General features: G+C 67.9%; 53 protein-coding genes (1 of these 53 cut by a window edge). 31 read left to right on the top strand and 22 right to left on the bottom strand.

Annotated features, from left to right (window positions below; translation table 11 throughout):
- Positions 1-263: 263 nt before the first annotated feature.
- Entirely contained in the window at positions 264-1466 is a 1203-nt protein-coding gene (gene sctU, locus LU699_RS09995) for a type III secretion system export apparatus subunit SctU (protein WP_232138419.1), read from the bottom strand.
- 286 nt (positions 1467-1752) lie between these two features.
- On the opposite strand from sctU, the gene LU699_RS09990 reads away from it, so the two are divergent.
- The 12 genes from LU699_RS09990 to LU699_RS09935 all read left to right on the top strand — a co-directional run bounded on the left by LU699_RS09990 (position 1753) and on the right by LU699_RS09935 (position 10141).
- The gene (locus LU699_RS09990) at positions 1753-2067 is read left to right on the top strand and encodes a hypothetical protein (RefSeq protein ID WP_232138418.1); all 315 of its coding nucleotides are present in this window, start codon (positions 1753-1755) and stop codon (positions 2065-2067) included.
- An 80-nt stretch (positions 2068-2147) separates the two neighbouring features.
- Positions 2148-2825: a hypothetical protein gene (locus tag LU699_RS09985; RefSeq protein WP_232138417.1), complete on the top strand. Its 678-nt coding sequence runs from the start codon at positions 2148-2150 to the stop codon at positions 2823-2825.
- Positions 2826-2890: 65 nt separating this feature from the next.
- A complete protein-coding gene (locus LU699_RS09980; RefSeq protein WP_232138416.1) occupies positions 2891-3826 on the top strand; it encodes a hypothetical protein in 936 nt (311 codons plus the stop codon).
- 43 nt (positions 3827-3869) lie between these two features.
- On the top strand, positions 3870-6623 hold the full coding sequence (gene plsB, locus LU699_RS09975) for a glycerol-3-phosphate 1-O-acyltransferase PlsB (protein ID WP_232138415.1): 2754 nt from the start codon (positions 3870-3872) through the stop codon (positions 6621-6623).
- A gap of 130 nt (positions 6624-6753) precedes the next feature.
- Entirely contained in the window at positions 6754-6921 is a 168-nt protein-coding gene (locus LU699_RS09970) for a hypothetical protein (protein ID WP_232138414.1), read from the top strand.
- 67 nt (positions 6922-6988) lie between these two features.
- On the top strand, positions 6989-7369 hold the full coding sequence (locus LU699_RS09965; RefSeq protein ID WP_232138413.1) for a hypothetical protein: 381 nt from the start codon (positions 6989-6991) through the stop codon (positions 7367-7369).
- 57 nt (positions 7370-7426) lie between these two features.
- On the top strand, positions 7427-7762 hold the full coding sequence (locus LU699_RS09960; RefSeq protein WP_232138412.1) for a hypothetical protein: 336 nt from the start codon (positions 7427-7429) through the stop codon (positions 7760-7762).
- Positions 7763-7828: 66 nt separating this feature from the next.
- Positions 7829-8197 (top strand): VOC family protein, encoded by a 369-nt coding sequence (locus tag LU699_RS09955; RefSeq protein ID WP_232138411.1) that lies wholly within the window; start codon positions 7829-7831, stop codon positions 8195-8197.
- 56 nt (positions 8198-8253) lie between these two features.
- On the top strand, positions 8254-8877 hold the full coding sequence (locus LU699_RS09950) for a hypothetical protein (protein WP_232138410.1): 624 nt from the start codon (positions 8254-8256) through the stop codon (positions 8875-8877).
- 164 nt (positions 8878-9041) lie between these two features.
- Positions 9042-9302, top strand: a complete 261-nt coding sequence (locus LU699_RS09945) for a hypothetical protein (RefSeq protein ID WP_232138409.1) — start codon at positions 9042-9044, stop codon at positions 9300-9302.
- Positions 9303-9373: 71 nt separating this feature from the next.
- Complete coding sequence (locus LU699_RS09940) at positions 9374-9655, top strand: hypothetical protein (protein ID WP_232580149.1); 282 nt, start codon at positions 9374-9376, stop codon at positions 9653-9655.
- A 51-nt stretch (positions 9656-9706) separates the two neighbouring features.
- The gene (locus LU699_RS09935; RefSeq protein ID WP_232138407.1) at positions 9707-10141 is read left to right on the top strand and encodes a hypothetical protein; all 435 of its coding nucleotides are present in this window, start codon (positions 9707-9709) and stop codon (positions 10139-10141) included.
- 71 nt (positions 10142-10212) lie between these two features.
- On the opposite strand, the gene LU699_RS09930 is transcribed toward LU699_RS09935, so the two are convergent.
- Complete coding sequence (locus LU699_RS09930; RefSeq protein WP_232138406.1) at positions 10213-10428, bottom strand: YdcH family protein; 216 nt, start codon at positions 10426-10428, stop codon at positions 10213-10215.
- A 160-nt stretch (positions 10429-10588) separates the two neighbouring features.
- Here LU699_RS09930 and bamE point away from each other — a divergent pair, with 160 nt between their 5' ends.
- Entirely contained in the window at positions 10589-11185 is a 597-nt protein-coding gene (gene bamE, locus LU699_RS09925) for an outer membrane protein assembly factor BamE domain-containing protein (protein WP_232138405.1), read from the top strand.
- 149 nt (positions 11186-11334) lie between these two features.
- Here the strand turns inward: bamE and LU699_RS09920 are convergent, their stop codons facing one another.
- Positions 11335-12993, bottom strand: a complete 1659-nt coding sequence (locus tag LU699_RS09920; protein WP_232580148.1) for an ATP-binding cassette domain-containing protein — start codon at positions 12991-12993, stop codon at positions 11335-11337.
- 237 nt (positions 12994-13230) lie between these two features.
- Positions 13231-13884, bottom strand: a complete 654-nt coding sequence (locus LU699_RS09915; protein WP_232138403.1) for an NAD(P)H-binding protein — start codon at positions 13882-13884, stop codon at positions 13231-13233.
- Positions 13885-13995: 111 nt separating this feature from the next.
- On the opposite strand from LU699_RS09915, the gene ttcA reads away from it, so the two are divergent.
- From ttcA to LU699_RS09895, 4 genes are all read left to right on the top strand, one after another.
- Complete coding sequence (gene ttcA, locus LU699_RS09910) at positions 13996-14904, top strand: tRNA 2-thiocytidine(32) synthetase TtcA (protein WP_232138402.1); 909 nt, start codon at positions 13996-13998, stop codon at positions 14902-14904.
- Between the two features lie 141 nt (positions 14905-15045).
- Positions 15046-15948 (top strand): recombination-associated protein RdgC, encoded by a 903-nt coding sequence (locus tag LU699_RS09905; protein ID WP_232138401.1) that lies wholly within the window; start codon positions 15046-15048, stop codon positions 15946-15948.
- A 70-nt stretch (positions 15949-16018) separates the two neighbouring features.
- Positions 16019-16789, top strand: coding sequence for a M48 family metallopeptidase (locus LU699_RS09900; RefSeq protein ID WP_425491161.1), 771 nt, complete (start codon positions 16019-16021; stop codon positions 16787-16789).
- A gap of 87 nt (positions 16790-16876) precedes the next feature.
- Positions 16877-17368: a hypothetical protein gene (locus LU699_RS09895; RefSeq protein WP_232138399.1), complete on the top strand. Its 492-nt coding sequence runs from the start codon at positions 16877-16879 to the stop codon at positions 17366-17368.
- 21 nt (positions 17369-17389) lie between these two features.
- On the opposite strand, the gene LU699_RS09890 is transcribed toward LU699_RS09895, so the two are convergent.
- Together LU699_RS09890 and hemH are read right to left on the bottom strand one after the other, a co-directional pair.
- Positions 17390-18250, bottom strand: coding sequence for an alpha/beta fold hydrolase (locus LU699_RS09890; RefSeq protein WP_232138398.1), 861 nt, complete (start codon positions 18248-18250; stop codon positions 17390-17392).
- On the bottom strand, positions 18247-19230 hold the full coding sequence (gene hemH, locus LU699_RS09885; RefSeq protein WP_232138397.1) for a ferrochelatase: 984 nt from the start codon (positions 19228-19230) through the stop codon (positions 18247-18249). Before hemH ends, LU699_RS09890 begins: the two co-directional genes overlap by 4 nt.
- A 152-nt stretch (positions 19231-19382) precedes the next feature.
- On the opposite strand from hemH, the gene LU699_RS09880 reads away from it, so the two are divergent.
- The 5 genes from LU699_RS09880 (at position 19383) to LU699_RS09860 (ending at position 22517) form a co-directional block, all read left to right on the top strand.
- Entirely contained in the window at positions 19383-20267 is an 885-nt protein-coding gene (locus tag LU699_RS09880) for a lipid-binding SYLF domain-containing protein (protein WP_232138396.1), read from the top strand.
- Between the two features lie 80 nt (positions 20268-20347).
- Complete coding sequence (gene tatA, locus LU699_RS09875; RefSeq protein ID WP_232138394.1) at positions 20348-20578, top strand: Sec-independent protein translocase subunit TatA; 231 nt, start codon at positions 20348-20350, stop codon at positions 20576-20578.
- A gap of 16 nt (positions 20579-20594) precedes the next feature.
- Entirely contained in the window at positions 20595-21077 is a 483-nt protein-coding gene (gene tatB / locus LU699_RS09870) for a Sec-independent protein translocase protein TatB (RefSeq protein WP_232138392.1), read from the top strand.
- Positions 21067-21819, top strand: a complete 753-nt coding sequence (gene tatC / locus LU699_RS09865; protein WP_268738839.1) for a twin-arginine translocase subunit TatC — start codon at positions 21067-21069, stop codon at positions 21817-21819. Before tatB ends, tatC begins: the two co-directional genes overlap by 11 nt.
- Positions 21816-22517 (top strand): RDD family protein, encoded by a 702-nt coding sequence (locus tag LU699_RS09860; protein WP_232138390.1) that lies wholly within the window; start codon positions 21816-21818, stop codon positions 22515-22517. The genes tatC and LU699_RS09860 overlap by 4 nt, the downstream gene beginning before the upstream one ends.
- Positions 22518-22527: 10 nt before the next feature.
- Here the strand turns inward: LU699_RS09860 and LU699_RS09855 are convergent, their stop codons facing one another.
- From LU699_RS09855 to LU699_RS09845, 3 genes are all read right to left on the bottom strand, one after another.
- Positions 22528-23475: a hypothetical protein gene (locus LU699_RS09855; protein WP_232138389.1), complete on the bottom strand. Its 948-nt coding sequence runs from the start codon at positions 23473-23475 to the stop codon at positions 22528-22530.
- Positions 23476-24530: 1055 nt separating this feature from the next.
- Positions 24531-25262 (bottom strand): glutamine amidotransferase, encoded by a 732-nt coding sequence (locus LU699_RS09850; RefSeq protein WP_232136826.1) that lies wholly within the window; start codon positions 25260-25262, stop codon positions 24531-24533.
- A 183-nt stretch (positions 25263-25445) separates the two neighbouring features.
- Positions 25446-27083: a GspE/PulE family protein gene (locus tag LU699_RS09845; RefSeq protein ID WP_484497516.1), complete on the bottom strand. Its 1638-nt coding sequence runs from the start codon at positions 27081-27083 to the stop codon at positions 25446-25448.
- Positions 27084-27357: 274 nt separating this feature from the next.
- Here LU699_RS09845 and glyQ point away from each other — a divergent pair, with 274 nt between their 5' ends.
- From glyQ to LU699_RS09825, 4 genes are all read left to right on the top strand, one after another.
- The gene (gene glyQ / locus LU699_RS09840; RefSeq protein WP_232136825.1) at positions 27358-28266 is read left to right on the top strand and encodes a glycine--tRNA ligase subunit alpha; all 909 of its coding nucleotides are present in this window, start codon (positions 27358-27360) and stop codon (positions 28264-28266) included.
- A 111-nt stretch (positions 28267-28377) separates the two neighbouring features.
- Positions 28378-30570 (top strand): glycine--tRNA ligase subunit beta, encoded by a 2193-nt coding sequence (gene glyS / locus LU699_RS09835; RefSeq protein ID WP_232136824.1) that lies wholly within the window; start codon positions 28378-28380, stop codon positions 30568-30570.
- A 230-nt stretch (positions 30571-30800) separates the two neighbouring features.
- Positions 30801-32615, top strand: a complete 1815-nt coding sequence (locus LU699_RS09830) for an autotransporter assembly complex protein TamA (protein WP_232580147.1) — start codon at positions 30801-30803, stop codon at positions 32613-32615.
- Between the two features lies 1 nt (position 32616).
- Positions 32617-36564 (top strand): translocation/assembly module TamB domain-containing protein, encoded by a 3948-nt coding sequence (locus LU699_RS09825; protein WP_232136822.1) that lies wholly within the window; start codon positions 32617-32619, stop codon positions 36562-36564.
- A 269-nt stretch (positions 36565-36833) separates the two neighbouring features.
- On the opposite strand, the gene LU699_RS09820 is transcribed toward LU699_RS09825, so the two are convergent.
- Positions 36834-37919, bottom strand: coding sequence for an isoaspartyl peptidase/L-asparaginase family protein (locus tag LU699_RS09820; RefSeq protein ID WP_232136857.1), 1086 nt, complete (start codon positions 37917-37919; stop codon positions 36834-36836).
- Between the two features lie 214 nt (positions 37920-38133).
- A complete protein-coding gene (locus LU699_RS09815) occupies positions 38134-40662 on the bottom strand; it encodes an excinuclease ABC subunit UvrA (protein ID WP_232136821.1) in 2529 nt (842 codons plus the stop codon).
- Between the two features lie 118 nt (positions 40663-40780).
- On the opposite strand from LU699_RS09815, the gene LU699_RS09810 reads away from it, so the two are divergent.
- Positions 40781-42904 (top strand): catalase, encoded by a 2124-nt coding sequence (locus tag LU699_RS09810; RefSeq protein WP_232136820.1) that lies wholly within the window; start codon positions 40781-40783, stop codon positions 42902-42904.
- A gap of 116 nt (positions 42905-43020) precedes the next feature.
- On the opposite strand, the gene LU699_RS09805 is transcribed toward LU699_RS09810, so the two are convergent.
- From LU699_RS09805 to LU699_RS09775, 7 genes are all read right to left on the bottom strand, one after another.
- Positions 43021-43287, bottom strand: a complete 267-nt coding sequence (locus LU699_RS09805; protein WP_232136818.1) for a hypothetical protein — start codon at positions 43285-43287, stop codon at positions 43021-43023.
- A gap of 154 nt (positions 43288-43441) precedes the next feature.
- Positions 43442-43711 carry a hypothetical protein gene (locus LU699_RS09800; RefSeq protein ID WP_232136816.1) on the bottom strand — a complete coding sequence of 90 codons (270 nt, stop codon included), beginning with the start codon at positions 43709-43711 and terminating at the stop codon, positions 43442-43444.
- Positions 43701-44429 (bottom strand): glycosyltransferase family 2 protein, encoded by a 729-nt coding sequence (locus LU699_RS09795; protein ID WP_232136814.1) that lies wholly within the window; start codon positions 44427-44429, stop codon positions 43701-43703. Before LU699_RS09795 ends, LU699_RS09800 begins: the two co-directional genes overlap by 11 nt.
- The gene (locus tag LU699_RS09790) at positions 44426-45028 is read right to left on the bottom strand and encodes a class I SAM-dependent DNA methyltransferase (RefSeq protein WP_232136813.1); all 603 of its coding nucleotides are present in this window, start codon (positions 45026-45028) and stop codon (positions 44426-44428) included. The genes LU699_RS09795 and LU699_RS09790 overlap by 4 nt, the downstream gene beginning before the upstream one ends.
- Positions 45025-45804, bottom strand: a complete 780-nt coding sequence (locus tag LU699_RS09785) for a PIG-L deacetylase family protein (RefSeq protein ID WP_425491158.1) — start codon at positions 45802-45804, stop codon at positions 45025-45027. Before LU699_RS09785 ends, LU699_RS09790 begins: the two co-directional genes overlap by 4 nt.
- Positions 45792-46712: an acyl-CoA dehydrogenase family protein gene (locus LU699_RS09780; protein ID WP_232136812.1), complete on the bottom strand. Its 921-nt coding sequence runs from the start codon at positions 46710-46712 to the stop codon at positions 45792-45794. The genes LU699_RS09785 and LU699_RS09780 overlap by 13 nt, the downstream gene beginning before the upstream one ends.
- Positions 46713-46986: 274 nt before the next feature.
- Positions 46987-48321: an exo-alpha-sialidase gene (locus LU699_RS09775; protein ID WP_232136811.1), complete on the bottom strand. Its 1335-nt coding sequence runs from the start codon at positions 48319-48321 to the stop codon at positions 46987-46989.
- Between the two features lie 80 nt (positions 48322-48401).
- Between LU699_RS09775 and LU699_RS09770 the strand changes: the two genes are divergently transcribed.
- Together LU699_RS09770 and LU699_RS09765 are read left to right on the top strand one after the other, a co-directional pair.
- On the top strand, positions 48402-48755 hold the full coding sequence (locus LU699_RS09770; RefSeq protein ID WP_232136810.1) for a putative signal transducing protein: 354 nt from the start codon (positions 48402-48404) through the stop codon (positions 48753-48755).
- Between the two features lie 101 nt (positions 48756-48856).
- Entirely contained in the window at positions 48857-51205 is a 2349-nt protein-coding gene (locus LU699_RS09765; RefSeq protein WP_232136809.1) for a Tex family protein, read from the top strand.
- A gap of 115 nt (positions 51206-51320) precedes the next feature.
- Here LU699_RS09765 and LU699_RS09760 read toward each other — a convergent pair whose 3' ends face one another.
- From LU699_RS09760 to xth, 3 genes are all read right to left on the bottom strand, one after another.
- Positions 51321-51818, bottom strand: coding sequence for a YciE/YciF ferroxidase family protein (locus tag LU699_RS09760; RefSeq protein WP_232136808.1), 498 nt, complete (start codon positions 51816-51818; stop codon positions 51321-51323).
- A 101-nt stretch (positions 51819-51919) separates the two neighbouring features.
- A complete protein-coding gene (locus LU699_RS09755; RefSeq protein WP_232136807.1) occupies positions 51920-52642 on the bottom strand; it encodes a response regulator transcription factor in 723 nt (240 codons plus the stop codon).
- 179 nt (positions 52643-52821) lie between these two features.
- Positions 52822-53613 (bottom strand): exodeoxyribonuclease III, encoded by a 792-nt coding sequence (xth, locus tag LU699_RS09750; protein ID WP_232136806.1) that lies wholly within the window; start codon positions 53611-53613, stop codon positions 52822-52824.
- Between the two features lie 164 nt (positions 53614-53777).
- Between xth and LU699_RS09745 the strand changes: the two genes are divergently transcribed.
- Both LU699_RS09745 and LU699_RS09740 read left to right on the top strand, forming a co-directional pair.
- Entirely contained in the window at positions 53778-54803 is a 1026-nt protein-coding gene (locus LU699_RS09745; RefSeq protein ID WP_232136805.1) for an Lnb N-terminal periplasmic domain-containing protein, read from the top strand.
- Entirely contained in the window at positions 54800-56764 is a 1965-nt protein-coding gene (locus LU699_RS09740) for an esterase/lipase family protein (protein ID WP_232136804.1), read from the top strand. The genes LU699_RS09745 and LU699_RS09740 overlap by 4 nt, the downstream gene beginning before the upstream one ends.
- 6 nt (positions 56765-56770) lie before the next feature.
- Here LU699_RS09740 and LU699_RS09735 read toward each other — a convergent pair whose 3' ends face one another.
- On the bottom strand, positions 56771-56993 hold the final stretch of the coding sequence (locus LU699_RS09735) for a LytTR family DNA-binding domain-containing protein (protein ID WP_232136803.1). 653 nt of this gene lie beyond the right edge of the window; the window shows 223 of its 876 coding nt (coding positions 654-876); its start codon lies beyond the right edge, outside the window — the gene reads right to left on this strand; it ends in the stop codon at positions 56771-56773.

Genomic DNA, 56993 nt, shown 5'->3' with positions numbered 1-56993 from the left:
TGATCCGCCGCGATGGAGCCGCGCCGGTCCCCTGCGCTTCTCGGGCAACGGGGCACGCAGCCCAAACTCGCTGCGCTCAGACATGGGCTGCTCTTCGACCCCGTCGCCCTGCGATGCTCGGCTCGCTTTACGGCTCGATTGAAGTCAAAAGCACGAGCAGAAGCAGAGGCAAAAGCGAAGCAAGGCAAGGCAAAAGCGAGCGCGCTTGGCGCGCTCAAAATAACCAGCAAAAAGAAGCGGCGCCTCGGCGCCGCAACCCATCCCTATCGCATTGGATCCCGCGGATCCTCGAACCGCTCCACCACCGCCAGATCCTCCGCCAGCGGCGGCGGCAATGCCTCGGGTTCGCCGAGCCCGATCTCCTCGCGCATGTCCGGCGGCGGATTGAACTCCGGCGGCTCGGGGCGATGCTCGCCCATGCGTACGCCTTCGGCCCAGTACAGCACCTGCGCGACGGCTTCGAAGAAATCGTCGCTGATGTAGTCGTCGATCTCGACGCGCGCATTGAGGCCGCGGGCCAGCGGCACGTTCTCGAGGATCGGCACGCCCGCTTCCTCGGCGACGCGCTTGATCTCTTCGGCGACGTGGCCTTCGCCCTTGGCGACGACCAGCGGCAGATCGTCGCCCTGTTCGTACTGCAGTGCGACTGCAATGTGTGTGGGATTGGTCACGATGACATTCGATCCTCGGACGGCATTGAGCATGTTCTGTTGCGACCATTCCTGGTGCAACTGCTTGCGACGCTGCTTCACATAGGGGTCGCCTTCGTTTTCCTTGACCTCCTGCTTGATATCGCGGCGGCTCATGCGCAGCTTCTTCATGTAGGAGTACTTCTGGTACGAGGCGTCGACCGCGGACACGAAGAAGAAGACGAAGATCGTCCAGATGCCGATCCACTTGAGCGCGTGCCAGATGGCGCTGCCGATCGCCGCGGGCTGCGCGAACGGCAGCTGCAGCAGGCTCGGCAACATGCCCCACAACACGAAGCCGCCGATGGTGAGCAACGCGGCGCTCTTGAGAACGCTTTTGATGAGTTCGACGAGGTTGTCCATCGAGAACATCTTCTTGACGCCGCTGACCGGATTCATCTTCGACAGGTCCGGCGTCACCTTCTTCATCGACAGGACCGGGCCGACCTGCAGGAACTCGACGAGCAGCGCCAGCAGGACCGCGAGCAGCAGCAACGGCAGCGTCACCGCGAGGAAGGTCTGCGCCGCCAGCGGGATGATCGTGTGCAGCGCGACGTCGAACGGCTGGTTCATGACGTTCAGGCTCTGATCGAACAGCCCGCTGATCCGCCGGAACATGTAGCCCATCAGCATCCAGCCACCGGCCAGCCAGCCCATGATGAGCACAGTGCTGGTCAGCTCCCGGCTCTTGGCGACGTTGGCGTCCTTGCGCGCGTCCTTGAGCTTCTTGCTGGTCGGTTTTTCGGTTTTGTCGGCGCCCTCGTTCTCTTCGGCCATCCGCACTCCGATCGATCGAATGCACGCGGGTTCGCGCGGTTCGATCGGAGGCTAGCATGCACGGGTGACGCGTCCGTTCGAGCTGGAAACCGGGACGCGCGGGTGAAGACGACGTGGCCGCGAACGGCGCCGTCGAACCGGGATTCAGCCGCGAAGCCCAGCCCGGGCGGGTTCGCCGACACCCTAGGGACAGCCCGAGATAGCCGTTCCATGGCACCAGCGTTACAGTCCCGCCATCGCCGCAGAAGCGGTCCAGTCCCCCAAGGGTTTCCAGGCCTTCGTTCCGATGAGCAGCATTCCTTCCGACGTCAGCTTCAATGCCGCCAGCCTCGACAGGCTGGGTGGGCATGTCGCGTTTGACGATCTGCGCCAGCAGCCGGATTCCGGCCTCGCGCTGGCGGATGGTGGCTATGCCGATGCCCCGCGCGGCCCGCAGGCCGATCCGGGTGAGGATGTGCTCAACGTCGCAGCCTGGGATGGCGTCGCTGCCGGCAACCGTCAGCTGCCAGGCGATCTGGCGTTCGAAGCGCGCCTGTCCGCGATCGATCTGTCGCAGGCGGCCGATCAGGGCGCCGACGCGATTCTCGACGCACTCGTCTGAGTTCCCTGCGTAGGCGCGGACAGCGGCTGGGTTAAAGTCCGGGCGCCTCGACCTCCGTGCCTGACGCTGGTGCTCCGTCCATGAATGCCGTTCCCTCCGCGCAGTCGCTACGCGTCGCCGCCGATCGCATGGTGTCGGCGCTGGCGGCGCATGCCGATCCCGAGTACCGCCTGACCGTGCTCAAGCGGCTGGTGCGTCGGCTCGGCGAGGACCGCTATCCGGTGTTCCTGCGCCTGCTGGGCGTGGTGGCCGAGAGTGACGACACCCGCGCGCAGCGCCTGTTGGCCGACACGATCGGCACCGCGCTGCGGCGCATGGACCTGCCCGGCGGTGCGTTGAGTTCCTGGGGCGCGACCCGACTGCCGGACAGCGCCGCGCCGGTCTCGGCCAGCGATTTTTCCGGCCAGTTCTTCGGCGGCACCCCGCGCCGCATGCTCGGTCCGGTCGAGTACCTCACCGTCTGGCACCTGCAACGCACCCAGCGCACCACGCTGTCGGCCGAGACGTTCCACACCAGCCTGTCGCGGATGATCGCGCTGCTGAACCAGTCCGAAGACGCACGCACGCTGTATCCGCAGAAGCTGGCCGTCGACGCGCAGAACGAACTCGAAGGCGCCTACACCCGCGCGACCCGCGAGCGCCTGGCGGCGATCGCGACCGCTTGGAAGGCCGGCCGCAGCCCGGACGAGATCGCCCAGGCCGCGCTCGATGCCCGCGCCACCGACACGCCGCACGGCTGGGTGCTGCGCGACCTGTGACAGCGCTTGTCCGGTCATCGACCGGCTTGCAAGATGGGATGTCCGGCTTCACAGGAATCCATCGCATGTCCTTCCCCGCCCGCTCGCCCGACGCAAGCCGTCGACGACGCAACGTCCACGCCGTCACGCTGCTGCTGCCGTTGATGCTGTGGCTGGCGGCCTGCCAGCGCGACGAGACGGCTGAGCCCGCGCCGGCCGTCGGTGCGGCGACGCCGGTGGAAGCGGTGACCCTGCTCACGTCGCACCTGCGTGCAGGCGATCTGGCGGCATTCGCGCGGGACGCAGCCACGCCCGAGCTGCTGCCCGAACTCGACGCCGCCTGGCGCGCCGGCCGCACCCGCTGGCCGCTCGACGAGTTGCCGCTGTCCGCGCAGATGCCGTCGGTGCTCGCAGCGCTGAGCGCACCGCAAGCCGAACGCGTGCTGCTGCAGACCTTCAACCGGCAGTTCGCCGGGGCCGAGCGCGAGATGCGCTCGGCAGCGGCCGGGCTGGGCGGGTTCGCCATCCAGTACTTGGAACAGGGTGGCGACTTCAGCGAGGACGAACGCGCGCACTACACCCAGCTGATCGCCGCCGCCAGCGCGTGGGCCGGCGCCGCGCCCCTGGCCGACCGCGCGCGCGCGCAGGAGACCATTTCAGCGCTGGTGGCTGCCGCGCGGGCAGGTGGCATCGCCAGCGATGCCGCACTCGGCGCCGCGGGCATGCAGGCCGGGCTGACCGGGCTGTCGCCGCTGTTCACCGCCGGCAAGCTGCGGCTGGCCGCCTACGGACTGGATCTGGACCAGGCCTTCGACAGTGTGGCGGCCACGCTCGAGAGCCAGACCGGCGACGCCGCGCGCGTGCGCATGCGGTATCTGCTGGCCGACCGGCCGGTCGATGCGGTGATCGCCGTCGAACGCCATGACGGACGCTGGTACGTCAGCGACTTCCTGGCCCATGCCCGCGAGGCCGCGGTGTCGCCCGCGGCTGCCGCGCCCGCAGCTGCGCCGGCGGAACCCTGAGTGGTGATCCGCGGGTGCGGTCCGGACGGGCCGCTTGGGCATAATGCCGACGATGCCTGATCAACCGACCCTCGAGTTCCCGGACGGCGACAACGCCGGGCGCGCTGACAACCGCCCGGGCGACGCCGCGTCCCCGCCTGCACCGTCCGCGCCAGCGAGTGACGTGCCGTCTGTGGACGATGTCGCGGCGCCCGCACGCGCCGCAACGCCTGACGACGACGCATCGGCAGCAGCTCCCATCGCGCCGAATGCATTGCCGGTGCCGCTGGCCGCGCCGCGTCGCGCGGTGCGCCGTCCTTGGTGGGCCGGCCTGCTGGGCTGGCTGATGCGTCCGTGGATCGGCCTGAAGGTGGAGCCGCAGACGCCCGAGACGCTCGTCGACTATCGCCCGGTCTGCTACGTGCTCGAAGACTATGGCCTGTCGAATGCGCTGATCCTCGAGCGCGCGTGTCGCGAGGCCGGTCTGCCGTCACCGCTGCAGCCGTTGCCCGGCGATCCGCTCGGCCGCAAGCGCGCGTACGTCGCGTTGTCGCGGCGCAATGCCGGCGGCGCCCTGGCGATGGCCACCGGCCAGCCGCAATCCAAGGCGACGCATTCCGAATCCCTGGCGCGGCTGCTCGAAGCGCATCGCCGCGACCCGGCGCTCGACGTGCAGGTGGTGCCGGTCTCGATCTTCGTCGGCCGCTCACCGGACAAGAACAACGGCTGGTTCGCGGTGCTGTTCTCCGAGAACTGGACCATCGTCGGCCGATTCCGGCGCCTGCTGGCGATCCTGCTCAACGGCCGCGACACCCTGGTGCGCTTCGCCGAGCCGGTGAATGTACGTCCGTTGCTCGCTGAAGGTCTCGACGCCGAGCGCACGGTGCGCAAGCTCTCGCGCGTACTCCGCACCCATTTCAATCGCGTGCGCGAAGCGATCATCGGCCCCGATCTTTCGACCCGCCGCCTGCTGGTCGACAAGGTGCTGGCGTCGCCTGCGGTCAAGGACGCGATCGCCGACCAGGCGCGCCGCGACAACAGCAAGCCCGAGGACGCGTGGAAGAAGGCGCACGCCTACGCCTACGAGATCGCCGCCGACTATTCGCATCCGGTGGTGCGTTCGGCGAGCTATCTGCTGACCACGGTGTGGAACCGCATCTTCCGCGGCGTGCTGGTGCACCACATCGACACGCTGAAGGCCGCCGCGCCCGGACACGAAATCGTCTACGTGCCCAGCCACCGCAGCCACATGGATTACCTGTTGTTGAGCTATCTGCTCTACAACCGCGGCATCGTGCCGCCGCACATCGTCGCCGGTATCAACCTCAACCTGCCGGTCATCGGCACGATCCTGCGCAAGGGCGGTGCGTTCTTCATCCGCCGATCGATCCGCGGCAACGCGCTGTACTCGACCGTACTGGCCGAGTACGTCGCCCAGCTCGTCGCCGGCGGGTATTCGATCGAATACTTCGTCGAAGGCGGTCGCTCGCGCACCGGACGTCTGCTCTCGCCCAAGGGCGGCATGGTGTCGATGACGCTGCGCGCGTTCCTGCGCCAGCCCAGCCGCCCCGTGCTGTTCCAGCCGATCTACGTCGGCTACGAAAAGCTGATGGAAGGCAACAGCTACCTCGACGAGCTGTCGGGCAAGAGCAAGAAGAAGGAATCGATCTGGCAGCTGCTGTGGAGCATTCCGCAGGTGCTGCGCTCCAACTACGGCCAGGTGGTGGTGAACTTCGGCGAGCCGATCGCGCTGGCTGACGTGCTCGCCGAACACGCGACCGGCTGGGACGGCAACGCCGTCGCCGACAGCGAACGTCCCGAGTGGTTGTCGCGCACGGTCGACGTCATCGCGCAGAAGATCAACGTCAACATCAACCGCGCCGCCGACGTCAATCCGATCAACTTGCTGGCGCTCGCGCTGCTGTCGACGCCGAAGCACGCGATGGGCGAGGCCGACCTGCTCGCGCAGATCACGCTGTCCAAGCAGCTGCTGGTCGACGTGCCGTATTCGGACCGCGTCACTGTCACCCCGCACACGCCGCAGGAAATCGTCGCGCACGGCGAAGAGATCAACGTCCTCGAACGCGTCGCGCATCCCTTGGGCGACGTGTTCCGCGTCGACGACGAGAAGTCGGTGCTGCTGACCTACTTCCGCAACAACGTGCTGCACCTGTTCACCGCCTCGGCGTGGATCGCGTGCTGCTTCCTGCACAACCGGCGCATGAGCCGGCACACGCTGCTGCGCCTGGGCCGGACGATGTATCCGTTCCTGCAGGCCGAGCTGTACCTGCCGTGGGACGAGGACACCTTCGCCGAGCGCATCGCACTGACGCTGGAAACCTTCGAGCGCGAAGCGCTTCTCGAGCGCGTCAGCGACGAGGACGACGGCATCTACGCTCGCAACGCCGGCCAGACCGACGAGGTCTTCCGCCTGCGCGCACTGAGCCATCCGTTGCAGCAGGCGTTCGAGCGTTACTACATCGCGATTTCGGTGCTCGCCAAGAACGGCCCCGGCACGCTCGGCGCCGGCGAACTCGAAAGCCTGTGCCAGCTCGCCGCCCAGCGCCTGTCGCTGCTCTACGCCCCGGCCGCGCCCGAGTTCTTCGACAAGTCCCTGTTCCGCGGCTTCATCCAGAAACTCCGCGAACTCGGCCTTGTCAAACTCGACGGCAACAGCAAACTCGTCTTCGACGACCGCCTCGCGAACTGGGCCAAGGACGCCAAGGTCATCCTCGGCCGCGAACTGCGGCACTCGATCGAGAAAGTGAGTCCGGAGGCGGTGAAGCCTGCGGAGCCGACGGTCGTCGTCGCCGAGTGATGTGGCCGCTTCGTCAGCGCGGCCGGGCCGACGGCGCGACCGATGTTCCGTAACCTCATTCCAGCGGCCGGGCTGGCGGGTCATCCTGTTCTTCGCGATGTGCCGGGTCGTCGTTGCGGACGCAGGCTGTATGACCGGCAATATCGTCGAGATCGTCGGCATGTCCTGGGCAATGCTGACGCAGGCAATGATCTTTGCCTCCCGTGCGGCCAGCTTCATCGCTGCCCGTGATGCACATCAGGGGCCGATGCGCTTCACAATCACGCTGCCCGTCAGTCGCAAGGGCCAAGCAAGCTGAAACCGGTCAAGTACAGTCGAATCCCGGTTCGATCTGATCCGGGGGACTGGCATTCGAGGCGCACGTCGTGAACTGGAAACGCATCGCCACATATGCAGCGTTGTTGTTTGTCGCCCAGTTCCTGCTCGGGCTCTGCGAGGGGTACTACCTGCCAGCCGATTGGAACACCGCTCTGGCCAGCAGTCTTGCCTCCCTGGTTGTGTGCAGCAGAATTTTTGCCCACCTGTCCGCGAAGCAGACATCCAGGCCTTTTGTCCACGCCTGGGCCGCGCTGATGCTTCAGGTGGTTGCCGCCGTCGTGGTGTCGCAGGTGTTTCGCGTCATCCTCGAGCCTGTCGAGCACCCCTTCGCTGTGTTGGAGTGGCTGGTCCTCATTTGCGCATTGCTGATCGGCACTGCAGCAGGCACCCTCTTCGGACGCAGTGCCGGTACGCAGGACGATCTCTGACTGGGCGTCTCCGACCCACTTCGCACGCTCGGCCCGAAGGTGCATCGAACAGACCACATGTCACGCCCGATCTCCCATCAAGAAGCGAGACTCGTCGCGCGCGTTCTGGCCGTCGGCGCCAAAGTGCCGCCCGGCCCCGCGCTGATCGCGTCCATTCCTGCGCTGCGCGTGACCGCTACCTGCAGATGTGGCTGCGCCACCATCTGGTTTGGTCCGGATGGTGACGCCACCGCCGGCCACTTGCTTGCCGAGGCGCTTGCCTCCATCGGTGGCGCCTCCGTTGCCGTGATCGTCTGGTCACAAGGCGATGCGATTGCGGGCCTGGAAATCATCGGCTACGAAGCGTCCGGACTTCCCGATCCGCTCTCGGTCACCTGCTACGGTGATCCCTGAAACCCGCGCGAACCGACGCCGACCCATGGCTGGATCAACTCGATCGCAATCCCGGAAGCGAACCCCATGAAACTGGACACGATTGAGATCAAGGCGTTTGTGCCGGCGCGCGAACTCGCCGAGTCCATGGCGTTCTACGAGGCCCTAGGCTTCGAGGTGACATTGGAGTCGGACGACCTCGCGTACGTCCGTTTCGGCGCGACATCATTCCTGCTGTCGCAGTTCTACAACCCGGAACATGCGAACAACTTCGTCATGCACATGCTCGTCTCGAATGCAGACGACTGGCACCGCAATGTCGAGGCGTCAGGCGTGGTCACGAAGTTCTCGGTTCGTCTCAGCCCGCCAGATGATCGGCCTTGGGGAATCCGGGACTTCACACTGATCGATCCAACCGGCGTGCTCTGGCGTATCGGACATGTCATTTCCGGCTGAGGGTCAAAACTCCGGCCACCCCACATGCTTCGGAATTCTCCGACGCTGTTGAAGCGATGGCCGAAGAGCGCGTCAAACCCTCTCTCCTGTATCAGCCGCAAAATTCCGTTGGGACGACTCGATCAGAGGTCACACACAACATGATTGTGTTTCGCAATTTTTTGATCCTGCTACTCGCATGCGCCCCGGCTGCCAATGCTGTGGCATGCGCAGATCCGCCCAAGGCGGTCTTCCGGGAGATCGTGGCGACCGCGCCGACGGTCTTCGTGTTCCAGCTGACAAGTGCATTCGAAGTCCAGAAGCCTTTGGGAAGAACCACCCACTCCCATCACGCAGTCGGCCATATCAGGGTGATCGAGTCTCTCAAGGGCAATGCGGAATCTTTCAAGATGATTACGTATGGATTTCGCAGTTGCGGCTCTACCCGTATGAGCGTTGGCCAGATCTACCTGGCAGCGACGTCGCAGAAGGGGCCGCTTCTCGGGCTGTGGGGGATGGACCAGGCGATTCTGGATCTCTCACTCGATTTCTACGATGAGAAAAGCAAGCGTTCTCCTGCGGTCGACACCGTCAAAAGCATCATCAGCGGCAGTCCCGTGCCAGTCGATTTTCCGCGTGAAGCATTGCTCCGCCCATTGGATGTCTATCCGGCCCCAGAGCTTCCAGGCATGCGGAACTGAGCGCGCAATCCATATGTTTCGAGGAAGGAACTGTTGCGCCTTAAGCATTCGTGCGACGCAACTGGAAGCTCGTTTCAGGGCGCGTGGGTAGCGGACGTTCCGAATTGTCTTATCCAATCGGTCCAACAATGACGCGCAGATCGAGATTTACTGTTGGATTTCTGATGACAGGCATCGTTGCTGCCCTTGCCAATGCGATTCCATATCTGGTGACGCGGGGCGCGTACCAGCACGATGGCCAGGAAGTCGCGGGCGTTCCGTTCGCGTTTCGCAGGGTAGGCGGTGACTGCTGGCGCGCCGCTTGCGACACCTACGCGTTTCACATGGGCTACTTCGTGGCGGATCTTGCACTCGCAGTAGCGTTCGCGCTGTTGATGGGTGCACTCGCGACGCGGGCGGGACGTACGCGGCGGCGCGCGCTCTAGACTGTGTCGATTGTGTTCTCCGCAAGTCACCTCACGCTGATCGCTCGAGGCAATCCATGCATATATCCGATGTGACCGGCACGCCCTCTGATTACGCCGACACGCTGTATCGCGTGTACGTCGAGATCGCCGATCACGAGGACTTCGGCAAGCGTGTCATCGAGCGGTTTCTGAGCACGCGCGGCCGGGACATTCCGGGGCTGCAGTTCGAAGCCGATGGACTGCAGCGCATTGCGGACGGGTACGAGCTGCACCTGCCGATCCAGCTCGTGCTCGAGCTGGTGCGAGAACTGGGACGCGAGAACGTGGCGGTCCATCAGATCGTCAGGCTGGGACCGGTCGCTGTCGGCTGAGGCCCAAGCGGGATGCGCTTCGCGAGGCGCTGCGTGCGCGGGTCGCCGGACATGAGGTGTTCTCTTCTCACGGTGGTATTGGCGAGCGCAGCCTTGCTGTCGGGCTGCAGTCGCGACAGCGGGCAGACGCCACCCACGCTGGTCGCGACCGAGCCGGCTACCGAGAACGGTATCTGGCCGCTCGGCATGACGCGCGGGACCGTCGTGATCGACGGAGATTGCGTCGCGCTGCGGATCCCGGGACAGCCGACACGCGTGACCACACTCGTGTTTCCGCGCAGCTACACGCTGCAGAAGCGGTGGCGTGGCTGGGCGATTCTCACGTCGCAAGGGGATCGCTGGGGCGTCACGGGTGAGACCCGACAGGTCGGCGGCGGCGCGCTCGATGACGGCGCGGCCTCACGTTTCGTCGGCGAGGCCCTGCTGCGTCAGTGTCCCGGCCCCTACTGGCTGGTGACGCCAGATGATCCTGCCGAAATGCGGTGATCGAACTGAAGCCGCAGGGGCCGGAACAGGCAGACATCCCGCCATCCATCCGCTCACGCTGGCGTCTCGCCTCAAGCCGGCTCGTCCGGAATCATGTCCGACTCCAGCCGGGCAATGCAGTCCTTGAGCTGCAGCTTGCGTTTCTTCATGCGCTGCATCGCCAGTGCTTCGGGCGCCGGCGTGGCCTGCAGTTCGGCGATGGTGTGGTCGAGATCGCGATGTTCGGTACGCAGCCGCATCAGCAGCGCGCTTCGACTCTGATCGATGTCGGGGGTGTCGGTCGACATGCGGTGCAGCTTATCGCAACAGCGTGGCGGTTCGGAGTCTTGGCGGCGTGCGGTGCCGCTGCAACAATGCGGTGCGCCGTGCAGGGGGCCGGCGCGACGTCGGCACGTGCCGCGTGGTGCCCACCTGCGGCAGCCCCGGCCGCTTCGCCAAGGAACCAGGATGTCCCTCCGATCGAACCGTCGCGCGTCCGCGCGTCTCGCTGCGCCCCTGCTCGCCCTCGCCGCGCTCGCGGCCACCGCCCAGCTCTCCGCACAGGAGAAGTACGACGGTTATCTGTGCTGCAACCTGCGCAGCGACGGCAGCTGGATCAGCGACAGCAACTACGCCGAGAACGGCAAGCGCGTGATCCCGGTCGGCACGCCGACCAGCGTGACCGGCTACGGCCGCCACCGCGTCAACGTGCGCATCGACGGCGCGCGCCAGTCGATCGGCAACGACTACAGCCGTGACATCGCCCTGCCCGACTTCGCGAAGCGCTACGTGGTGACCGAGGATCCGGCGGCGAAGATCGCCACGTATCCGGCCAAGATCCAGGACGCGATCAAGCGCGCGAAGATCACGCCCGGCATGACCCGCGAGCAGGTGCTGATGTCGCTGGGCTATCCGATCAGCAGCGAGAACCCGGATCTGGACGCGGAGCTGTGGCGCTACTGGATGAGCAGCTTCGCCGAGTTCCAGGTGCAATTCGACGGCAGCGGCCGCGTGCGCGAGATCACTACCGATCCCAATACGCGCAATCTGGTGTGGGTGCCTTGAGGCCAACAGCATCGGGTTGAGTGTGGAACGAGACAGGCGCCGGAAGGCGTCTGTTCTTGTTGGGGGGCGACGCGACTTCACCCATCTGCGGCCGGGCGAGCTGATGGGTTTCGCTGCGCTCTACACATCGTGTAGGCGCAGTGCGTCGCTCAGGGATCGATGGTTTCCAGATGGAGGCGCTCGATGTCGAGCTGCAGGCGGTGGGTCAGCGCCAGCGCATCGAGTACTGCAGGGTCGTGGCTGACGACGACGAGTGCGCCGGGCCAGCCACGCAGCAACGCGACCAGCGCGTCGACGCTGTCGAGATCGAGGTGGCTGGCGGGTTCGTCGAGCAGCAGCAAGGGCGCTGCGGGCTGCGCCCACGCGGCGGCCGCGATGGCAACACGCATGCGTTCCCCGCCTGACAGCAGGCCCAGCGGCTGGCGCGCCCGGGCACCGGCCAGGCCGAGCAGCGCCAGCCGCGTCGCGGGCACGTCCATCGCATCCGCCTGCATGCGCAAGGCCAGCCAGTCGAGCGCCGGCATCGCGTCGGGCAGGGTGGCGAGCATCTGGTCGAGCGACTGCACCGGCACGCAGGCCTCGACGGTGCCGCTGGCGAGCGTCGCCTCGCCGCGCAGCGCGCGCAGCAGCGTGGTCTTGCCGCTGCCGTTGCGCCCCTCCAGTCCGATCCGCACCGGGCCGAACGCGTCCCATGTCAGGGCGTCGACGGGCGCATAGGCGATCGGATGCGCGCCTTCGAAACGCAGCACTCGCCGAGAGGCGGGCAACGCAACGTCGGCATCCACGAACTCGGGCGCGGGCGTGGGATCGGTCGCGGCGAACGCGTCGCGCACCGCGGTGTCACCATCGGCGAGGCGCTGTGCCAGTGCGCCGCGCGCGCGTCCAGCATGGCGTTCGGCATTGCCCTTGGCGTGGTCCAACAGCAGCGGCGACTGGTTGCTGGTCTCGCGCATCCGTTGCCCACGCGCCTGACGCTGGTCGAGCCGCTGACGTTCACGTCCCACCGCACGTTGTGCACGCGCGCGATCGGTCCGCGCCTGCGCCAGTGCATCGTCGGTCTGACGGCGCGAGGCATCGCGTGCGGCGCGCCATGCATCGAGTCCACCATCGATCCACTGCAGCCCGTCGGCGCGCAGCTCGACCAGCCGCGGCATCGCACGCAGCCACACGTGATCGTGGGTCACGACCAGTATGGCCCCTGCGCGTTGCAGGAATTGCCAGCACCAGTACGCGGACGCGTCGCTGTCGAGAAAGGTGCTGGGTTCGTCGAGCAGCAGCACGCGGGCATCGCACCATGACGCGGCGAGCAGACGCAGCTGCTGGCACTGTCCACCCGACAGCTGCGACGGATCGGAGGTTGGCGCGAGATCGGTGAAGCCCAGCGCTGCGAACGCCTCCGCCAATCGCGTTTCGAGTGCCCAGTCGTCGTCGACGCACGCCGCATCGTCCGCGTCGCCATGACCTGCCAGCAGCCGATGCAGCGCATCGAAGCGCGCGCCCAGACCCAGCAGGTCGACGACACGCGGCGGCAATGGACCCGGGTGCTGCGACAGCAGCTGCAGACCGCCGGCCACCTCGACCGTGCCGGCGCGGGCGCCGTCAGCGAGTTGCCGGAGCAGCGTGGATTTGCCGACGCCATTGGCGCCGACCAGCCCACTGGGGCCGTCGTGCAGCACCAGCGACAGATCGTCGTAGAGCACGCTGCCGTCGTCGCGCGCGGCGGACAGGCCACGGGCGCGCAGCGCAGGCACGACGGAAGAAGACGTAGACAGCGACGCGAAAGGCGCCAGGGAGACGGGCACGGACATGGAAGAACCTCGCGAACATGGGGACGCGACCCGGAGGGGTCGTCGGACTCGATGTCGGCTCAGTACTTCACGTCATTGCGCTCCTGGAAGAGGATTGCGAACGCGCTTGCTGCAATAGGCAGTCGCGCGATCGGCGTGCAGTCTACGACCGCGCGCCGAACCGTGGCATTAACGCGGGGAACCGCTCGGCGCTGTCGTCAGCGGCGCAGGTGAACTCATCCATGCGTCCGCGCGCGATCAGTCGCCGCCGACGAAGGTCTCGATCGGCACGTCTCCATCGACGAAATCCAGCGTCCGGCCCACGGTGCCCGCTGCATCCAGCACTGCGGCTGCGACCGCCGCCACATTTGCGCGCGATACCGGCGTGCCGCTGTCGGCATTCGCGCCATCGGCGATACGGCCACTGCCGGCGTCGTCGGTCAGCCGGCCCGGACCGAGGATCGTCCAGTCCAGCGCGCTGTCGCGCAGGTGCGCGTCGGCCGCGGCCTTCGCTTGCGCATAGGCGAAAAAGCCGTCGTCCGGCGCGATGCCGTGATCGAAGCCGGCGCCAATGTAGGACACCATCACGTAGCGCCGCACGCCGGCGATGGCCGCGGCATCGATCGAGCGGCTCGCCGCATCGCGGTCGACCGCATACGTGCGCGCGGCGTCGCCACCGCCTGCACCGGCCGACCAGACCACCGCGTCGTGGCCGGCGAGCTGCGCCGCGATGGCATCGGTCTGCGCGTGCTCGATATCGAAGACGACCGGCGTAGCGCCGGTGCCGGCGACGGCGTCGCGGTGGGCCGCGTTGCGGAACAGCGCGGTCACGGCGTGTCCGCTTCCGGTGAGGCGCTGGGCCAGCTGCAGGGCGACGCGGCCATGGCCGCCGATGATGACGATGCGCGACATGGCGCTCTCCGTTCAACAGGAATGGCGTCGCAGCCTTGCACGGCGCATGTTGGCGCGCGGTCGCGGAGACGTTGCCGTACGGCCGCCTGGAGCGCCCGGTAAACTGGTGCGATGAGTACCGTCCTGCCCCTGCACGAACCGCTGCCGCGCGCGCATGATCCGCGCCGCGACGCGCCGGCGGTGCACAGGCTGGGCAAGCGGCTGCGCCATCAGATGGGTCGCGCGATCGCCGACTTCGGCATGATCGAGGACGGCGACCGGGTGATGGTGTGCCTGTCGGGCGGCAAGGACAGCTACACCCTGCTCGACATCCTGCTGCAGCTGCAATCGAAGGCGCCGGTGGCGTTCTCGATCACCGCGGTCAACCTCGACCAGAAGCAGCCCGGATTTCCCGCACATGTTCTGCCGGACTACCTGAAATCGCGTGGCGTCGATTTCCACCTCATCGAGCAGGACACCTACTCGGTCGTCAGCCGGGTGATCCCGGAAGGCAAGACGATGTGTTCGCTGTGCTCACGCCTGCGTCGCGGCGCGCTGTACCACCACGCGGCGCAGCACGGCTTCACGAAGATCGCGCTCGGCCACCATCGCGATGATCTGGTCGCGACGTTTTTTCTGAACATGTTCTTCCACGCGAAGCTCGGCGGCATGCCGCCGAAACTGCGCAGCGATGACGGCCAGCATGTCGTGATCCGTCCGCTGGCCTACGCGGCCGAAGACGACATCGCCGCGTATGCGCAGGCCAGGGCGTTCCCGATCATCCCCTGCAATCTGTGCGGCTCGCAGGAGAACCTGCAGCGCAAACAGGTCCGGAAGATGCTGGATGCCTGGGAGCGGGAGACGCCCGGCCGCATCGAGACGATCGCGCGCTCGCTGGGCAATGTCAGTCCGTCGCAGCTCAGCGATCCGGCGCTGTTCGATTTCCGCATGCCCGGTGCGGGCGCAGCACCTGCCGCGCTCAAGGATTGGTTGCCCGACGCGCAGGTCGCGCCGATCGATATCGCGATGCGGGAGGCATGAACACCGCCCTCCGTGCCGCGTCGACGCAGGGTCGGCCGTCCACGTCTGCCCACGCCCGAACCAGGCACGTATCACGCCCTTTCTGACGCCCACCGCTTCCGTGCGGCGTCCTTCCCCACTTCCAATGGACTCATTAGCCCCATGTTCTTTCGCAATCTGACCCTGTTCCGCTTCCCCACCAACCTCGACCTGTCCGAACTCGACGCGCGTCTGGCGGAATTCCCGCTCAAGCCGGTCGGTCCGCTGGAGATGTCCTCGCACGGTTTCGTCTCGCCGATCAGCCGCGACGCCGACGTCATGGCGCATCGCATCGAGGACACCATCTGGGTCACCGTCGGCGGCGAAGAGAAGATCCTGCCCGGCCCGGTGGTCAATGAGCTGCTGTCGCGGCGCATCGAGGAATTCGAGGAGAAGCAGGGCCGCAAGCCCGGCGGCAAGATGCGCAAGCAGATGAAGGACGACCTGCTGCAGGAACTGATGCCGCGCGCGTTCGTGAAGCCGGTGCGCAGCGACGCACTGATCGACCTCGAACACGGCGTGGTCGCGGTGAATTCCTCCAGCCGCAAGAGCGCGGAAAACCTGGTGTCGCAGATCCGCACTGCGCTGGGCAGCTTTCCCGCGCTGCCGCTCAACGCCGAAGTCTCGCCGCGCGGGGTGATGACCGGCTGGATCGCCGGCGAACCGCTGCCCGACGGTCTGACGCTGGGCGAGGAATGCGAGCTCAAGGACCCGTCCGATCAGGGCGCGATCGTGCGCTGCCAGCGTCAGGATCTGCAGTGCGAAGAGATCACCCGCCATCTCGATGCCGGCAAGCAGGTCACCAAGCTCGCGCTCAATCTCGACGACCACGTCTCGTTCGTGCTCGGCGACGATCTGATCGTGCGCAAGTTCAAGCTGCTCGACGGCGCGCTCGATACGCTCGAGAACACCGACAACGACGACATGCGCGCCGAGCTCGACGCCCGCTTCGCGCTGATGCGCGGCGAGTTCAAGCGCCTGTTCAAGGTGCTCGAAGGCGCGCTGAAGCTGTCGAAGGCGGAGTGATCGCAGGCGCACGTGCGACGTCGACCCCAGTCGCGTCGCACGCAGCGCATACAATCCGCGCATGCCGTCCCTGTCGCGCCTGTTGTCGCGTTCCGCGAAGCCCGCTTCGATCCAGCGCGACTCGCTCCGTCTGACGCTCGAGGACGGGCGCGAGATCGAGGTGCTGCGCGTGCGCGATCCGCGCGCGCGTCGCATCCGGCTCAGCGTCAGCGAACGCGGCGCGCGCCTGACCCTGCCGCTGCGCGCGAGCCTCGTCTCCGGCGATGCCTTCCTGCAGCAGCACCGCGCCTGGCTGGCCGCGCAGATCGCAGCGCATGGCGAAGCGCTGCCCCTGCAGCGTGGCGTGACCACGCAGCTGCCGCTGCGCGGTGCACTGCATCCGCTGCGGTGGGAGAGCGGGCGGTTCAGCCATGTACGCATGGACGACGACGGCGCGCTGACGTTCGCGTCGCCCGAGCACGCCGGTCCCGCCGCGCTGCAACGCGCATTGCGCGAGTTCTACGAAGCGCAGGCCCGCGCCGACATCGGCCGCTGGCTGCCGGCCTATCTGCCGGGCCTGCCGCGCACCCCCCGACGCATCTGCCTGAAAGTGATGTCTTCGCAGTGGGGCTCACTGGCGCCGGACGGCACGCTCAATCTGGACCTGTCGCTGGTGCTCGGGGCGCCCTCGGCGTTCGAGTACGTGCTGGTGCACGAGCTCTGTCATCTGATCCATGCCGACCACTCGCGCCGGTTCTGGGCCGAGGTCGAAGCGCGCTGCCCGGCATGGCGCGACACGCGCGACTACTTCCGCGACAGCGGACGCCGCCTCAAGGCCGACCTGCACGCGCTGCTGGCCTGAGCGGAGGCCGGGCGAGCGGCCCGATGGCCGCTTCCCCGCCGCGCTCGCGTTGACCGGGATGAGCGGCCAGTGCCGCCGGAGAACCCGATGGTCCGCCTGTGCCTGGCCTTGCTGCTCGTCGTCGTGCTGCCCGGCTGCCGCCCACCCGGCGATGCGCTGGGCACCACGATCCGCTTCGATGCGCGCGGCGACCGCGTTGCGGCGACGCCGGCGCCGCCCGTCGCGCAGCGGACGACTTCGCTGGCTCTGCCCGCGGACTTCCCGAGTGACGTGCATCTGCCCGCGCGCTACGCGATCGACACGCTGACCGAGATGCCGGGCACCCAGATCATCAGCCTGCTCGCCGAAGGCGAGGTGGTGGCGCTGTCGCAGGACACCCGCCGCGCGATGGAACACGACGGCTGGCAGCGTCGGCTCGCCACGCATCACGGCGGCGACAGTGCGGTGCTCGCGTTCGAAAAGGATGGCCGCAGTGCACTGTTCGCGTTCGACCGCAACCAGCCGGCGCAACCGTCGGAAGATGCGGGGGTGATCGTCAATCTGCAGCTGCAGGATGGCGCGGCGCGACTCCAGAGGTGACGCGGCGCAGGCCGCCACCGCTCAACGCCGCAGGAAATCCCCGATCGCGGCGGCGACTTCCGCAGGCTGTTCCATGTGCAGATGATGGCCGCCCGCGATGACGGTGAGCTCGCCGTCGGGCAGCAGACGCGCGCGACGGGAGCGGTCAGGTTCGGGCAGATAGGGCTGCGGCGGATCGGCGTAGATCACACGCGTGGGGCATTCGATGCCGGCGATCAGCGCGTCGACCTGGCCCGGCGTCATGCGCACGGCGGTGGGAATCGTCAGACGCGGATCACTGCACCAGACGTGGCCGCCTTCGACGGGCTGCACACCCCGTTCGACCAGCAGGCGCGCGACGGGTTCGCTGAGCGCATTGACCCGCATGCGCGCGCGGATCGGCGCTTCGAGATCGGGGAATACGCGCAACGGACGCGTGCCCAGGCTGCGCGAGGAGATCACCGCTTCGCGCAGGCGCGGCACGGTTTCCGGTTCGATCTCCGGTAGCGCGCCCAGCGCTTCGATCGCGACCAGACGTTCGATGCGTTCGGGGACCGCGGCGGCAACGAGACTGGCGATGCCTGCGCCCATCGAGTGCCCGAGCAGTGCGAAACGCTCCCAGCCCAACGCGTCGGCGATGTCGAGCACCTGGTGCACGGCGCCGACGAAGGTGTAGTCGGTGCCGACCGGCATGTGCGCGCTGCGGCCGTGTCCGGGCAGATCCGGCGCGACGACATCCAGACCGTCGAAATACGCGGACAGCGGTACGAAGCTCGCGGCGTTGTCGAGCCAGCCGTGCAGCGCGAGCACGCGACGCGCGCCCACGGTGCCGAAGCGCAGGCCGCGCACGGTGCCGATCCCGATGTCGACCTCGAACGGCTGCGCCTGTGCGACGTCGCTCATGCGCGCAGCTCCAGATCGCGACGCGTCAGCGTGGCCAGCGCGCGCGCATGCACCGGTGCGTCGTTGAGGCAGGGGATGTAACGCAGGTCCTTGCCCCCGTGCGAGTGGAAGATTTCCGCGTTCTGCAGTGCGATCTCCTCCAGCGTTTCCAGGCAGTCCACCGCGAAGCCCGGGCACACGACATCGATCACGCGGATGCCGTCGCCGCCCAGCGCCTTGAGCGTTTCGTCGGTATAAGGCTGCAGCCATGGCTCGCGGCCGAAGCGCGACTGGAACGTCAGCATCGCTTCATCCGGCGCGAGGTCCAGCGCCTGCACGATCGCATCGACACTCGCGCGGCACTGCATCGGATACGGATCACCGGCATCGGCCAGCCGCTGTGGAATGCCGTGGAAGGAGAACAGCAGACGCTCGCCGCGGCCATGCGTGTCCCAGTGCGCACGGATCGATCCGGCCACGGCGTCGACCCAGTCCGGATCGAGGTGGTAGTCGTCGCGCATCTGCGCGATGCCGGTGGCGCCGAAGATTTCGTCGACCACGTCACGCACCGATGCCGTCGTCGTCGTCGAGTACTGCGGATACAGCGGCAGCACCTGCACCCGCGCGTGGCCCGCGTCACGCAGCCGCGTCAGCACGCTGCGCAGCGACGGGTTGCCGTAGCGCATGGCGTAGACCACCTCGGCATCGGGCATTTCCGTCTGCACCGCCTTCGTGAGACGCGCGGTGTGGACCGCGAGCGGCGAACCATCCTCCATCCACACACCGGCATAGAGCTTCGCCACGCGCGGGGAGCGGAACGGCAGGATCACGAAATGCAGGATCGGGCACCACAGCCAACGGGTCAGCGCGACCACACGATGGTCGTGCAGGAACTCGGCGAGATAGCGGCGCACCGCTTTCGGCGTCGGCGCGTCGGGCGTGCCGAGATTGACGAGCACGACGGCGTCGCGCGCGGCGTGCGGAGAGGGGGATTCGGACATCCCCATAGAATGGCAGGCGCACCGGCGCAATGGCAGCGTCCGGGTGCCACGGAAAAACTCATGTGCGATTCATTGCACCGTCACTAGCCTGAATCCGTTCTGCGTGCGCTTCCCGGCGCGCGTCCGATTCGCGCCCTTGCCCCGGAGCCACCATGACCCGTCCGTTCCGCCACACCGTGCTGGTTGCCGCCCTCGCCACCGCGTTCGTCGCAGGTCCCGCCGTCGCCGGTCCGACCGAAGACGCCCGTGCGCAGAACGCGGTGCGCGTGCTCAACGAGATCCAGGCGATTCCCGAATCGGGCATCCCCGACAAGCTGCTCGACGAAGCGCGGGCGATCGTCGTCATTCCCGACACCATCAAAGCGGGCCTGATCATCGGCGGCCGTCGTGGCCACGGCCTGATGTCGGTCAAGACGCCGGAAGGCACGTGGTCGAGCCCGTCCTTCGTCAAGATCACCGGCGGCAGCATCGGTTTCCAGGCCGGCGTGCAGTCCTCCGACGTGGTGCTGGTGTTCCGCAACGAGCGCAGCCTGGAATCGATCGTCAACGGCAAGTTCACCCTCGGCGCCGATGCCGGTGTGGCCGCCGGGCCGGTGGGCCGCAACGCCGCCGCGCTGACCGACGGCCAGCTCAAGGCCGAGATCTGGTCGTGGTCGCGCGCACGTGGTCTGTTCGCCGGTGTCGCGCTCGATGGTGCGGTGCTGCAAATCGACGACGACGCCAACATCGCCGTCTACGGCCGCAACACCACACCACGCGCGATTCTCGAGAACCGTCCGGGCACCGCGCCTTCGAGCGCGGTCGTCGATTTCCGTGACCGCCTGGAAGAAGCCAGTGCCACGGCACGCGTCTCGCGTGGCGGCACCGCGGTGCCGGTCGCGCGCAGCGCGCAGCAGCCCGCGTACACGCCGGCGATCCAGGACGTGCCGGAAGCCACCACCGCGCCGGTGCAGCCGCAGCAAGGCCAGCCGTCGACGCAGGGCTTCCAGAACGTCGACGATCAGCCGGCGACCGTCGAACCGCTGCCCGAATACTGAAGTGCAGCGCGCACCCGCACGCTGCGTGCGGGTGCGGTGCGTTATCCTTCGAGACCACCCGCAGCTCCCGGAATCCCGCCATGGGCAGTTTCAGCATCTGGCATTGGGCCATCGTTCTCGTTGTCGTCCTGCTGGTCTTCGGCACCAAGAAGCTGCGCGGCGCCGGCCGTGATCTCGGCGAAGCGGTGAAGGGCTTCAAGAAAGGCATGCACGACGACGAGACCCCCGAGCGTCTCGACGACCGTTCGCAGCAGGACGCCGCGGCCCGCGAGGCCGACAGGACGCGCCACGACGACCTGCCGCCGCGCTGACGCGGGTTAGCGGTCGATGTTTGGAATCGGTACCGGCGAACTGATGATCATCGCGCTGGTCGCGCTGATCATTCTCGGTCCCGAGCGGCTGCCCAAGGCGGCGCGTTTCGCGGGCTTGTGGGTGCGCCGTGCGCGCGCGCAGTGGTATTCGGTGAAGTCGGAACTCGAACGCGAACTCGCGGCCGAGGATCTCAAGCGCAGCGTGCGCGATGCGCAGCGGTCCATCGCAGACGTCGGCACTCAAGTGCGCGACGCCGAGCAGCACGCGCGAAGCAGTCTGGACGAAGTCCGCAAGGAAGCCGGCGATCTCGTCGCCCAGGCGCGTCGCATGTCCAGCGAGCCGCCGGCGACGCATCGCAGCCTCGACGCCCTGCCCGATCCCGCGCCGCCTGCGGATCCGCCGTTGCCGCCGGACGCGATCGCCGGCGATCCCACGCGTCCGCCGGTTCCGGTGACAGCCATCGCCGACGAGGAGACCGATCGTGGCGCTGCACGCTGACGAAGACGGCGGCGAAGGCAGCCTGATCGACCATCTGATCGAACTGCGCATGCGCCTGATGCGCGGTCTGGCCGGCACCGGCATCGTGCTGCTGTGCCTGCTGCCGTTCGCGAACAAACTCTACGGCCTGCTCGCCCAGCCGCTGCTCGACAAGCTGCCCGAAGGCGCGCACCTGATCGCGATCGAAGTCGCGTCGCCGTTCTTCGCGCCGCTGAAGCTCGCGTTCTTCACCGCGCTGGTCGTGACCATGCCGTGGCTGCTCTACCAGGCCTGGGCCTTCGTCGCGCCGGGCTTGTACAAGCGCGAGAAGCGGCTCGCGATGCCGCTGCTGGCGTCCGCGGTCGCGCTGTTCTACATCGGCTGCGCGTTCGCGTTCTTCCTCGTGCTGCCGTCGGTGTTCAAGTTCCTGACACTGGTGACGCCCGATGGCGTGTCGATGATGACCGACATCAACGCCTATCTGAATTTCGTGCTGGTGATCTTCCTCGCGTTCGGTCTGAGCTTCGAGCTGCCGGTCGCGCTGGTGATCCTGGTGCTGCTGGGCTGGGTGACCACCGACCAGCTGCGCGAGGCGCGCGGGTATGCGGTCGTCGGCGTGTTCGTGCTGGCCGCGATCATCACCCCGCCCGATGTCGTGTCGCAGCTGATGCTGGCGATTCCGATGTGCCTGCTTTACGAGGCCGGCATCATCGCCGCGCGCCTGCTCGCGCCCAAACCCGGCGCGGTGCGCGACGAGGCATGAGCCCGCCGGTCGCCGCGCCCACACCGTTGCTGCGCCGCTACACGGCGTGGTCGCTGGATGCGGCGGCGATCGGTGTGCTGGTCGTTGCGCTGATGCACCGGCGCCTGTGCGAAGCACTCGAGACCTGCGGACGCGCGATCGATGCACTGGCGCAGGCGATGGCCGCACTGATGCAGCAGACACTCGACCTCGCCGCGTCGCCGGCCGCGCTGTTACAGGCATGGATGGCGGATCCTGCGCTGCAGGTCGCGACCACCGCACTGGCGCTGGCGATCACCTCGCTGACCCTGCCGACGATGGCGGTGTTCGCACTGCTCGCGCTGGTGTGGTTCACCGCCTTCGAGGGCTCGCGCTGGCAGGCCACGCCGGGCAAGCGCCTGCTCGGTCTGCAGGTGGTCGACGACGACGGACTACCGCCGGGCTACGTGCGCGCCGGCCTGCGCACCGCGGCCGGCCTGCTGTCGTGGGTGAGCCTCAACATCGGCCATCTGATGGCCGCACGCGCGCCGCGCTACCAGGCCCTGCATGACCGCATCGCCGGCACCCACGTGGTGCGGCTGACGGATGCGCCGATGCCGATGCCGGCACGCCTGTGGCTGGTGCTGCAGCCGCCGGTGTTCTTCCTGCTGCTGGCGCTGCTGATGCACCAGATCGACCAGAGCGTCGCCGCCGCGCTGGACGCGACGCTCGGGTACTAGGCGGGCGTCGTCAGAGCTCGATGCGGCTGTTGTCGGGGCTGCCGGTGCCCGGCGTCGGGCCACCGGTCGAGGCGTCGTCCTGCGGGCCGCAGACATCGCGCCACATCGCATACATCGCACCGAACATCACGATGTAGAGGATCAGCAGCAGGATCAGATACAGCGGCAGCACGAGCAGCGCGGCGAGGCCCGGATGCACGAGGCTGGCGACGACGCTGATGATGGTCACGACCATCGCGAACGCGAGCATCAGTGCGAACCCACCGGCCATCGCGATCGCGGCGGCCACGACCACCGGCAGCACATTGCGCAGTGCACCGCCGAGACCGTCGGTGAACGCCTGCAGCACCGGCCGCCCGCCGAGCGCGACCTGGCCCAGGCCGATCGCGTAGACCGTCGCGTAATAGACGCCGAAGAAGATCGCCAGCGCCATCAGCGGGCCGATCCCCGCCGGCGGCAGCGGCAGATCCGGCGGCGTGGAGGGCCCGGTCTGCGCGCTCATTTCCTGGCTGATCGTCAGTACCTGCATGTACCAGTCCACGACACCGTCGCCGAACGCACTGACCAGCGCGTAGAACGTCGCGATGTAGAGCGCGCCCATCAGCACGCCGAACCCGATCAGGCGCCCGGCATTGCCGCCGGTGAACACTGCGAACAGATCGGTCGGCTGCGCGGGACGCCCGTGCTCGGCCGCGTCGATGACATGCAGCACGCCGGCGATCAGCAGCGGATAGACGATGATCGACACCAGCGATGTGGCGCCGATCAGCATGACCTGGGTACTGGCATCGAGCCCGAACGCGACCTGCGCGATCGCCTGCAACACGTTCGGGATCAGCGCGAGCAGCGCCACGATCGCCGTCGCGCCGTACACCGCGCGCGGATTGGACCGACCCACATTGACGCCCTGCACGATCCACTTCCAGCCGTGGCCGGCCCCTACCGTCCGAGTCGTCATTTCCGCCGTATTCCAGGTGTCTGTCGCGTGGGCGCGCCACGAAGGGCGTCATCGTATCGCATGCATCGGAGACGCCGCTGGGATGCGCTGTGTGTTCAGCCGCGAGGGCGGCGGTTTGCTTCGGCATACCCCGCCCTCTTCTAACAACAGCTTTCACTGCGCAGCGGGCAGCGGGCAGCGGGCAGCGAGGCTCGCAGCTTCCGCTTCCACGCCGTCATTCCCGCGAAGGCAGGGCTTTCAACGGACGCATATCCGGTAATCCGTCTTGATCTGGCTCTGGCTCTAGCCCTTGGCTTTGGCTTTGGCTTTGGCTTTGGCTCTGGCTCTGGCTTCGGCTTCGGCTTCGGCTTCGGCTTCGGCTTCGGCTTTCAGCCTTTGACTTCAATCGAGCCGTAGAGCGAGCCGAGCACCGGAGCCTGGCGTGGCCGAAGAGCAGCCCATGTCTGAGCGCAGCGAGTTTGGGCTGCGTGCCGCGTCAGGCGAGGAGCGGAGGGGACCGACGCGGCTTCATCGCGTCGGCTCGCGTCCGGCGAAGACGGTTTTGCTTACTTTTGCCAAGACAAAAGTAAGCCGCGCGACAGCGCGGAAGCCCTGTCTTTGATCTTCGCTCCTGCGATTGGTTTTTTGCTTTGAACATCAAAGTCGCGATGCGACAAACGAAGAGGCACGAGCAAGTGCAGTGCTTTCGCTCGCTGCGCGTGCGAGTCCCTTTTGGATGGACCCAAAAGGAACCAAAAGGTCCCTTCGCCGGACGCGATCCGCCGCGATGGAGCCGCGGCGGTCCCCTGCGCTTCTCGGTCGACGGGGCACGCAGCCCAAACTCGCTGCGCTCAGACATGGGCTGCTCTCCGACCCCGCCGCCCTGCGATGCTCGGCTCGCTTTACGGCTCGATTGAAGTCAACGGCGGAAGCAAGAGCGGAGCAACGGCAACGGCAACTGCCACAGCCACGGCAACCGCGGCCGCACCTCGGAGCCGAAGCAAAGCAACTTCCCTGGATTACCGGACATGCGTCCGTTGAAAGCCCCGCCCGCGCGGGCATGACGGCGAAAAAAGTCAGTCGCGCGGCAGCGCGCTTGCAAAGCGGACGAATCGCTGCAACACCGCCCGCGCCTCGGGCGCTGCCCGCACGCCTGCAACCAGTGCGACCGGGTCGAGACCTTCCTGGTACAGCGGCCCCGAGCGCGCGCGGATGTAGCCGCGCATGTGAGTGGCGCTGAACTCCGGATGGAACTGCACGCCCCAGACGCGCTCGCCCCAGCGGAAGGCGTGGTGCGGTTCGAGTGCGGAATGGGCGAGCAGGGTCGCGCCTTCGGGCAGGCGCAGGACGCTCTGCAGATGTGTGGTCTGGGCGAGGAACCGCGGGCGGGCGGCGGCGAACAGCGGATCGTCGGATGCCGCGTCGTTCGTTTCGATGTCGAACGTGCCCATCTCACGGCCGCGCGGGTTGGGGCCGACTTCGCCGCCGAGCGCGTGGGCGATCAGCTGGTGGCCGTAGCAGATGCCGAAGACCGGCACGCCTGCGTGTGCCGCGTCGCGCAGCCAGGCGGCGCTGCGTTCGCTCCAGTCGGCGCGGTCGGTGACCATCGCGCCGGAGCCGGTGACGATGACGCCGGCGAAATCATCGGCGTTCGGCAGGTCCGCGCCGTGTTCGACATCGACCACCACCGCGTCACGCTCCGACAGCCCGGCCGCGACGCGGATCCAGTGCGGAAATCCGCCATAGCGGCGCATCGAGGGCACGGGCTGTCCGGTTTCGATGATCAGGAACGGGCGGTCGGACGACATCGAGAGGCAGCCGGGACAGGAAGACGGCGCAGCGTAGCGGATCGGGACTGTTGGGCGTTGGTCTGGGATCGCGCCTCGACGACCCTGCCCTCACCCGACGCGCTTTGCGCGTCGACCTCTCCCGGTGGGAGAGGTGCACGTACCGCGCTGACGCCGAAGCACGCGCCACGAGGCACGCGCCGCCTACTCCCGCGGCGGCAGCACCGTCATCACTTCTTCCACCGTGGTCACGCCCTGCGCGACCTTTTCGGCGCCGGCCATGCGCAGCGTTCGCAGACCTTCGCCGACGGCGGTCCGGCTGAAGCCCGACAGCGCCATGTCCGGCTGGATCTTCGCGCGCAGCGCGGGCGTGATCGGCATCAGTTCGTAGATGCCCACGCGGCCGAAGTAACCGGTGTTGCGGCATTCCAGACAGCCGACTGGTCCACACGCGGTCTCCGGCGGCGGCACGTCGCTGTCGGGACCGAGCAGCGCGCGCCAGCCTTCGGGATCGACCGGCTGCGGCGCCTTGCAGTGCCGGCACAGGGTGCGCACCAGGCGCTGGGCGAGCACGCCGTTGAGCGTGGAGGCGATCAGGTAATGCGGCAGGCCGAGATCGAGCAGGCGGGTGATCGCCGACGGCGCATCGTTGGTGTGCAACGTCGACAGCACCAGATGGCCGGTCAGCGAGGCCTGCACCGCCATCTGCGCGGTGTCGAGGTCGCGGATCTCGCCGATCATGATGATGTCGGGGTCCTGGCGCAGCAGCGTGCGCACGCCCTGCGCGAAGGTCAGGTCGATCGCGTTGTGGACCTGCATCTGGTTGAGTTCGACCGAGACCATTTCGATCGGGTCTTCCACAGTGCAGACATTGACGTCGTCGGACGCCAGCTTTTTCAGCGTCGAATACAGCGTCGTCGTCTTACCCGAACCGGTCGGGCCGGTGACCAGCACGATGCCGTGCGGACGCGCCACCAGATCGTTCCACGCCGCCGCTTCGCCGGCATCGAAGCCGAGGTGCTCGATCGGCTTGAACGCAGTATCGGGGTCGAAGATGCGCATCACGACCTTCTCGCCGAAAGCGGTCGGCATCGTCGACAGACGCATTTCGACCTCGCGCCCGCCAGGCGAACGCGTCTTGATGCGGCCATCCTGCGGACGCCGGCGCTCGGCGAGATCCATGCGGCCCAGCACCTTGATGCGGCTGACGGCGGCGGTCATCACCGGCGGCGGCATTTCGAAGACCTTGTGCAGCACGCCGTCGATGCGGAACCGCACGCGGCCCACGTCGCGGCGTGGTTCGAGATGGATGTCGGAGGCGCGCTGCTCGTAGGCGTACTGCAGCAGCCAGTCGACGATATGGACGATGTGATGGTCGTCGGCGTTGACGTCGCCCGAGCGGCCCAGCTCGACCAGCTGCTCGAACGTCGGCGCATTGCTGCTGGTCTCGCGCCCGTCCTTGGCGCCGCGGATCGAGCGCGTGACGCCGAAGAACTCCATCGTGTAGCGGTGCAGATCCAGCGGATTGGCGATGACCAGATCGATCTCGCGCCGCAGCAGACGCTGGATGTCGGTCAGCCAGTCGAGCGCCAACGGTTCGCTGGTGGCGATGCGGGCGCGATCGGGTGTGACCTCGACCGGCAGGATGCGGTGGCGCTTGGCGTAGGCGTGCGAGAACAGATCGGTGACGTCGCCGACCGCGATCTTGGTCGGGTCGATACGCAGATAGATGTGGCCGGTGGCCTGCGCCAGCCATTCGGTCAGCGCTTCGAGCCCGAGTTCGGTGCCGGGCCGGCGGGCCGACGGCAGCTTGAGATTGGCCAGCAGTACCAGCGGGTGCACGGTGTCGAGACCGCGCGTGTTGCGACCGCCTACGCGTGCGCGGTCGGCATCGGCCGGCGTCAGCAGGCCATCGGCCAGCAGTGCGTCGATCACGGGTTCGAGGGTGAGGCGGCCCGGCGGCAGACGGCCACCGAAGACGGCGGGCGCACGGGTGCCGGTCGAATGCTGCGGAGCGCGCGGATCGTTCAAGCCGGGTCCTCCATGGCGCACGGTGCGTCGGGCGCTTTGATGCGGCCCGCTATACTAGCGCGCCGCCGCAGACGCGATTTTCTTGATGACCGGACCGACGTTCCAGGAGCTGATCCTCACGCTCAACGCCTACTGGGCCAAACAGGGTTGCGTGCTGATCCAGCCGCTGGACCTCGAGGTGGGCGCGGGCACCTTCCATCCGGCAACGTTCCTGCGCGCGCTCGGCCCCGAGCCGTGGAATGCCGCGTACGTGCAGCCGAGCCGCCGCCCGACCGACGGCCGTTATGGTGACAACCCGAACCGCCTGCAGCGCTACTACCAGTACCAGGTGGCGATGAAGCCGAATCCGGACAACATCGTCGCGCTGTATTTCGACTCGTTGAAGGCACTGGGCATCGATCCGCAGGTGCACGACCTGCGCCTGGTCGAGGACAACTGGGAATCGCCGACGCTCGGCGCCTGGGGTCTGGGCTGGGAAGTCTGGCTCAACGGCATGGAAGTCACGCAGTTCACGTATTTCCAGCAGGCCGGCGGCATCGAGTGCAAGCCGGTGCTCGGCGAGATCACCTACGGTCTCGAGCGCCTGTGCATGTATCTGCAGAACTGCGACAACGTCTATGACCTGGTGTGGACGTACGGCCCCGACGGCACGCCGGTGACCTACGGCGACGTCTACCACCAGAACGAAGTCGAGCAGAGCGCCTACAACTTCGAGCACGCGAATGTCGAAGTCCTGTTCCGCCGCTTCGACGAGTGCGAGGCCGAGGCGCTGAAGCTGGTGGAACTGGGCCTGCCGTTGCCGGCCTACGAGCAGGTCACCAAGGCCAGCCACAGTTTCAATCTGCTCGATGCGCGCCGCGCGATCAGCGTGACCGAACGCCAGCGCTACATCCTGCGCGTGCGCACGCTGGCGCAGGGCGTCGCCAAGGCCTATTACGCGCAGCGCGAGGCGATGGGATTTCCGGGGCTGAAGCGCGCGCAGGACGCTGTCTGAGCCTCGCGCGTCATACCACTCGATTCTCCGGATGAGGCTGCGCGAAAGCGCCCTCACGCCAACCCCTCTCCCGGTGGGAGAGGGGCTACAGCACTGGAACAGGTTGTCGCCATGACTGACATGCATCCCCTCCTCATCGAACTAGGCACCGAAGAACTGCCGGTCAAGGCGCTGCCCGGCTTGGCGCAGGCGTTCTTCGACGGTGTGATCGCAGCGCTGGACAAGCGCGGCGTCGCGGTCGACCGCGGCGATGCGAAGCCGCTGTACACGCCGCGCCGTCTCGCCGTGCTGCTGCCCGGTGTCGCGAGCGAGCAGCCCGAGCAGCGTTCGGAAGTGCTGGGTCCGTATCTCAGCATCGCGCTCGATGCCGACGGCAATCCGACCAAGGCGTTGCAGGGCTTCGCGGCGAAGGCCGGTATCGACTGGACGGCGCTGGAGAAGACCAGCGACGCCAAGGGCGAGCGTTTTGTGCATCGCGCGGTGACGCCGGGCGCCGCGACGGCGGCGCTGCTGCCGGACGTGCTGCGCGAAGCGATCGCGGCGATGCCGATTCCCAAGCCGATGCGCTGGGGCGCCCACACCTACGCGTTCGCGCGGCCGGTGCACTGGCTGGTGCTGCTGCATGGCGGAACGATCGTCGATGCCGAACTGTTCGGCGTGCGCAGCGGTCGCACGAGTCGTGGTCATCGCTTCATGCACGACGCCGCGATCGAGATCGGCGCGCCGGGTGATTACGTCGACGTCATGCGCAACGCGAAGGTGCTGGTGGACGCCGATGCGCGCCGCGCCCGGATCGTCCAGGAAGTGGAGGGCGTCGCCCGCGCGCTCGGTGGCGATGCGCGTATCGAGCAGGACAACCTCGAGCAGGTGAACTGCCTGGTCGAATGGCCGAAGGCCGTGGCGTGCACGTTCGAGCACGAGTTCCTCGCGGTGCCGCAGGAAGCCTTGATCGCGACGATGGAAGCGAACCAGAAGTTCTTCCCCGTGCTGCAGGACGGACGCCTGACCGAGCACTTCATCGGCATCGCGAACATCGAGTCGCGGGATCCGATCGAGGTGGCCAAGGGCTACGAGCGCGTGATCCGTCCGCGCTTCGCCGATGCCAAGTTCTTCTTCGACGAGGACCTCAAGCAGGGACTGTCGGCGATGAACGACGGCCTGAAAACCGTGACCTACCAGGCCAAGCTGGGCAGCGTCGCCGACAAGACCGTGCGCGTGGCCGCGCTGGCAGAAGTCATCGCGCCGCAGGTCGGTGTGGATGCCGCGCTCGCGAAGCAGGCCGCATTGCTGTCGAAAGCCGATCTGCAGTCGCGCATGGTCAACGAGTTCCCGGAACTGCAGGGCATCGCGGGCCGCTATTACGCCAAGCAGGATTCGGCACTCGCCGGCCTGTCCGACGACGATCGCGCGTCGCTGGCGAACGCTCTAGACGAAGCCTGGCAGCCGCGGTTTGCTGGCGATGACATCGCGCTGTCTCCGCTTGGCAAGGTGCTGGCGATCGCCGAGCGTCTCGACACCCTGGCCGGTGGTTTCGCGGCCGGTCTCAAGCCGACCGGCAACAAGGATGCGTTCGCGCTGCGGCGCAATGCGCTGGGTCTGGCGCGGACGCTGATCGAGAGCGGGTTCGATCTTGATCTGAAGTCGCTTCTTATCGATGCGCATACGCTGGCGATCGAAGCCGTATCGAATACAGCCCTAACGGCGAAGGTTGCAGCAGCGAAAGAGGCAATCGCCAAAGGCGCCGATGTCAGCACCTCACAGTCCAATCAGCGTGCCCTTTCCATTGGAGAAGTCGACGAGCTCTACGACTTCATCCTCGACCGCCTGAAGGGCTACTACGCCGACAAGGGCGTGACCGTGCAGCAGTTCAACGCGGTCGCCGCGCTGCGCCCGGAGTCGCTCTACGACCTCGACCGTCGCATCGATGCCATCGGCACTTTCGCCGTCTTGCCCGAAGCCGACGCGCTGGCTGCGGCCGACAAGCGCATCCGCAACATCCTGCGCAAGGCGGACATCGCGATTCCGGGCGACGTCGATCCCGCGCTGCTGCGCGAGCCGGCCGAGGCCGCGCTGGCGGAGGCGGTGGAAGCAGTGCGCGGTGAGACCGGTCATGCGCTGGCGCATGGCGACTACGTCTCGGTGCTGACGCATCTGGCACGGCTGCGGCCGCAGGTCGATGCGTTCTTCGACAGCGTGATGGTCAATGCCGACGATGCCGCGCTGCGCGCCAACCGTCTCGCCCTGCTTAAGCGCCTGTCCGAGCGTCTGGGCAGCGTCGCCGCGATCGAGCATCTGTCGAGCTGAACGAATTGGACGGGTGTGCGGCGGTGGCGATGCACTCAGCGACCGTCAGCCCCGCGCAGGCGGGAGTCCATGGACTTCGTATCCATTGAAGCAACGTCTTGGGATGATCAGCCATTCGGCTGTTGAGAGCCCCGCCTGCGCGGGAATGACGGTCGTGGAGATTCGCAGACACGGCGTTTCGCGCGTACCCCGTTAATCGTCTCTTGACGCGCCTCCGGTATCCTCGCGCGATGCCTCGTGTTCATGTGTGTCTCGCCGCCGCCCTCCTCTTGTGTTCGTCGGCCGCGGCGCACGCTGCGCGTGTCGAACGTGTCGATATCATCGGCCTCGACGAGGAGATGACCGAAAACGTCCGCGTCTCGCTCGGTCTGCAGGACGCGGTGGGCCGCGACATCTCCGGCCGGCGCATGGGTTATCTGCTGCGCGAGGCCGAGCGCGAGACCCGCAAGGCGCTCGAACCGTTCGGGTATTACTCGCCCACCATCGACGTGCAGCGCGACCGCGAAGGCGACGTGCTCTCGGTGCGCGTGGTCGTCGATCCGGGCCAGCCTGTGCGCGTGCGCAACAGCGACATCGCGATCATCGGCGAGGGTGGTCAGGACCGGTATCTGGCACGCGACATCGCCCGCTTCGTGCCGAGCGAAGGCGCGGTGTTCAGCCATCCCGAATACGACGCGAGCCGCAACCAGCTGAGCCGCCGCCTCACCGAGCGTGGGTACTTCGATGCCGAGTTCGCCTCGCGCCGCGTCGAAGTGACGCGCGCGGATTTCGCCGCCGACATCGACGTAGTCTGGAACAGCGGCGACCGCTACAACATGGGCGCGACCACGTTCGAGCAGACGCCCGAACAGATCATCAACGACGATCTGCTCGAGAACCTCGTCTACTGGGAAGAAGGCAGCTACTACCACCAGGGCCGTATCGACCGCCTGCGTTCGTCGCTCGGCCGGCTGGACTACTTCTCCAACATCGACATCGAGCCGCAGGTCGACCAAGCCAACGAACGCCGCGAAGTGCCGGTCAAGGTCACGCTTACGCCGGCCAAACGCAGCATCTACACCTCGGGCGTGAGCTACGGCACCGACAGCGGCGCCGGTATCCGTCTCGGCGTGGAGCGCCGCTACGTCAACATGCGCGGCCACAAGGCGCTCGCGCAGCTCGACTACGCGCAACGCCGCAAGACGCTCACGTTGCAGTACCGCGTGCCCGCCTTCGCGTGGCTCGACGGCTGGTACACCGCCAGCCTGCAGATGGCCGACGAACAGACCGACTACATCGATTCGCGACGGGTCGAGCTGGTGGGCAGCCGCAACGGCCAGTACAACGAATTCCTCAACCTCATCGCGTCGATACACGTGCTGCGCGAGCGCTGGGCCTACGCGCCTGAAGAGGATCCGGACAATCCGGTCGTCGATGACGACGAGTTCGCCGGCGCGCTGTACCGCTATGCCACGTTCGCCTATCCCTCGCTGCGCGCCGAATACATCGACGTCGACGATCGCCTGTTCCCGACCAGCGGCATCGGTGGTTCGGTGATGCTGCGCGGCGGTCTCGAAGGCGTGGGGTCGGATGCGTCGTTCGGACAGATCCATCTGCGGGCCAGCTGGTTCAAGGGCATCGGCGAGCGCAATCGCCTGATGGTGCGCGGCGAACTCGGCCACACCTTCACCGATGTGCTGGTCGGCATTCCGCCCAGCCTGCGTTTCTACGCCGGCGGCGACCGCAGCATCCGCGGTTACGACTGGCGCGAAGTGGGCCCGCGGATTCCCGCCCGCGATGGCCGCCGCGCATTCGCGATCGGCGCCAAGAACGTGGTCACCGCGAGCGTCGAGTTCGAGCGCTACTTCACCGACACGATCGGCGCGGCGGTGTTCGTCGACAGCGGCGACGCCTTCGACGGCACCTCGCCGGAATGGCGCACCGGCGTCGGCATCGGCGCACGCTACAAATCGCCGGTGGGACCGCTGAAACTCGATATCGCGCGCGGTCTCGACAACCCCGATTCGTCGTTCACGATCGGCCTGTCGATCGGCGCGGAGTTCTGACATGGCTTTTGGTCGTCACCGCCTGCCCAACGATCTGACCCCCGAAGAGCGCGAGGCGCGTATCGCCGAACTGCGCGCGCGCCGCCGTGCACGGGCGCGCAAACTCGCGATCCGCAGCGCAATCGGTATCGCCGCGCTGATCGTGCTCCTGATCATCGTCGTGTGGTGGCTGCTGACCACGTTCGGCGGCCGCGATTTCCTGCTCAACCAGGTCGCCTCGCGCCTGCCCGCCGGCACCGAACTGACCTGGCGCGCGGCCGAAGGCCCGGCCTCCGGCCCGCTGACGATGTACGACGTGCGCTACGTGCAGCGCAGCTGCCCGGATGTCGAAGAACAGCCGGTCCCCTACGGCGAATGCGACGAACCGCGCGTGCTGGTGTTCGAGGCCGAGCGCGTGACGGTGGATCCGGCGGTGATGCCGCTGGTCGGCCGTCGCCTGCGCCTCGACGTGCTCGATATCGACAACGCCGTGCTGTCGATGCCGCCGCCGGTCGATACGCCATTCGAACTGCCGCGCTGGCCCGATTCGCTGCCGCGCATCGATCTGCCGCTGTCGCTGCAGGCCGACACGATCCGCATCGACGGATTCCGCGTCGAGCAGGCGGGCGAGTCGCTGATCGACATCCGCAGCGTGCGCGGTGGCCTCGACGCGCAGCAGGGCGAGCTCAATCTCGCCAACGTCGTCGTCGACAGCGACCGCGGTCTGTTCACCGCCAACGGTGTCTACGCGCCCGATGACGACTACCGCATGGACATCACCGCCAGCGCGCTGATGCCCGCGCCGCCGGCGCGCACGCGTCCGCGCATCGGGCTGGTCGCACGCGGCGATCTGTCGCGCCTGGATATCGCCGTGGTCGGCCATGTGCCGGAACCGCTGAAAGCTGTGGTGACCATGCGTGGCCGCGAGAATCCCGGCTGGGCGCTGCGCGCCGACAGCACGCGCCTCGATCCCGCATTGCTGATGGGCAGCGGCGAACCCGGCACACCGCTGGCGTTCGACATTCGCGCCGATGGCCAAGGCGGCGCCGCCGAACTGCAGGGCAATGCCACGTACGGCGAAGCCGACGCGAATCCGATCCGCGTCGTGCTGCAGCCGTCCAAGGTGAAGCTGGAAGACCAGCGCCTGGATCTCGACCCGCTGGTCGTCGACATCTTCGACGGTCGGGTCACGCTGCGCGGTTTCGCCGACGTGACCGAGCCGGGCGATGTGCGCTTCCGCTTCGCGACCAATGCGCGCGGCCTGCAGTTCGGTGCCGACCCCGACGCGGCCGAACCCGCGCCGCCGATCACCGCCGACGCCGATCTCGGCATTGCCGGCAGCACCGCGGCCTGGGCGGCGATCGGCAAGGCCACCGTCGAACGTGACGGCCTGCGCGCGAACGTGGACTTCGACGGCCGCGGTGACGCCGAGCGCATGCGCCTGCAGACCGCGCGCGTGACCATGCCGACCGGCACGCTCGATGCCAGCGGCGACGTCGCCTGGGCGCCGGCGCTCCAATGGGATCTCGACGCGACGCTGGCCGGCTTCGATCCCGGCTACTTCGCGCGCGACTGGAAGGGCGCGGTCAACGGCACATTCGCGACGACCGGCAACACCCGCGACGACGGCGGCCTGGAAGTCGCAGTGGACGCCAGCGATCTGGGCGGCACGCTGCGTGGTCGCCGGCTCGACGGCCGCGCGACGTTCGCGATGCATGGCCCGGCGACCGATGCCGGCGACGCTGGCCGCACCGATTTCGAAGGCGAAGTCGCGCTGTCGCTCGGCGACAGCCGCGTCGATGCGACTGCGACCGTGACCGATCGTCTCGACATCGACGCGACGCTGGCACCGCTGCAGCTCGCCGATTTCCTGCCCGACACCGGCGGCGTGCTGCGCGGCATCGTGCGCGTGACCGGCGCGCGCACCGCGCCCGACATCGCCGCCGACCTCACCGGCAGCGCGCTGCGTTACGGCGAATACGCGGCCGCCAGCTCGCGCATCCAGGGCAACCTGCCGTGGCGCGGCGATACCGGTTCGCTGGATGTCGTCGCGACCGGCGTGAATGCCGGCATCGCCCTCGACGAAGTGCGGCTCGCGGCGCGCGGTGCGATCGAGAAGCTCCAGCTCGAGGCCAGTGCGCGCGGCGAAATCGGCACGGTGGATCTGTCGGGCAACGCCGAAAGCCGCAACGGCAACTGGCAGGGCACGCTCGCCAATCTGCGCCTCGCACCGGCGACCGGCGCAAGCTGGGCGCTGCAGTCGCCGGCGCAGTTCCAGCAGATCGGCACGCGCTACACCTTGACCGAGAGCTGCTTCGCATCAAGCGGCGGCGGCTCGCTGTGCGCGAGCGCGGACTGGCCGCGACAGGGCGTGTCGATCACCGGCACGGGCCTGCCGCTGGCCCTGGCGACGCCGTATCTGTCCGAGCAGGACGGCGGCCGTCCGTTCGTGCTGCGCGGCGAGATCGCACTTGAAGGCAGCGCGCGTCCGGTCGGCAACGGCTTCGTCGGCAGTGCGAGTATCCGCTCGGCTAGTGGCGGCGTGCGCACATCCGAGCGCGCGCGCAACGATGTGGTGACCTACGACAATTTCGTCCTCGACGCAGAGTTCGACGCCAACCGGCTCAGCGCCACGTTGTCGACGACGCTCAACGAAGTCGGCCGCGTGCAGGCGCAGGTGACCAACGGCTGGGATGCGTATGCGCCGCTGTCGGGCTCGCTGGTCGCCAACGTCGAGGACCTGACCTTCGTCGAACTGTTCTCGCCCGATATCGTCGAACCCACCGGCCGTCTCACCGCCGACGTGACCATCGGCGGCACGCGTTCGCAGCCGACGATCGGCGGCCAGGCGCGCCTGGCGGATTTCTCGACCGAGATCCCGTCGCTGGCGATCGCGCTCGAGGACGGCAACATCAATCTCGACGCACTGCCCGACGGCACCGCGCGCATCGCCGGCAGCGTGCGTTCGGGCACCGGCACACTGAACATCGGCGGCGGCATCGGCTGGCAGGGTGAAGGCACGCCGGTCGTGCTGACCGTCAGCGGCACCGACGTGCTGGTGGCCGACACCAGCGACATGCACATCATCGCGTCCCCGGACATCACCGTGCGCTACACCGCGCTGCAGCCGCTCAACGTCACCGGCAAGGTGTTCGTCGATGTCGCGCTGCTCGATCTGGAACGCCTGAGCGAAGGCGTGTCGGTGTCGCCCGACGTGGTCGTGCTCGATCCGGTCGACCCGGAAGAGAACAGCACCGCGTCGGCGCTGGAACTCGATCTGACGCTCACCGTCGGCGACAACGTCGGCCTGCGCGGCTTCGGCTTCGACGGCCGCATGAAGGGCGAGCTGCGCGTGCGCGCGGTGCCGGGTCGCGAGATGACCGGCAACGGCCGCCTCGCGGTCGACGGCCGCTACAAGGCCTACGGCCAGGAGCTGCGTGTCACGCGCGGCAATCTGGTCTTCAACAACGGCCCGGTGTCGGATCCGATGCTCGACGTGCGCGCCGAGCGCCGGATCGATGCGGAGGACATCACCGCCGGCATCGACGTCAGCGGCCGTGCGTCGGCGCCGCAGGTCAACGTATGGACGAATCCGTCGACCGACGATTCGCAGGCGCTGTCGTATCTCGCGCTGGGCCGCTCGGCGTCCAGCCTGACCAGCGACGAAGGCCAGCAGATCGACGCCGCCGCAGCCGCGCTCAATGCAGGCGGCAACCTCGTCGCCGGCCAGCTCGGCAGCAAGATCGGCCTCGACAACGCCGGCATCAGCCAGTCGCGCGCACTCGGCGGCAGCGTGCTCGGCTTCGGCAAGCAGCTTTCACCGAAACTCTACGTCGGCTTCGGCGTGTCGCTGCTCGGCACCGGCCAGGTGCTGACGTTGAAGTACCTGCTGCGCGCGGGCTTCGACGTGGAGATCGAGTCGAGCACGCTGGAGAACCGCGGTTCGGTGAACTGGCGGCACGAGCGGTAAGAGTCTCGCGAACGATTCCGCTTGGCGCGTCGTCCCCGCTGAAGCCGGGGCGATGGTCGAAAGTCGTGCGACATCGATTCTTCGAGCACCCCAGACGCCGCAGGCTGCGCCAACTTCTCTACCCCGTCATTCTGGCGAAGGCCGGAATCCAGTGACTTGGGGCTTCGACGAACAGCTGAAGACGCTGGATTCCGGCTTTTGCCGGAATGACGGGGACTTTCTGGGGTTTCCGTCAAGACGACCCCAACGGATCCTTGCAACTCGAAGAATCAACGCCCATCCGGCAACGCGATCGTGTCCTCGCGGAACACCGCCACATGCGGCACGCCGTCAGCACCGATCCAGCCGCGATACATGCCCGGCGTATTGAACGGGAATGCGACACGGCCGTCGGCGTCGAGGGCGATTGCGCCGCCGTCGCCGCCGGCGCCCGGAATCAGCTGGTCGATGACCGCGTCGGACGCCACGCGGATGTCGTCACCGCGCAGGCGCACGCGCGCGCAGATCTCGTGCGCGGCGGCGGTGCGGATGTAGTACTCGCCCCAGCCGGTGCCCGACACCGCGCAGCGCGCGTCGGCCCAGGTGCCGGCGCCGATGATCGGCGCATCGCCGACACGGCCGTAGCGCTTGTTGGTCATGCCGCCGGTCGAGGTGCCCGCGGCCAGCCGGCCGTCGGCATCGAGCGCAACCGCGCCGACGGTGCCGAAGTACGGACGCGCATCGCCGGTCAGCACGGATGCCTGCGGGTCCGCACTGCGTTCCGCGTCGAGCACGCGTTGGAGCCGCTGCCGGCGCCGCTCGGTCGCGCTGCGCTCCTCGTCGAGCGCGCGCTGCAGCTGCTGCCAGCGACGCTCGGTGCGGAAGTACGCCGGGTCGACCAGCGCGATGTCCTGTGTCTTCGCGAACGCCTCGGCGCCCTCGCCCACCATCATCACGTGCGGCGACGACGTCATCACCGCATCGGCGAGCAGGATCGGATTGCGCACGCGCGACACGCCGGCGATCGCGCCGGCCTGACCGCTGGCGCCGTCCATCACCGCGGCGTCGAGTTCGTTGCGGCCGTCGTGGGTGAACACCGCGCCCTTGCCCGCGTTGAACATCGGCGCGTCTTCGAGCACGGTGATCGCCGCCTTGACCGCGTCCATCGCCGGCGCGCGCGCCTGCAGTTTCGCGTGACCCGCCCGCAGTGCGGTTTCCAGCGCAGCGCGCGCTTCGGCCAGACCGGCTGCATCGAGATCGCCACGCTCGACGCCCGCGCCGCCGTGGATCGCCAGCACCGGTGCATGCGCAGATGCCGGTGGCGATGTGCCGACCTCATTCGGCGTTGCAGCCTGTGTCGTCGCGAGCGCGGTCATCAGGAGCACTGCGAGCCCATATCGTTGCATCCGCACACATCCCGTCATCGTCATCCTCTCGCCGCATTTGTGGCGCGCTCACGCTAGCGCAGAGTTGCGCGTCTGTCGCGGCTGCGATGTCCGCCATGCGCGCGGGTGATGCCCGACGGGTGGGTTGCGTTGCGCTCTATCCACCCGGGGACGATGTCGGATCGCTGCCACAGGGATGCATCGATCAGGCGCGGCCGAGCGCCTGTGCCAGAAACGGCGCGGTCCGGCTCTTCTTCGACTTGGCCACCTCCGCCGGCACACCCGCAGCCACGACGTGCCCACCGGCATCGCCCGCGCCCGGGCCCATGTCGATCAGCCAGTCGCTGGCCGCGGCCACGCGCATGTCGTGTTCGACGACGACTACCGTGCTGCCCGCATCCACCAGCCCACTCAACTGCCGCATCAGCGTGTCGACATCCTTGGGATGCAGACCCGTCGTCGGTTCGTCGAGCACGTAGACCGTGCCGCGGCGCTGCGCGCGTTGCAGTTCGCTGGCGAGCTTGATGCGTTGCGCTTCGCCGCCCGACAGTTCGGTCGCCGGCTGGCCGAGCCGCAGATAGCCGAGTCCGACTTCCAGCAGCACCTGCAGCGGACGCACGATCGCGGCGTCGTCGGCGAAGAACTCGGCGGCCTCGGCCACGGTCATCGCCAGCACGTCGGCGATGTGCTTGCCGCGCAAGGTGACTTCGAGCGTCTTCGCGTCGTAGCGGCTGCCATGACAGGTCGGGCACGGCGCATAGACGCTGGGCATGAACAGCAGTTCCACGCTGACGAAGCCTTCGCCATCGCAGGTCGCGCAGCGGCCCTTGGCGACGTTGAACGAGAACCGCCCGGCATCGTAGCGCCGGCGTTTCGCGGCCGGCGTATCGGCGAAGCGTTTTCGCACGTGATCGAAGAGGCCGGTGTAGGTCGCGAGATTCGAACGCGGCGTGCGGCCGATCGGCTTCTGGTCCACGCGCACCAGACGTTTGATCGCCTCCGCGCCGCCTGCGATGCGTCCGTCCAGCGGCACTTCGACACCGCGCTCAAGCGGATCCAGTGGCGCGTCTTCGTCGCCGCTTCCCTGGCCCAGATGCGCGCCCAGCAGTTCGACCAGCGCCTGGCTGACCAGTGAGGACTTGCCCGAGCCGCTGACGCCGGTGACGGTCGTGAACACACCGAGTGGAATGTCGACGTCGAGATCGCGCACGTTGTGGCGACGGATGCCGCGCAGCTGCAGCCAGCCCTCAGGCGTGCGCGTGGTGTGTGCGATCGATGCAGCGTCATCGTCGAGATAGCGCCGCGTCGACGAGGCCTCGATCTTCGACAGCCCGGCGAGCGGGCCGCTGTAGAGCACCTGCCCGCCGTGCTGGCCGGCCGCCGGACCGACATCGACGATCCAGTCCGCGTGGCGGATCACTTCGATCTCGTGTTCGACGACGAACAGCGAGTTGCCGGCAGCGCGCAGCTGGTCCAGCGCGCGCAGCAGCGCCTGGGTGTCGGCCGGATGCAGGCCGGCGGATGGTTCGTCCATGACGTAGACCACGCCGAACAGCTGCGAACGGATCTGAGTGCCCAGGCGCAGGCGTTGCAGTTCGCCGGGTGACAGCGTCGGCGTCGCGCGGGCAAGGGTCAGATAGCCGAGGCCAAGATCCTGCAGCACCTTGAGTCGCGCGAGCAGATCCTGCGCGATGCGCTGCGCGGCCAGTGCCTGCTCGGGGTGCGCTTTCGCATGCGTTTTCCCAGCCGCAGCCGGCGCCAGCAAATCGGCGAGTTCGTCGAGCGGACGCTGCGAGAACGCAGCGATGTCGAGCCCGGCGAAGGTCACCGACAGCGCCTCGCGCCGCAACCGCTTGCCGTCGCATTCCGGGCATGCGGCGCTGACCAGGTACTGCGCCGCGCGCTTCTTCTGCTGCGGGCTCTGGGTGTTGGCGAAGGTGTGCAGCACATGCCGGCGCGCACTGGTGAACGTGCCCATGTAGGCGGGTTCGGTCTTGCGCTTCAGCGCGTCCTTGACCTCGTCGAGATCGAAACCGGGATACACCGGCTCCACCGGCTGCTCGTCGGTGAACAGGATCCAGTCGCGGGTCTTCTTCGGGAGTTTCGACCATGGCACGTCGACGTCGATGCCGCGCGTGGTCAGGATGTCGCGCTGGTTCTGTCCGTGCCACGCGCCCGGCCACGCGGCGACGGCGCGCTCGCGGATGGTCAGCGAGCGGTCGGGCACCATCGAGGCTTCGGTCGCGTCGTAGATACGCCCCAGGCCATGACAGGTGGGACAGGCGCCCGCCGGCGTGTTCGGCGAGAAGCCGTCGGCATAAATGATGGTCTGCCCGCGCGGATAGTCGCCGGCGCGCGAGTACAGCATACGCAGCGAGTTCGAGATCGTCGTCAGGCTGCCGACCGACGAGCGCGCGGTCGGCGTGCCGCGCGCCTGCTGCAGCGCGACAGCCGGCGGCAGGCCTTCGATCGAATCGACCTGCGGCACGCCGGCCTGGTCGATCAGCCGACGCGCATACGGCGAGATCGAATCGAGATAGCGCCGCTGCGCCTCGGCGAACAGCGTGCCGAAGGCCAGCGAGGACTTGCCCGAGCCGGACACGCCGGTGAACACCACCAGCGCATCGCGCGGGATGTCGACGTCGACGTCCTTGAGATTGTGTTCGCGCGCGCCGCGCACGCGCACGCAATCGGCGATGGCGTGCGCGACGGGATCTGGAGTCTTGGCAGTCATGGCGACGATTATCCGCGGCGCGCGTTGCGTGCCCGTCGTCGATTCCGAATGGGCGCAATGCACGGTGCGCTCACGACGGCGCGCCCACGCTCGCCCTTCATCCCCCGGAGCCCACCTCATGGCCAGCAAGACGCCAGCCCCCACCTCGTCCCGCAATCCGCCCGCCAGCGGCAAAGTGCCTGCGCGCGAGGCCACCGATTTGCGCGGCGAAGGCGACGAACTGCAGCAGCAGGCCGGCGGCACGCATCCGCAACTGACGACGAACCAGGGCATCCCGGTCGCCGACAACCAGAATTCGCTCAAGTCGGGCGGCCCGCGTGGCCCGACGCTGCTGGAGGATTTCATCCTCCGCGAGAAGATCACCCACTTCGATCACGAGCGCATTCCCGAGCGCATCGTGCACGCCCGCGGCACCGCGGCGCACGGCACGTTCGAGCTCACGAAGTCGCTGTCGCAGTACACCACCGCGCAGATCCTCACCGAGGTCGGCACGAAGACGCCGGTGTTCACGCGCTTCTCCACCGTCGCCGGCGGCGCCGGCTCGGTCGATACGCCGCGCGACGTGCGCGGCTTCTCGGTGAAGTTCTATACCCAGGAAGGCAACTGGGATCTGGTCGGCAACAACATACCGGTGTTCTTCATCCAGGATGCGATGAAGTTTCCGGACGTGGTGCACTCGGTGAAGATGGAACCCGACCGCGGTTTCCCGCAGGCGGCCAGCGCGCACGACACCTTCTGGGATTTCATCTCGCTCACCCCGGAATCGATGCACATGATCATGTGGGCGATGAGCGACCGCACGATTCCGCGTTCGTTGCGCACGATCGAGGGCTTCGGTGTGCATTCCTTCCGTCTGCTCGACGCGGACGGCAACAGCACCTTCGTGAAGTTCCACTGGCGCCCGACGCTCGGCATCCAGTCGACGGTGTGGGACGAGGCGCTCAAACTGCAGGCAGCCGACAACGATTTCCACCGCCGCGATCTGTTCGAGGCGATCCAGGCCGGTGATTTCCCCGCCTGGGATCTCGCGGTACAGCTGTTTACCGAGGAAGAGGCCGACGCCTTCCCGTTCGACCACCTCGACGCAACCAAGCTGATTCCCGAGGAACTGGTGCCGCTGCAGGTCATCGGCCGCATGACGCTAGACCGCTGGCCGGACAACTTCTTCGCCGAGACCGAACAGGTGGCGTACTGCCCGGCGAACATCGTGCCCGGCATCGACTTCAGCAACGATCCGCTGCTGCAGGGCCGGCTGTTCTCGTATCTCGACACGCAACTCTCGCGTCTGGGCGGACCGAATTTCCACCAGATTCCGGTCAACGCGCCGAAGTGTCCGTTCGCCAACAACCAGCGCGACGGCCATATGCAGATGCAGGTGCCCAAGGGCCGGGTGAACTACGAGCCCAGCTCGCTGCAGCCCGACAGCCCGCGCGCGTCGCGCGAGGCCGGCTACCGCCATCACGCTACCGTCGACGACGGCGTCAAGGGCCGCGTGCGGCCGGACAGCTTCGCCGACCACTACAGCCAGGCGCGTCTGTTCTTCCGCAGCCAGAGCGCGATCGAGCAGGCGCACATGGCGAGCGCGCTGGTGTTCGAACTGTCGAAGGTCGAGACCGCGCACGTGCGCGAGGCCATCGTCGGCCATCTGCAGCATGTCGATCCGACGCTGGCCCAGCGCGTGGCCGACGGTCTCGGCATGGATGCGCTGCCGCCGGCACCCGAGGCGCGGGTGCAGCCGCAGGACATGGCCGTCTCTCCCGCGCTGCGGATCATTGATCGCATGCGCGACACGCTGCAGGGCCGCTGCGTCGGCATCCTGGTCCATGACGGCTCAGATGCCGCCACGGTCAAGGCGCTTCGCAAGGCCGCGGAAGGTGCAGGCGCGATGGTCAAGATCGTCGCGCCCAAGCTGGGCGGCGCCAAGCTCTCCGACGGCAAGCGTATGCCGGCCGATGGTCAGCTCGCCGGCACGCCGTCGACGGTGTTCGACGCCATCGCCATCGTGCTGTCGGCCGAAGCCGGCAAGCTGCTGTCGCGCGAAGCGGCCGCGGTCGACTGGGCACGCGATGCGTTCGGACATCTGAAGGCGATCGCCGCCGATGCCGGTGCGCAGGCCGTGCTCAAGGCCGGTGGTATCGCCAAGGACGCGGGCGTGCTCGACGCGGCGGACACCAAGGGATTCATCACCCAAGCGAAGACGCGTCAGTGGGATCGCGAGAAGAAGGTGCGCATGCTGGCCTGAGCCGGCGTGTCGGGCGGGGCGTCGCCGAGCGGCGCGCCCCGGCCTCTGGAAATGTGAGACAGGAAAAAAGGGTGCCTCGCGGCACCCTTATTCTTTTGCGTCCTGTGTATGCGCGATCAGGCCGCAGCAGCGCCTGTCGACAGTGCAGGCACGTTCGCCGCAGCGACCGCCTCGGGCGCCGGTGCTACCGGCGGATCGACAGGCTCGTAACTGCCATCCGCATTGCGCACCCGCAGGATGCAGCCGCGTTCGATCACACCCCGCACCACCTCGTCGCGCAGCGCGGTCGTCCGGCTCAGATACGTCGCCAGCGTCTGGCCCTGCGTGTCGGTGAGCACCCAGAAGCGCAGACCCATGTCGTATTGCAGCGTGTAGGTACTCATCCCTGTCTCCTCGGTCATCAGCGTCGATCTTCGGATGCGCAGGATCGATCACGCGTGAATCCGACGGGGTCATCTGCGATCGAATACGCATGCAGCGCCCGATCACGCAGCTCGTTCATCGAAAGTCCGGTCGCCGCGCGATGCGCCTGATGCGTCAGTGTTCGGGCGCAGCGCGCCTGCGCCGGGATGTCAGGACCTGGCCGACGATCGCGGTCACCAGAATGCAGGCATTGGTGACGATGAAGACCCAGTCGCCGACCAGTGCGCTGTAGGTCACGAAGCCCACGGATGCGGTGATCTGGCCGACGAACAGCCAATGCGATACACCCTGCGCGCTGCCGTCGCGGACCTGCGTCGCGATCTGCCGGACCAGCGTCGCCAGCAGCACGGCGGAGGCGGCCCAGCCGATGATTTCAGGCGGCATGGGCGTCGGAACCTGGACCGAAATCGGACACTGTGGTTTCGAGCAACGGCGCCGCGAGCAGGCGCGTGCGCGCCTCCAGTGCGAGCAGGTAATCGGCGAACCCGCCCTGCGCACGCGCGACACGCCGCGCGCTGGTGATCACGACGGGTGTCGCGCGTCGTGCGATGTGCGCGCCGGCGCGATGCAGCGCATCGACCATCGCCACATCCTCGTGCGCGGACAGCGGCGGAAATCCGCCGCAGCGGAGATACATCGCCGCGCTGAAGCCCATGTTCGCGCCGTGCACGTGCGGATGGCCGTCGCGCTGTTCTTCGGCAGTGCCGAAATGCATGCGCACGGTGTCGTCGTAGTCGAGCCAGTCGTCGACGGTGACGATGCCGCAGAACGCATCGGCGGCGCAGGCGAGCTGGCAGGCCAGCCAGTCGCGCGGCACGCGAGAATCGGCATCGGTACACGCCACCCAGCGCGCGCCCAGCCCGATCACGAACGCCGCGCCGGCCGCGCGGGCGAGGCCGACATTGCCGTCGTGCACGATGACACTGCGCACGCCGCACGCGGCGACGATCGCGGCAGTGCCGTCGCTGCAGCGGTCCAACGCGACGACGATGACCACCTCTTCGCCGCCGAGCGCGTCGCTGTGCGCTGCGATCTGCACCGACGCCAGGCACGCGGCGATGCAGGCTTCCTCGTTGTGCGCCGGAATGACGACGCCGATCATCGCAGGCCTGCCCGTTGTGCGACCGAGGCGGCGTTCAACGCCCAGCCGTCGAGTCGCACATCGGCGTCGCCATAGCCGAACACGCGTTGCATGCCGAGTTCGCGACGCAGCAGGCGATGTACGTCGCGGCCCGACTGCGGCGCCTGCGCGAATGGCGCCAGCCAGTGGCAGGCGACCAGCACGCCATCGCCGCGCAGGCTGGACTTCAGCCGATGCGCCATGCGCGTCAGCGTGTCGGCATCGAGGTAGTAGCCCACCTCGCTGAAGACGATCAGATCGAACAGGCCATCGGGCCAGGTGTCAGGATGCCGCGCCTGGCGCACGTCGACGTGGGCGTGCGCCTGCGTGCGTTCGGTCGCCAGCGCGACGGCGCGTGCGCTGAGGTCGGTGGCGATCAGGCTGTCGCAGCGCGTTGCGAGGTCGGCCGTCAGTTCGCCGTTCGAGCAGCCGATTTCCCAGACGCGACCGAAGCTCTGCGCCGGCAGACTCGCGAGCAGCAGCGCGCGCTTGCGCGCCTCGTACCAGCGCTCGCGATAACCGAAGGGATCGTCCTGCGCGTAGATCGCATCGAAGTATTCGCTGGGCGTCGCGGCGCTCATGGCAACACGACTTCGAAATCACGATCGAACCGTTCGAGCACATGTGGCGGCAGGATCGGCGCCGGCATGCCGGGCGCGTCGTCCTGCAGTTGCGACGCGAAACACGCGAGCGCGGACGCTTTGGCACGGCACGCTGCCTGCGTCAGCACGAGGCGCTGCGCACCCGGCAGCGGCGATGCCGGCGCATCCGGCGACAGCCAGTGCCAGGCCCAGACCGGAAACTGCGCGACCTGCGCACCGCATTGCGCGGCAGCACGTTCGACCGCGCGCGCTGTCGCCTCGTGATCGGGATGCGCGTCGCCGCGCCAGGTCGTCAGCACGCGGTCGCCTGTCTGCAGCAGCGGCGCGAGCGCAGCGACGAGCGCGTCTTCGCGCTCGGCCACGCGTCCGTCGCCGATGTCGAGCGTGTCGATCGCGTCGGCGTCGACGCCGAGAAACGCCAGGGCGCGTTCGAGTTCCTGCCGACGCACCGCACGCAGATGCGCCGGCGGCCACGCGGGTGCGTCGGGATAGCAGGCTTCGCCATCGGTGACCGACACCACGCGCACCGGCAAACCGATCGCGCGCGCGGTGGCGATCAATCCGCCGCAGCCAAGCGCCTCATCATCGGGATGCGGCGACACGACGACCAGTCGTGCGATGCCGTCGAGCCAGTCCTGCGCGGGGATGGACGGCAATGCCGCCAACCAGCGCGAGCGCCGCCATGCGGATTCCGGGATGCCCTCGCCCGAGATCCGCGGCCTGTCCTGCACCGCGTCCATGCTCACAGCTGCCATGTGATGTCCCGCGCCTGCGCAGCGGCGCCGAGTTCCGCCCAGTCGCGCTCGGCATGACTCTGGCGCAGGAAGGTCGTCAGATCGGCACACCGCAGCGCATGCGCGCCGTCTTCGCACAGCGGACCGGGGCCAAGCGCGCGCCCGACACGATCGATGACTTCGGTGGCGGCCCGTTCCACCACGCTGCGCACGCGGGTGATCGCGGTCGCGTGGGGCGCATCGGGATCGTGATCGATCGCGGCTGCGGTCTCGCGCAGCAGACTCGCGGCCGCGGACAGCGCCATGTCGATCGCGCCGAGGTGGGCCATCGCGTGCGGATTGTGCGCGGCACGCGGATGGCGACGCAGGGTCTCGGCGATCGCAGTCGCTGCGCCGAACCAGCACGCGGCGATGCCGCCACCGCCATGCCAGAAACCGGGTCGCGCGAGATAGTCGCCGGCCGCGCCGACCTGCACCGCGGCGACATCACGGAACTGCAGGCGTCCGCTTTCGACACGCGACATGCCGACCGCCTGCCAGTGACCCGAAAGCACTTCGATTCCCGGCGCGGCGCGCATCACCTGCACCAGCACGCGCGACTCGCCGATGTGCGCGGTGACCAGCGCCGCATCGACGAGATCCGCGCCCGAACACCAGGCCTTGATGCCGTTCAAGCTGCCGATCCCGTCCAAGCCCGGCGTAAATTCCAGACGCGCATACGGCGGCTCGGCAGCCCAGACCGCATGCAGCAGCGCGCCATCGAGCGCGCGTTCCGGCGCGCCGAGTTCGCTCAAGATCGCCAGCGCGTCGTAATGCGCTTCCAGCACCTTGATGCCGCAAACGTCTTCGGCGGCGATGTCCGACAGCTGGCGCCAGCGCGTCAGTGTGTCGCCGTGGCCGGGCAGCGGCAGCGAGGCGTGGCGCGACATCGCGTCGCGGACGAAGGCGGGCAGCGCAGGCGCGCACGCGATTGACGCCGCGGTCGGCGGCGTTGAAGGGAGAGGGGGCACGGAAGATCCAGAAGAGGTCTTGCGGCCACGATGCGCCTGCGGAAGTGACAGGCGCGCGAGTCGGGCGCGTTCATGGCGTCAGCACGACGCCATGAACGTCCAATTCCCAGGCAATGCGCACTCTATGTGCGCTGGCGAACACACCGGGGCGATGCGCGGCGCCCGCACGCGCAGCGCCGCCGCAGATCGTCCGTCAGCGCACCACGCGCACGCCGCGCAATGTCGGCGCGCCGTCGACGACATCAGTCCAGACGACATAGACGTGTCCAGCGACCGCCTGCAGCTGCGGGAACCCGGTGCCGCGGCCGCGGCCCTGCGGACGCGCGACTTCGATGCGTTCGTACTCGGTCGCCAGATCCGGGCTGCGGCGCGACAGCCACAACGACTGCGCGCCGGCGGCGTCTTCGCGCAGCCACAGCGCCCACGCCTGCTGACCATCGAGTGCGACGGCGACGCGGCCCTGCACGGCCGCATCGCTGTCGAGCACGACCGGCGCCGCGAACGTCGTGCCCGCATCGTCGCTGCGTGCGATCTGCACCTGCGGCGTGCCGGTCTGCGCGCTGTACCACGCCACGACCACGCCGCTGTCCACGGCCGCCACATCGGGACCGTTGACCGGACAGGCCGGCATCACCCAGTTGTCGGCGTGCACGGCCGTCGGCGTCGTCCAGGTATCGCCTTCGCGGCGCGTGACCATGATGTCGCGCACTTCGCCGTCGCTACGTCCGCGATAGACGAGGACAGGCCCCTGCGCGGTGACCGCGGCGGCGGTCTGGCAGCAGTCGCAGACGCTGGCGTCGATTTCCACCTCGCCGGTCTTGCGCAGCGTCGCGTCGAAGTTCGCGGCGCGCAGCGTCATCGGCCGACCCTCTCCGGGCGACGCATGCCCTTCCGGCGAATCGTGGCCTTCGTGGCTCGCGCCGACGGTGTTGCGACCATCGAGCCAGGCGATGCCGATGCCGTCGCCCTGCGGCCACATCGACACGAAGCCGTGTTCGGTCTGCGTGCCGTCGTCATGCGGCACGGTGTAGGCGCCCCAGTCCGCGCCGCCGTCGCGCGAACGCACCAGCGCGACGTCGTAGGCATACGGCGCCTCGCCGTTCTTCTGCAGCCAGTGCGCCCACAGCGCGCCGTCGGCGGTCGCCTGCACGTGCGGCGTGTCGGCCCAGTTGACGAACATGCGGTTGCCGATCGCGATCGTCGTTGGCGCATTGCGCCAGCGTTGCTGCGCGGGATCGAAGCGCGAGAACTGGAACACGTGGCGACGGCCTTCGCGCGAGTTCACCCAGCTCAGCATCAGCACGCCGTCGGGTCCGGCGACGAGATCGGGCGACGCCGAACCGGCGCCGGACTCCGGCAATGCCCAGTCGATGACTTCGCTGGGCGCTGTCACGTCGGTGGTCGCAGCGCGCGTGGCCGTCTGCTCGGGCGCATCGCTGCCGCAGGCCGCGAGCAGCAGTGCAGCGGTCGACACCGCGAGGACGTTGCGCAGGCGCGAGAGGCGTGCGGGACGATCGAAAGCAGACATGCGCCAGGCTCCACGTGAGCGTCGGATTCAGTGCGCAAGGTTACCCTCCCACGCATGTACGCGCGTCCACACAGCCGCCCATGAGCGTCATCGTCGCCCGCTACGCGGACCCGATCGAAGCGCAGATCGCCTGCGGCCTGCTGCAGGCCGAGGGCATCGACGTGCATCTTGGCGACGCCAACATGGCGCTGGCGAACTGGGAGTGGCGGCTGGCGATCGGCGGCGTGAAGCTGCACGTGCGCGATGACCAGGTCGAACAGGCGCAGGACCTCATCCGGCGCCTCGATGCCGGCGAATTCCAGCTCGGCGCCGAAGACGATCCCGACGCGGACGCGCCGCTGCCGGACACGCGCGAAAGCGGCTCCAGTCGCCTGGCGTGGATCGCGCTGATGCTGTTCCAGATTCCGCTGCCGTGGCGCCGGCGCCGCGACTGAGTCGCACGCTGACTGGACCCGCTTGTCAACGGGTACCGCCGACAGGACCGGGTTGCCACAATCGCCGCGCGGCGCTGCTGCCGCGACCCGATGTGGAACCGATGTCCAAGCCTGATGCCGCCCTCGCCCGTCGAATCGCCGACACCATCGCCGCCGAGATCGGCGCCCAGCCCGCGCAGGCGATCGCCGCGATCGCGCTGCTCGACGAAGGCGCGACCGTGCCGTTCATCGCGCGCTACCGCAAGGAAGTCACGGGCGGACTGGACGACACCCAGCTGCGCGATCTCGAAGTGCGCCTGTCCTACTTGCGTGAACTCGAGGACCGCCGCGCGGCGATCCTCTCCAGCATCGACGAACAGGGAAAATTGACGCCGGAACTGCGCGCCGACATCGAAGCCGCCGACAGCAAGGCGCGCCTCGAAGATCTGTATCTCCCCTACAAGCAGAAGCGCCGCACGCGCGCACAGATCGCCCGCGAGGCCGGACTGGAACCGCTGGCCGACGGCCTGCTGGCCGATCCCACATTGGTGCCCGAAACTTTCGCTGCCGGGTTCGTCGATGCCGACAAGGGTGTCGCCGATGCCAAGGCCGCGCTGGAAGGCGCACGCGCGATCCTGATGGAACGCTGGGGCGAGGACGCGACGCTGCTCGGCGAACTGCGCAACTGGCTCGAAGCCAACGGCGTGATCCGCGCCAAGGTCAGCCCCGGCAAAGAAACCGCGGGCGAGAAATTCCGCGACTACTTCGACCACGCCGAACCGCTGGCTAAAATTCCCTCGCACCGCCTGCTCGCGCTGTTCCGCGGCCGGCGCGAAGAGTTCCTCACCCTCGAACTCGAACCAGGCAACGATCCCGAGCAGGGCAACGCCTACGCCGAAGGCCGCATTGCGCTGCACGCCGGCATCGCCGCGCAGTCGCGCGCCGCCGATACCTGGCTGCTCAACGCCTGCCGCCTGGCGTGGCGCGCGAAGATCCATCTGCATCTGATGATCGATCTGTTCGGCAAGGCGCGCGAGAAGGCCGAAGCCGAAGCGATCAACGTCTTCGGCGACAACCTGAAAGATCTGCTGCTTGCGGCGCCTGCGGGCCCGAAGACCGTGCTCGGTCTCGATCCGGGCATCCGCACCGGCTGCAAGATCGCGGTGGTCGATGCGACCGGCAAGCTGGTTGCGACCGACACGATCTATCCGCACGAACCGCGCAAGCAGTGGGACCAGTCAGTGCACACACTGCGCAAGCTGTGCGCCGAACACGGCGTGCAGCTGATCGCGATCGGCAACGGCACGGCCTCGCGCGAGACCGACCGCCTCGCCGCCGATGTCATCAAGCTCGCCCCGGAGCTCAAGCTTCAGAAGATCGTGGTCAGCGAAGCGGGCGCGTCGGTGTATTCGGCATCGGAAACCGCGGCGAAGGAATTCCCGAACCTCGACGTGTCGATCCGCGGCGCGGTGTCGATCGCGCGGCGCCTGCAGGATCCGCTGGCGGAACTGGTCAAGATCGAACCGAAAGCGATCGGCGTCGGCCAGTACCAGCACGATGTGGACCAGTACCGTCTCGCGCGGGCGCTGGATGCGCGGGTCGAGGACTGCGTCAACGCGGTCGGCGTGCACGTCAATACCGCGTCCGGCGCCCTGCTCGCGCGCGTCGCCGGCCTGTCGAGCGGCGTCGCCGAGAACATCGTCCTGCATCGCGATGCGAATGGACCGTTCAAGCGCCGCAAGGATCTGTTGAAGGTGCCGCGCCTGGGCGAGAAGACCTTCGAGCAGTGCGCGGGCTTCCTGCGCATCGCCGACGGCGACGAACCGCTGGATGCGTCGTCCGTGCATCCGGAAGCCTATCCGGTGGTCGAGCGCATTGCCGGCAGCAGCGGCCGCGACGTGAAGCAGATCATCGGTGATGGCGTATTCGTGCGCGGGCTCAAGGCGGAACAGTTCACCGACGAGAAGTTCGGCGTGCCGACGGTGCGCGACATCCTCAAAGAACTCGAGAAGCCGGGCCGCGATCCGCGCCCGGAGTTCAAGGCCGCGGTCTTCGCCGACGGTGTCGAAGACATCAAGGACCTGCAGGTCGGCATGATTCTCGAAGGCGTGGTCAGCAACGTGGCGGCATTCGGTGCGTTCGTCGACATCGGCGTGCACCAGGACGGCCTCGTGCACATCTCGGCGCTGTCGGATACCTACGTCAAGGATCCACGCGACGTGGTCAAGGCCGGCGACATCGTCAAGGTGAAGGTGCTGGAGGTCGATGTGCTGCGCAAGCGCATCGCGCTGACGCGCCGTCTCGATGATGTGCCGGGCGAGAAGCCGGCCCGTGAGTCGCGCGAAGATCGCACTGCATCGCGTGGTTCCGGCGGTCCGCGTGGCGGACGTCCTGCCGGCAAGCCGCAGACCGCGGCCGCGCCGAGCAACAACGCACTGGCCGACGCGTTCGCCCGCGCACGCGGGCGCTGATCGAACACGCGGCGTCCGGGCATGTGACACGCCCGGACGCTGCGATCAGGTCATTCGACGTTCCGATCCGTGCAGACGTCTGCGCCGCAGACACCCCGCAGCGCAACGCGGTGGGTCATCCGGCTTCGGCGGCCATCTGGTTGCCGCCCGCTTCCGCGAGCAGGGTCAGCTTCTCGTCGGTCGCCTTCTCTTCATCGAGCGTGGCCTTGAGCAACTTGACCGCATCCGTGTGGCCGAGCTGCTTCGCCAGTGCGCACAGCGTGCCGTAGGACGCGATCTCGTAATGCTCGACCTTCTGCGCGCCGCCGATCAATGCGGCATCGCGCAGCGGCCCCTTGTCCATCGATTCGATGACGTCCTTGCTCTCTTCGACGAGGCCCTCCATCGCCGCGCATTTGATGCGCTTCAGGCGTGCGCCCAGCAGTTCGACCACCTGGTCGAGCCGTTCGATCTGGACGTTGGTCTGCTCGAGATGCAGCTCGAACGCAGCCGCGAGATCAGGGTTGTGCGTCGCGCGTGCGAGCTTCGGCAGCGCCTTGGCCATCTGCCGTTCCGCGGAATGCGTGTCCGACAGTTCGTGGATGAAAAGATCTTCGAGCGTTTTGATCGCCATGAGGAGTGTTCCAGTGTGGAGGGATACGATTGGACGCCGCGCGTGGCATTCCACGTGCGGCCCGGGTGTGCGCGATAAGGGAGTTGCGCGGCGCCGCGATGTCAGCGCGACAGCGGCTCGTTGGGTCGTGGCGCGCGGAACCGGAATCCGGTGCCGGGCATCGTCACGATCAGGTGCTCGTCGAAGCCATCATTGAGCGTGCGGCGCAGCTGGTACATGTGGCTGCGGAGCGAGTCGGAGCGCGGCAGTCGCGAGCCCCAGATCGCGGACTGCAGTTCCGCGCGCGTCACCACCCGCGGGTGATGCCGCATCAGGGTCGCGAGAATCTTCAGGCCGACCGGCAGCACCGGCAGTTCACGGCCTGCACGGGTCACGCGCCCGGTGCCGGGATCGACCCGCAGGTCGTCGAGCGCAATGATTTCCTTCGCGACTTCGGCACGGCTGCGACGCAGCAACGCATCGATGCGTGCACCGAGTTCGGCGGGAGCGAACGGTTTGATGAGGTAGTCGTCTGCGCCTGCACCGAGACCCGCCAGCTTGGCGTCCAATGTGTTCAACGCCGACAGCATCAGGATCGGTGCAACCGGATGCGCCGCCGCGCGCAATTGCCTGCATACCTCGACACCGTTCATCCGCGGCAGCGTGACGTCCAGCAGGATCGCGTCGTAGCGTTGTGCGCCGACGAGATTGAGCGCTTCGATGCCGTCGCGGGCGTAGTCGACGGCGAAGCCGCGACGGACCAGCCACTCGCCGGTCAACGAGGCGAGGTTGGCGTCATCCTCGACGATGAGGATGACGCCGTTGTCGTTCCTGGACGTGTGCATGTTCCCTGAGACTCTGGATGTGCCGGAGATGGCGACATTCCAGTGATACGCGCCGCCGCCCGCTGGGCCGTGACGCGTGCGCATACACGAAGCACGCCGTTCATCGGAATCACGTCCGCCTCACTGGCGCGCGCCGTCCGTGCGGCGTCGTGCGCGATGCGCGAGCGCGGCGGCAGGGATCAGACGCGCAGTTCGACCCATGTCGGCGCGTGGTCACTGGCGCGTGGTTCCAGTCGCACCCAGCGGTCCACACCCACCGATTCCAGACGTCCGGCCAGCAACGGATTGAGCAGCAGGTGGTCGATGCGCAGGCCGCGGTCGCGTTCTGCGTGCTGACGGAAGTGGTCCCAGAAGGTGAAGACCTGTTCGTCGCCGAAGACCTCCGCCAGCGCGTCGGTCCATCCCTGCTTCAACAGATCGAAGTACGCCGCGCGGACCTCGGGCTGGATCAAGGCATCCTTCTTCCAGGCCTTCGCGTCGTAGACGTCGTTGTCGGTCGGAATGACATTGAAGTCGCCGACCAGAGCAGCCGGATGTGCCAGATCGACCAGCGACTTCGCGTGCCTGTGCAGGCGCTGCATCCACGCGAGCTTGTAGTCGAACTTCGGCCCCGGCTGCGGATTGCCGTTGGGCAGGTACAGCGCGCCGACGATGATGCCGTGCACCGCGGCCTCGATGTAGCGACTTTGCGCGTCGTCCGGATCGCCCGGCAGGCCGCGCCGGCTTTCCACCGGTTCCACGCCGCGCCCGAGCAGCGCGACGCCGTTCCAGGCGCGCTGGCCGTGCCAGATCGCGCCGTAGCCGGCGGCTTCGAGTTCGGCGGCCGGAAAGGCCTCGTCGGTCGCCTTGAGTTCCTGCAGCGCGACGATGTCGGGCGTCTCGTGCGCCAGCCAGGCGAGCAGGTTCGGCAGGCGCGTGCCGATGCCGTTGACGTTGAACGTCGCCAGCTTGAGGGTCTTCTTCCTGGCCATGCGGGGATCCGGTCGACAGCGTTGCTGCCGTTCTACCGCGTGCCAGGTGACGGGTGCTGCTACCGGGACGATGCCGACCTGCACCACAATTGCCGCATGCCACCCCGTCACCCCTGCACATCGTCGCGCCACATCGCCCTGCCCGGGCCGGGCCGCGCGCCCTGATGGTGACGACGCGTTCCCTGTGGCGCCGGGCCCTGCGCGTGCTGCTGTGCATCGCCACCGTTGTGTGCGTGCTGTGGGGCATCGGCGCGCTGTGGTACCAGGCGCCGCAGCGCTGGCTGTGGCTGGTGCCGTGGAGCGCGCTCGGTGTCGCGACGCTGCTGGCAATGGCAGGCCGCATGACGCGCTTGCGACGCCGTCGCGTGCTCGGCGCCGGACTGGTCGCCGCGCTGGCGCTGCTGGGCTGGTGGCAGACCGTGCTGCCGATGCACGACCGCGACTGGGCCGACGACGTCGCGCGCCTGCTCCATGCCGACGTCGACGGCAGCCGCGTGACCCTGCACAACGTCCGCAACTTCGACTGGACCCGCGACGGCGATCCGGCGCCGCGCTGGGAGACGCGCACCTACGATCTCGACGGACTGGCCTCCGCCGATCTGGTGATGTCGTACTGGATGGGCCCGGCGATTGCGCACACGCTGGTGTCGTTCGGCTTCGACGACGGCAGCCGTGTGGTGTTCTCGCTGGAGATCCGCAAGGAACGCCACGAGTCGTTCTCCGCGATCGGCGGCTTCTTCAAGCAGTTCGAGGCGGTGCTGATCGCGGCCGACGAGCGCGATATCGTGCGGGTGCGCAGCAATGTGCGCGACGAGGACGTCTATCTGTACCGGCTGGCGATTCCGCGCGAACAGTTGCGCACGCTGTTCCTCGCCTACGTCGACGAGGCCGGCACGCTGCAGCAGGCGCCGCGCTTCTACAACACGGTGACCAGCAACTGCACGACGATCGTCTTCGATGTCGCCCGCCACATCGCGCCGGGCCTGCCGCTCGACATCCGCCTGCTGCTGTCGGGTTACTTCGGGCAGTACGCGCATGCGCACGGCGGACTCGCCGGCCAGGGCTCGTTCGACCAGCTGGAAGCGGCGGGACGCATCACCGACCGGGCGCGCGCCGCGGATCGCGACCCCGACTTCTCCCGCGCGATCCGGCGCGGCGTGCCCGGCATTCCGGAGGCCGAGACCCGATGACTTCGCACCAAGCACCGCGATGGATCCGCAGCGCGATGAGCCTGCTGCTCGTGCTGTCGCTGGCCGGGTGCTCGCTTGCGATGGTCGACGTGAAGTCGATCCCGCCGGGCGAGTACATCGCGATCAAGCGCGGCGACATTCTGACCACCGGCGAGCTCAGTGCCGCGACGCGCGAGATGCTGCGCGTGGCCGGCCTCGACGATCGCGCCTGCGCGCGACCGCAACACGATTGCCTGCAGGCGCTGACCGACGTGCACGACGTCAACGACGAGCGGCGCATGGCCGCGCTGACCGAGCTGTGGATGCAGCGGGCACTGTCACTCGCGCCCAAGGGGGACGCAGCGCCGTCGGATGCGCAACTCGATGCGTGGTTCGAAGTCGCGCGCCACGCCTACGCCTATCTGTTCTTCAGCGCGCGCACGCCCGGCGAGCGCGCCTTCGAAGACCGGCAGACGCAGGTGCGCGACTACTACAACCTCGCCACGCAGGAAGCGGCGACCGCGCTGTTCGCACGTTACGCCGGCGCACCCGGCGCCGAGGGCGAAGCGCTGCAGCAGGCCGGCTGGACGATCCGCACCACGCTCGAGGGCGTGCGCCTGCCCGATGGTGTGGACCTGCCGGAAGAACTCATTCCGGCCTCGTCGCTGCAGTTCGCCGGCTTGCGCAGCGTGTACCGGCGCGACGGGTTCGGCGCCGAACTCGTCGCGGTGATGCAGCCCGATCCGGTGACGACGATCGTCGTGCCCGATGCGGAAGACGCCACGGACACGCCGCACCGTCGCCAGCGCCCGCAGCGTCGCGACTACAGCGAGATGCCCTCACCTGCGCTGACCGTGCTGTTGCGCTTTCCCGCGGACGATCTCGCGCAGCTGATGGCCACGCGCGAGGTCGCGTTGAGCGTGCACGATCCCTACGTCGACAGCGTCGCGCAGATGCATGGTCAGCAGGTGCCGCTGGCGGCGAACTTCACCGCCGGCTACGGCCTGTGGCTCGCGCGTTCCGGCTTCGCCACGCAGTCGCTGCGCACGCTGTTCGGCCGCGACCACGGCATCGACCGGCCGCATCTGTACATGATGCAGCCCTACGATCCAGACCGCCGGATCCTGCTGATGCTGCACGGGCTGGCGAGCAGCCCCGAAGCCTGGGTCAATGTCGCCAACGAGGTGCTGGGCGACGAGACGCTGCGGCAGAACTTCCAGATCTGGCAGATCTACTACCCGACCAACATGCCGATCGCGCTCAATCATGCGCAGATCCGCCGCACGGTCGACGACGCGCTCACGCACTTCGATCCCGACCGCCGCGCACGCGCTTCGCAGAACATGGTCGTCGTCGGCCACAGCATGGGCGGGGTGATCGCACGGCTGATGGTGTCGTCGTCGGGCGATGCGCTGTGGGACGCGGTGACGGCGAATCGCGAGATCGCGCCCGGCGATCTGCGCCGCGTGCAACGGCGGCTGTCACCGTTCCTGCGCTTCGAGCCGATGCCGCAGATCGAGCGCGCGGTCTTCATCGCCGCCCCGCATCGCGGCACCGACATCGCCGGCACGCGCGCCGGTCGCTGGATCTCACGCCTCGTGCGCCTGCCCCTGACGTTCCTGGAGAACTTCGACGACGTGCTGCAGACCCTTGGCGGCAGCGCGCAGACACCCGACGGCAGCACCGGCCGCATTCCCAACAGCATCGACAACCTCAGCGCCAGCGATCCCTTCGTGCGCGCCGCCGCCGATCTGCCGCGCGCGCCGGGCGTGACGCTGCACACGATCATCGCCCAGCGCGATCCCGCGGTACCGCTGGCGCAGTCCAATGACGGCCTCGTGCCCTACGCCAGCGCGCACCTCGACGACGCGGTGTCGGAGAAGGTCATCGTCTCCGGCCACAGCGTGCAGGAGACCGCGCCTGCGATCCTCGAACTGCGCCGCATCCTGCATGAGGACGTCGCAGCGCATCCGCTGGACTGACCGTCTCTAGCGCGCCATCGCCAGACGCAGCGGTTCGCGATGGCGTCGGCTGCAGGGCACGACGGTGCCGTCATGCAGGTGGATGCGCGCATCGCCGCTGTCGAGCGGTTCGATCGAGGCGATCCGGTCGACGTTGACCAGATGGCTGCGGTGCACACGCAGGAACCGCGCGGCATCGAGGCGCGATTCGAGTTCGGCCAGCGTGCTGCGCAGCGGATAGACCTTGCCG

The sequence above is a fragment of the Luteimonas fraxinea genome (assembly GCF_021233355.1).
Taxonomy (GTDB): Bacteria; Pseudomonadota; Gammaproteobacteria; order Xanthomonadales; family Xanthomonadaceae; genus Luteimonas; species Luteimonas fraxinea.
The sequence above is the reverse complement of the archived record's forward strand: the minus strand, read 5'-3'. Positions and strand labels throughout refer to the sequence as shown.

Bases quoted from the DNA above. Each gene is read 5' to 3' on its own strand.
- sctU (WP_232138419.1), bottom strand. From the start codon at position 1,466: ATGGCCGAAGAGAACGAGGGCGCCGACAAAACCGAAAAACCGACCAGC.
- LU699_RS09990 (WP_232138418.1), top strand. From the start codon at position 1,753: ATGAGCAGCATTCCTTCCGACGTCAGCTTCAATGCCGCCAGCCTCGAC.
- LU699_RS09985 (WP_232138417.1), top strand. From the start codon at position 2,148: ATGAATGCCGTTCCCTCCGCGCAGTCGCTACGCGTCGCCGCCGATCGC.
- LU699_RS09980 (WP_232138416.1), top strand. From the start codon at position 2,891: ATGTCCTTCCCCGCCCGCTCGCCCGACGCAAGCCGTCGACGACGCAAC.
- plsB (WP_232138415.1), top strand. From the start codon at position 3,870: ATGCCGACGATGCCTGATCAACCGACCCTCGAGTTCCCGGACGGCGAC.
- LU699_RS09970 (WP_232138414.1), top strand. From the start codon at position 6,754: ATGACCGGCAATATCGTCGAGATCGTCGGCATGTCCTGGGCAATGCTG.
- LU699_RS09960 (WP_232138412.1), top strand. From the start codon at position 7,427: ATGTCACGCCCGATCTCCCATCAAGAAGCGAGACTCGTCGCGCGCGTT.
- LU699_RS09955 (WP_232138411.1), top strand. From the start codon at position 7,829: ATGAAACTGGACACGATTGAGATCAAGGCGTTTGTGCCGGCGCGCGAA.
- LU699_RS09950 (WP_232138410.1), top strand. From the start codon at position 8,254: ATGGCCGAAGAGCGCGTCAAACCCTCTCTCCTGTATCAGCCGCAAAAT.
- LU699_RS09945 (WP_232138409.1), top strand. From the start codon at position 9,042: ATGACAGGCATCGTTGCTGCCCTTGCCAATGCGATTCCATATCTGGTG.
- LU699_RS09935 (WP_232138407.1), top strand. From the start codon at position 9,707: ATGAGGTGTTCTCTTCTCACGGTGGTATTGGCGAGCGCAGCCTTGCTG.
- LU699_RS09930 (WP_232138406.1), bottom strand. From the start codon at position 10,428: ATGTCGACCGACACCCCCGACATCGATCAGAGTCGAAGCGCGCTGCTG.
- bamE (WP_232138405.1), top strand. From the start codon at position 10,589: ATGTCCCTCCGATCGAACCGTCGCGCGTCCGCGCGTCTCGCTGCGCCC.
- LU699_RS09920 (WP_232580148.1), bottom strand. From the start codon at position 12,993: ATGTCCGTGCCCGTCTCCCTGGCGCCTTTCGCGTCGCTGTCTACGTCT.
- LU699_RS09915 (WP_232138403.1), bottom strand. From the start codon at position 13,884: ATGTCGCGCATCGTCATCATCGGCGGCCATGGCCGCGTCGCCCTGCAG.
- ttcA (WP_232138402.1), top strand. From the start codon at position 13,996: ATGAGTACCGTCCTGCCCCTGCACGAACCGCTGCCGCGCGCGCATGAT.
- LU699_RS09905 (WP_232138401.1), top strand. From the start codon at position 15,046: ATGTTCTTTCGCAATCTGACCCTGTTCCGCTTCCCCACCAACCTCGAC.
- LU699_RS09895 (WP_232138399.1), top strand. From the start codon at position 16,877: ATGGTCCGCCTGTGCCTGGCCTTGCTGCTCGTCGTCGTGCTGCCCGGC.
- LU699_RS09890 (WP_232138398.1), bottom strand. From the start codon at position 18,250: ATGAGCGACGTCGCACAGGCGCAGCCGTTCGAGGTCGACATCGGGATC.
- hemH (WP_232138397.1), bottom strand. From the start codon at position 19,230: ATGTCCGAATCCCCCTCTCCGCACGCCGCGCGCGACGCCGTCGTGCTC.
- LU699_RS09880 (WP_232138396.1), top strand. From the start codon at position 19,383: ATGACCCGTCCGTTCCGCCACACCGTGCTGGTTGCCGCCCTCGCCACC.
- tatA (WP_232138394.1), top strand. From the start codon at position 20,348: ATGGGCAGTTTCAGCATCTGGCATTGGGCCATCGTTCTCGTTGTCGTC.
- tatB (WP_232138392.1), top strand. From the start codon at position 20,595: ATGTTTGGAATCGGTACCGGCGAACTGATGATCATCGCGCTGGTCGCG.
- LU699_RS09860 (WP_232138390.1), top strand. From the start codon at position 21,816: ATGAGCCCGCCGGTCGCCGCGCCCACACCGTTGCTGCGCCGCTACACG.
- LU699_RS09855 (WP_232138389.1), bottom strand. From the start codon at position 23,475: ATGACGACTCGGACGGTAGGGGCCGGCCACGGCTGGAAGTGGATCGTG.
- LU699_RS09850 (WP_232136826.1), bottom strand. From the start codon at position 25,262: ATGTCGTCCGACCGCCCGTTCCTGATCATCGAAACCGGACAGCCCGTG.
- glyQ (WP_232136825.1), top strand. From the start codon at position 27,358: ATGACCGGACCGACGTTCCAGGAGCTGATCCTCACGCTCAACGCCTAC.
- glyS (WP_232136824.1), top strand. From the start codon at position 28,378: ATGACTGACATGCATCCCCTCCTCATCGAACTAGGCACCGAAGAACTG.
- LU699_RS09830 (WP_232580147.1), top strand. From the start codon at position 30,801: ATGCCTCGTGTTCATGTGTGTCTCGCCGCCGCCCTCCTCTTGTGTTCG.
- LU699_RS09825 (WP_232136822.1), top strand. From the start codon at position 32,617: ATGGCTTTTGGTCGTCACCGCCTGCCCAACGATCTGACCCCCGAAGAG.
- LU699_RS09820 (WP_232136857.1), bottom strand. From the start codon at position 37,919: ATGACCGCGCTCGCGACGACACAGGCTGCAACGCCGAATGAGGTCGGC.
- LU699_RS09815 (WP_232136821.1), bottom strand. From the start codon at position 40,662: ATGACTGCCAAGACTCCAGATCCCGTCGCGCACGCCATCGCCGATTGC.
- LU699_RS09810 (WP_232136820.1), top strand. From the start codon at position 40,781: ATGGCCAGCAAGACGCCAGCCCCCACCTCGTCCCGCAATCCGCCCGCC.
- LU699_RS09805 (WP_232136818.1), bottom strand. From the start codon at position 43,287: ATGAGTACCTACACGCTGCAATACGACATGGGTCTGCGCTTCTGGGTG.
- LU699_RS09800 (WP_232136816.1), bottom strand. From the start codon at position 43,711: ATGCCGCCTGAAATCATCGGCTGGGCCGCCTCCGCCGTGCTGCTGGCG.
- LU699_RS09795 (WP_232136814.1), bottom strand. From the start codon at position 44,429: ATGATCGGCGTCGTCATTCCGGCGCACAACGAGGAAGCCTGCATCGCC.
- LU699_RS09790 (WP_232136813.1), bottom strand. From the start codon at position 45,028: ATGAGCGCCGCGACGCCCAGCGAATACTTCGATGCGATCTACGCGCAG.
- LU699_RS09785 (WP_425491158.1), bottom strand. From the start codon at position 45,804: ATGGCAGCTGTGAGCATGGACGCGGTGCAGGACAGGCCGCGGATCTCG.
- LU699_RS09780 (WP_232136812.1), bottom strand. From the start codon at position 46,712: ATGTCGCGCCACGCCTCGCTGCCGCTGCCCGGCCACGGCGACACACTG.
- LU699_RS09775 (WP_232136811.1), bottom strand. From the start codon at position 48,321: ATGTCTGCTTTCGATCGTCCCGCACGCCTCTCGCGCCTGCGCAACGTC.
- LU699_RS09770 (WP_232136810.1), top strand. From the start codon at position 48,402: ATGAGCGTCATCGTCGCCCGCTACGCGGACCCGATCGAAGCGCAGATC.
- LU699_RS09765 (WP_232136809.1), top strand. From the start codon at position 48,857: ATGTCCAAGCCTGATGCCGCCCTCGCCCGTCGAATCGCCGACACCATC.
- LU699_RS09760 (WP_232136808.1), bottom strand. From the start codon at position 51,818: ATGGCGATCAAAACGCTCGAAGATCTTTTCATCCACGAACTGTCGGAC.
- LU699_RS09755 (WP_232136807.1), bottom strand. From the start codon at position 52,642: ATGCACACGTCCAGGAACGACAACGGCGTCATCCTCATCGTCGAGGAT.
- xth (WP_232136806.1), bottom strand. From the start codon at position 53,613: ATGGCCAGGAAGAAGACCCTCAAGCTGGCGACGTTCAACGTCAACGGC.
- LU699_RS09745 (WP_232136805.1), top strand. From the start codon at position 53,778: ATGGTGACGACGCGTTCCCTGTGGCGCCGGGCCCTGCGCGTGCTGCTG.
- LU699_RS09740 (WP_232136804.1), top strand. From the start codon at position 54,800: ATGACTTCGCACCAAGCACCGCGATGGATCCGCAGCGCGATGAGCCTG.